Source organism: Lentilactobacillus kosonis (assembly GCF_003864335.1).
GTDB classification, from domain to species: Bacteria; Bacillota; Bacilli; order Lactobacillales; family Lactobacillaceae; genus Lentilactobacillus; species Lentilactobacillus kosonis.
This window is the reverse complement of sequence record NZ_BEXA01000002.1, coordinates 230,686-288,356: the sequence shown is the minus strand read 5'-3', so window position 1 is coordinate 288,356 and position 57,671 is coordinate 230,686. Positions and strand designations below refer to the sequence as shown.

The 57,671-nt window shown below is 37.9% G+C and carries 57 protein-coding genes, 1 tRNA gene, 15 pseudogenes and 2 other annotated features (2 of these 75 only partly in view); of the genes and pseudogenes, 16 read left to right on the top strand and 57 right to left on the bottom strand.

The genetic code is table 11. From position 1 onward, the window contains the following. From smc to NBRC111893_RS04370, 9 genes and pseudogenes are all read right to left on the bottom strand, one after another. Positions 1-591: the start of a chromosome segregation protein SMC gene (gene smc / locus NBRC111893_RS04410; protein ID WP_125008142.1), read on the bottom strand. The gene continues 2,022 nt to the left of window position 1, outside the view; only the first 591 of its 2,613 coding nucleotides appear in the window; its start codon is at positions 589-591; the stop codon falls past the left edge of the window. Beyond that, complete coding sequence (locus tag NBRC111893_RS04405) at positions 548-823, bottom strand: hypothetical protein (protein WP_125008141.1); 276 nt, start codon at positions 821-823, stop codon at positions 548-550. Before NBRC111893_RS04405 ends, smc begins: the two co-directional genes overlap by 44 nt. A 29-nt stretch (positions 824-852) precedes the next feature. After that, positions 853-1,537 (bottom strand): annotated as a pseudogene (locus NBRC111893_RS04400) (AAA family ATPase); the annotation flags it as partial. 20 nt (positions 1,538-1,557) lie between these two features. Next, positions 1,558-2,247 carry a ribonuclease III gene (gene rnc / locus NBRC111893_RS04395; protein ID WP_125008268.1) on the bottom strand — a complete coding sequence of 230 codons (690 nt, stop codon included), beginning with the start codon at positions 2,245-2,247 and terminating at the stop codon, positions 1,558-1,560. A 77-nt stretch (positions 2,248-2,324) separates the two neighbouring features. Continuing rightward, positions 2,325-2,564 (bottom strand): acyl carrier protein, encoded by a 240-nt coding sequence (acpP, locus tag NBRC111893_RS04390; RefSeq protein WP_125008140.1) that lies wholly within the window; start codon positions 2,562-2,564, stop codon positions 2,325-2,327. Between the two features lie 54 nt (positions 2,565-2,618). Continuing rightward, a pseudogene (gene plsX / locus NBRC111893_RS04385) lies at positions 2,619-3,667 on the bottom strand (phosphate acyltransferase PlsX). A gap of 17 nt (positions 3,668-3,684) precedes the next feature. Continuing rightward, positions 3,685-5,711 (bottom strand): annotated as a pseudogene (recG, locus tag NBRC111893_RS04380) (ATP-dependent DNA helicase RecG). Positions 5,712-5,772: 61 nt separating this feature from the next. Further along, positions 5,773-7,454 (bottom strand): annotated as a pseudogene (locus NBRC111893_RS04375) (DAK2 domain-containing protein). Positions 7,455-7,484: 30 nt separating this feature from the next. Continuing rightward, positions 7,485-7,844, bottom strand: a complete 360-nt coding sequence (locus NBRC111893_RS04370; RefSeq protein WP_125008139.1) for an Asp23/Gls24 family envelope stress response protein — start codon at positions 7,842-7,844, stop codon at positions 7,485-7,487. Positions 7,845-8,071: 227 nt separating this feature from the next. Between NBRC111893_RS04370 and rpmB the strand changes: the two genes are divergently transcribed. Further along, positions 8,072-8,257 (top strand): 50S ribosomal protein L28, encoded by a 186-nt coding sequence (gene rpmB, locus NBRC111893_RS04365; protein ID WP_125008138.1) that lies wholly within the window; start codon positions 8,072-8,074, stop codon positions 8,255-8,257. A 165-nt stretch (positions 8,258-8,422) separates the two neighbouring features. Here rpmB and NBRC111893_RS04360 read toward each other — a convergent pair whose 3' ends face one another. The 12 genes and pseudogenes from NBRC111893_RS04360 to gmk all read right to left on the bottom strand — a co-directional run bounded on the left by NBRC111893_RS04360 (position 8,423) and on the right by gmk (position 20,367). Beyond that, the gene (locus tag NBRC111893_RS04360) at positions 8,423-9,076 is read right to left on the bottom strand and encodes a thiamine diphosphokinase (RefSeq protein ID WP_125008137.1); all 654 of its coding nucleotides are present in this window, start codon (positions 9,074-9,076) and stop codon (positions 8,423-8,425) included. Then, positions 9,073-9,725: pseudogene (rpe, locus tag NBRC111893_RS04355) on the bottom strand (ribulose-phosphate 3-epimerase). The gene NBRC111893_RS04360 and the pseudogene rpe overlap by 4 nt, the downstream one beginning before the upstream one ends. Before the next feature lie 12 nt (positions 9,726-9,737). Beyond that, positions 9,738-10,622, bottom strand: coding sequence for a ribosome small subunit-dependent GTPase A (rsgA, locus tag NBRC111893_RS04350; protein WP_125008136.1), 885 nt, complete (start codon positions 10,620-10,622; stop codon positions 9,738-9,740). 61 nt (positions 10,623-10,683) lie between these two features. Further along, on the bottom strand, positions 10,684-11,472 hold the full coding sequence (locus NBRC111893_RS12090) for a PASTA domain-containing protein (RefSeq protein WP_369689701.1): 789 nt from the start codon (positions 11,470-11,472) through the stop codon (positions 10,684-10,686). Positions 11,473-11,552: 80 nt separating this feature from the next. Then, complete coding sequence (pknB, locus tag NBRC111893_RS12085; RefSeq protein WP_369689700.1) at positions 11,553-12,791, bottom strand: Stk1 family PASTA domain-containing Ser/Thr kinase; 1,239 nt, start codon at positions 12,789-12,791, stop codon at positions 11,553-11,555. Beyond that, positions 12,784-13,533: a Stp1/IreP family PP2C-type Ser/Thr phosphatase gene (locus NBRC111893_RS04340; RefSeq protein WP_125008135.1), complete on the bottom strand. Its 750-nt coding sequence runs from the start codon at positions 13,531-13,533 to the stop codon at positions 12,784-12,786. Before NBRC111893_RS04340 ends, pknB begins: the two co-directional genes overlap by 8 nt. Positions 13,534-13,570: 37 nt before the next feature. After that, positions 13,571-14,885 (bottom strand): annotated as a pseudogene (rsmB, locus tag NBRC111893_RS04335) (16S rRNA (cytosine(967)-C(5))-methyltransferase RsmB). Continuing rightward, entirely contained in the window at positions 14,886-15,830 is a 945-nt protein-coding gene (fmt, locus tag NBRC111893_RS04330) for a methionyl-tRNA formyltransferase (RefSeq protein ID WP_125008134.1), read from the bottom strand. It abuts the pseudogene before it with no gap. A 12-nt stretch (positions 15,831-15,842) separates the two neighbouring features. Continuing rightward, a pseudogene (gene priA, locus NBRC111893_RS04325) lies at positions 15,843-18,228 on the bottom strand (primosomal protein N'). 15 nt (positions 18,229-18,243) lie between these two features. Then, positions 18,244-19,440 (bottom strand): annotated as a pseudogene (gene coaBC / locus NBRC111893_RS04320) (bifunctional phosphopantothenoylcysteine decarboxylase/phosphopantothenate--cysteine ligase CoaBC). 98 nt (positions 19,441-19,538) lie between these two features. Continuing rightward, positions 19,539-19,751: a DNA-directed RNA polymerase subunit omega gene (gene rpoZ, locus NBRC111893_RS04315; protein ID WP_125008133.1), complete on the bottom strand. Its 213-nt coding sequence runs from the start codon at positions 19,749-19,751 to the stop codon at positions 19,539-19,541. 1 nt (position 19,752) lies between these two features. Then, positions 19,753-20,367, bottom strand: coding sequence for a guanylate kinase (gmk, locus tag NBRC111893_RS04310; protein ID WP_125008132.1), 615 nt, complete (start codon positions 20,365-20,367; stop codon positions 19,753-19,755). Positions 20,368-20,521: 154 nt separating this feature from the next. Here gmk and NBRC111893_RS04305 point away from each other — a divergent pair, with 154 nt between their 5' ends. Further along, on the top strand, positions 20,522-20,830 hold the full coding sequence (locus NBRC111893_RS04305; RefSeq protein ID WP_125008131.1) for a hypothetical protein: 309 nt from the start codon (positions 20,522-20,524) through the stop codon (positions 20,828-20,830). A 103-nt stretch (positions 20,831-20,933) separates the two neighbouring features. On the opposite strand, the pseudogene recN reads toward NBRC111893_RS04305, so the two are convergent. The 13 genes and pseudogenes from recN to rplU form a co-directional block, all read right to left on the bottom strand. Next, positions 20,934-22,636: pseudogene (gene recN, locus NBRC111893_RS04300) on the bottom strand (DNA repair protein RecN). A 38-nt stretch (positions 22,637-22,674) separates the two neighbouring features. Next, on the bottom strand, positions 22,675-23,109 hold the full coding sequence (locus NBRC111893_RS04295; RefSeq protein ID WP_125008130.1) for an arginine repressor: 435 nt from the start codon (positions 23,107-23,109) through the stop codon (positions 22,675-22,677). 15 nt (positions 23,110-23,124) lie between these two features. Next, positions 23,125-23,938 (bottom strand): annotated as a pseudogene (locus tag NBRC111893_RS04290) (TlyA family RNA methyltransferase). Between the two features lie 3 nt (positions 23,939-23,941). Next, positions 23,942-24,829, bottom strand: a complete 888-nt coding sequence (locus tag NBRC111893_RS04285; protein WP_125008129.1) for a polyprenyl synthetase family protein — start codon at positions 24,827-24,829, stop codon at positions 23,942-23,944. Continuing rightward, positions 24,816-25,064: an exodeoxyribonuclease VII small subunit gene (locus NBRC111893_RS04280; protein ID WP_125008128.1), complete on the bottom strand. Its 249-nt coding sequence runs from the start codon at positions 25,062-25,064 to the stop codon at positions 24,816-24,818. Before NBRC111893_RS04280 ends, NBRC111893_RS04285 begins: the two co-directional genes overlap by 14 nt. Next, complete coding sequence (gene xseA, locus NBRC111893_RS04275; protein ID WP_125008127.1) at positions 25,054-26,415, bottom strand: exodeoxyribonuclease VII large subunit; 1,362 nt, start codon at positions 26,413-26,415, stop codon at positions 25,054-25,056. The genes NBRC111893_RS04280 and xseA overlap by 11 nt, the downstream gene beginning before the upstream one ends. After that, positions 26,408-27,270, bottom strand: a pseudogene (locus tag NBRC111893_RS04270) (bifunctional 5,10-methylenetetrahydrofolate dehydrogenase/5,10-methenyltetrahydrofolate cyclohydrolase). Before NBRC111893_RS04270 ends, xseA begins: the two are co-directional and overlap by 8 nt. A 58-nt stretch (positions 27,271-27,328) precedes the next feature. Continuing rightward, positions 27,329-27,741, bottom strand: a pseudogene (gene nusB, locus NBRC111893_RS04265) (transcription antitermination factor NusB). Then, positions 27,731-28,183 carry an Asp23/Gls24 family envelope stress response protein gene (locus NBRC111893_RS04260; protein WP_125008126.1) on the bottom strand — a complete coding sequence of 151 codons (453 nt, stop codon included), beginning with the start codon at positions 28,181-28,183 and terminating at the stop codon, positions 27,731-27,733. Before NBRC111893_RS04260 ends, nusB begins: the two are co-directional and overlap by 11 nt. Before the next feature lie 27 nt (positions 28,184-28,210). Continuing rightward, positions 28,211-28,771, bottom strand: a complete 561-nt coding sequence (gene efp, locus NBRC111893_RS04255; RefSeq protein ID WP_125008125.1) for an elongation factor P — start codon at positions 28,769-28,771, stop codon at positions 28,211-28,213. Positions 28,772-28,891: 120 nt separating this feature from the next. Further along, entirely contained in the window at positions 28,892-29,185 is a 294-nt protein-coding gene (gene rpmA, locus NBRC111893_RS04250; RefSeq protein WP_191984825.1) for a 50S ribosomal protein L27, read from the bottom strand. Between the two features lie 25 nt (positions 29,186-29,210). Continuing rightward, positions 29,211-29,543 (bottom strand): ribosomal-processing cysteine protease Prp, encoded by a 333-nt coding sequence (locus NBRC111893_RS04245; protein ID WP_125008123.1) that lies wholly within the window; start codon positions 29,541-29,543, stop codon positions 29,211-29,213. Between the two features lie 20 nt (positions 29,544-29,563). Continuing rightward, positions 29,564-29,872, bottom strand: coding sequence for a 50S ribosomal protein L21 (gene rplU / locus NBRC111893_RS04240; protein WP_125008122.1), 309 nt, complete (start codon positions 29,870-29,872; stop codon positions 29,564-29,566). 17 nt (positions 29,873-29,889) lie between these two features. Next, positions 29,890-29,962 (bottom strand) — a sequence feature (ribosomal protein L21 leader region). A gap of 538 nt (positions 29,963-30,500) precedes the next feature. On the opposite strand from rplU, the gene NBRC111893_RS04235 reads away from it, so the two are divergent. The 3 genes from NBRC111893_RS04235 to NBRC111893_RS04225 all read left to right on the top strand — a co-directional run bounded on the left by NBRC111893_RS04235 (position 30,501) and on the right by NBRC111893_RS04225 (position 31,769). Further along, positions 30,501-30,800, top strand: coding sequence for a hypothetical protein (locus NBRC111893_RS04235; RefSeq protein ID WP_125008121.1), 300 nt, complete (start codon positions 30,501-30,503; stop codon positions 30,798-30,800). A 353-nt stretch (positions 30,801-31,153) separates the two neighbouring features. Further along, positions 31,154-31,579: a pyridoxamine 5'-phosphate oxidase family protein gene (locus tag NBRC111893_RS04230; protein WP_125008120.1), complete on the top strand. Its 426-nt coding sequence runs from the start codon at positions 31,154-31,156 to the stop codon at positions 31,577-31,579. Positions 31,580-31,695: 116 nt separating this feature from the next. Then, positions 31,696-31,769: transfer RNA gene (locus NBRC111893_RS04225), tRNA-Arg, on the top strand. Positions 31,770-32,150: 381 nt separating this feature from the next. On the opposite strand, the gene NBRC111893_RS04220 is transcribed toward NBRC111893_RS04225, so the two are convergent. After that, on the bottom strand, positions 32,151-32,333 hold the full coding sequence (locus NBRC111893_RS04220) for a PspC domain-containing protein (protein WP_191984818.1): 183 nt from the start codon (positions 32,331-32,333) through the stop codon (positions 32,151-32,153). Positions 32,334-32,563: 230 nt separating this feature from the next. Between NBRC111893_RS04220 and NBRC111893_RS04215 the strand changes: the two genes are divergently transcribed. The 5 genes from NBRC111893_RS04215 to NBRC111893_RS04195 all read left to right on the top strand — a co-directional run bounded on the left by NBRC111893_RS04215 (position 32,564) and on the right by NBRC111893_RS04195 (position 35,231). Next, positions 32,564-32,740 carry a YegP family protein gene (locus NBRC111893_RS04215; RefSeq protein WP_125008119.1) on the top strand — a complete coding sequence of 59 codons (177 nt, stop codon included), beginning with the start codon at positions 32,564-32,566 and terminating at the stop codon, positions 32,738-32,740. Between the two features lie 318 nt (positions 32,741-33,058). After that, positions 33,059-33,874 (top strand): hypothetical protein, encoded by an 816-nt coding sequence (locus NBRC111893_RS04210; protein ID WP_125008118.1) that lies wholly within the window; start codon positions 33,059-33,061, stop codon positions 33,872-33,874. A gap of 139 nt (positions 33,875-34,013) precedes the next feature. Then, on the top strand, positions 34,014-34,316 hold the full coding sequence (locus tag NBRC111893_RS04205) for a helix-turn-helix transcriptional regulator (RefSeq protein WP_225417570.1): 303 nt from the start codon (positions 34,014-34,016) through the stop codon (positions 34,314-34,316). A gap of 152 nt (positions 34,317-34,468) precedes the next feature. Beyond that, complete coding sequence (locus NBRC111893_RS04200; protein ID WP_125008117.1) at positions 34,469-34,705, top strand: hypothetical protein; 237 nt, start codon at positions 34,469-34,471, stop codon at positions 34,703-34,705. Positions 34,706-34,865: 160 nt separating this feature from the next. Then, positions 34,866-35,231, top strand: a complete 366-nt coding sequence (locus NBRC111893_RS04195) for a DUF805 domain-containing protein (protein WP_125008116.1) — start codon at positions 34,866-34,868, stop codon at positions 35,229-35,231. Between the two features lie 82 nt (positions 35,232-35,313). Here NBRC111893_RS04195 and NBRC111893_RS04190 read toward each other — a convergent pair whose 3' ends face one another. Beyond that, the gene (locus tag NBRC111893_RS04190; protein WP_125008115.1) at positions 35,314-35,790 is read right to left on the bottom strand and encodes a TspO/MBR family protein; all 477 of its coding nucleotides are present in this window, start codon (positions 35,788-35,790) and stop codon (positions 35,314-35,316) included. Positions 35,791-36,053: 263 nt separating this feature from the next. On the opposite strand from NBRC111893_RS04190, the gene NBRC111893_RS04185 reads away from it, so the two are divergent. Then, entirely contained in the window at positions 36,054-36,449 is a 396-nt protein-coding gene (locus tag NBRC111893_RS04185; protein ID WP_125008114.1) for a type II toxin-antitoxin system HicB family antitoxin, read from the top strand. Between the two features lie 122 nt (positions 36,450-36,571). Further along, positions 36,572-37,003, top strand: a complete 432-nt coding sequence (locus NBRC111893_RS04180) for a hypothetical protein (protein WP_125008113.1) — start codon at positions 36,572-36,574, stop codon at positions 37,001-37,003. A gap of 47 nt (positions 37,004-37,050) precedes the next feature. Here NBRC111893_RS04180 and NBRC111893_RS04175 read toward each other — a convergent pair whose 3' ends face one another. The 7 genes from NBRC111893_RS04175 to miaA all read right to left on the bottom strand — a co-directional run bounded on the left by NBRC111893_RS04175 (position 37,051) and on the right by miaA (position 42,346). Beyond that, the gene (locus NBRC111893_RS04175; protein ID WP_125008112.1) at positions 37,051-37,590 is read right to left on the bottom strand and encodes a dUTPase; all 540 of its coding nucleotides are present in this window, start codon (positions 37,588-37,590) and stop codon (positions 37,051-37,053) included. Between the two features lie 15 nt (positions 37,591-37,605). Then, positions 37,606-38,541 (bottom strand): hypothetical protein, encoded by a 936-nt coding sequence (locus NBRC111893_RS04170; RefSeq protein ID WP_125008111.1) that lies wholly within the window; start codon positions 38,539-38,541, stop codon positions 37,606-37,608. Continuing rightward, on the bottom strand, positions 38,534-38,941 hold the full coding sequence (locus NBRC111893_RS11155; RefSeq protein ID WP_225417568.1) for a hypothetical protein: 408 nt from the start codon (positions 38,939-38,941) through the stop codon (positions 38,534-38,536). Before NBRC111893_RS11155 ends, NBRC111893_RS04170 begins: the two co-directional genes overlap by 8 nt. 101 nt (positions 38,942-39,042) lie before the next feature. Further along, a complete protein-coding gene (locus tag NBRC111893_RS11150; protein ID WP_225417561.1) occupies positions 39,043-39,411 on the bottom strand; it encodes a hypothetical protein in 369 nt (122 codons plus the stop codon). Positions 39,412-39,583: 172 nt separating this feature from the next. After that, positions 39,584-40,927 (bottom strand): type I glutamate--ammonia ligase, encoded by a 1,344-nt coding sequence (glnA, locus tag NBRC111893_RS04160; protein ID WP_125008110.1) that lies wholly within the window; start codon positions 40,925-40,927, stop codon positions 39,584-39,586. A 24-nt stretch (positions 40,928-40,951) separates the two neighbouring features. Beyond that, complete coding sequence (locus NBRC111893_RS04155) at positions 40,952-41,335, bottom strand: MerR family transcriptional regulator (RefSeq protein ID WP_125008109.1); 384 nt, start codon at positions 41,333-41,335, stop codon at positions 40,952-40,954. Positions 41,336-41,425: 90 nt separating this feature from the next. Continuing rightward, positions 41,426-42,346 (bottom strand): tRNA (adenosine(37)-N6)-dimethylallyltransferase MiaA, encoded by a 921-nt coding sequence (gene miaA, locus NBRC111893_RS04150; RefSeq protein WP_125008108.1) that lies wholly within the window; start codon positions 42,344-42,346, stop codon positions 41,426-41,428. 126 nt (positions 42,347-42,472) lie between these two features. Here miaA and NBRC111893_RS04145 point away from each other — a divergent pair, with 126 nt between their 5' ends. Further along, a complete protein-coding gene (locus NBRC111893_RS04145; protein WP_125008107.1) occupies positions 42,473-42,649 on the top strand; it encodes a DUF3042 family protein in 177 nt (58 codons plus the stop codon). A gap of 57 nt (positions 42,650-42,706) precedes the next feature. Here the strand turns inward: NBRC111893_RS04145 and NBRC111893_RS04140 are convergent, their stop codons facing one another. From NBRC111893_RS04140 to NBRC111893_RS04110, 7 genes and pseudogenes are all read right to left on the bottom strand, one after another. After that, positions 42,707-43,120, bottom strand: coding sequence for a rhodanese-like domain-containing protein (locus tag NBRC111893_RS04140; RefSeq protein WP_125008106.1), 414 nt, complete (start codon positions 43,118-43,120; stop codon positions 42,707-42,709). A gap of 25 nt (positions 43,121-43,145) precedes the next feature. Then, a complete protein-coding gene (locus NBRC111893_RS04135; protein WP_125008105.1) occupies positions 43,146-44,114 on the bottom strand; it encodes an ROK family glucokinase in 969 nt (322 codons plus the stop codon). A gap of 12 nt (positions 44,115-44,126) precedes the next feature. Continuing rightward, on the bottom strand, positions 44,127-44,339 hold the full coding sequence (locus NBRC111893_RS04130) for a YqgQ family protein (protein ID WP_125008104.1): 213 nt from the start codon (positions 44,337-44,339) through the stop codon (positions 44,127-44,129). Between the two features lie 44 nt (positions 44,340-44,383). Next, the gene (locus NBRC111893_RS04125; RefSeq protein ID WP_125008266.1) at positions 44,384-44,995 is read right to left on the bottom strand and encodes a rhomboid family intramembrane serine protease; all 612 of its coding nucleotides are present in this window, start codon (positions 44,993-44,995) and stop codon (positions 44,384-44,386) included. A 58-nt stretch (positions 44,996-45,053) separates the two neighbouring features. Then, positions 45,054-45,593: a 5-formyltetrahydrofolate cyclo-ligase gene (locus NBRC111893_RS04120; RefSeq protein ID WP_125008103.1), complete on the bottom strand. Its 540-nt coding sequence runs from the start codon at positions 45,591-45,593 to the stop codon at positions 45,054-45,056. A gap of 95 nt (positions 45,594-45,688) precedes the next feature. Next, positions 45,689-45,838 carry a 50S ribosomal protein L33 gene (gene rpmG / locus NBRC111893_RS04115; RefSeq protein ID WP_125008102.1) on the bottom strand — a complete coding sequence of 50 codons (150 nt, stop codon included), beginning with the start codon at positions 45,836-45,838 and terminating at the stop codon, positions 45,689-45,691. A gap of 111 nt (positions 45,839-45,949) precedes the next feature. After that, a pseudogene (locus NBRC111893_RS04110) lies at positions 45,950-47,967 on the bottom strand (peptidoglycan D,D-transpeptidase FtsI family protein). 156 nt (positions 47,968-48,123) lie between these two features. Here NBRC111893_RS04110 and NBRC111893_RS12280 point away from each other — a divergent pair. Genes NBRC111893_RS12280 through NBRC111893_RS11595 form a run of 3 tightly spaced genes read left to right on the top strand, consistent with a single transcriptional unit; the run spans position 48,124 to position 50,740 of the window. Beyond that, positions 48,124-49,050 (top strand): YfhO family protein, encoded by a 927-nt coding sequence (locus NBRC111893_RS12280; protein ID WP_160114446.1) that lies wholly within the window; start codon positions 48,124-48,126, stop codon positions 49,048-49,050. Next, a complete protein-coding gene (locus NBRC111893_RS12275; RefSeq protein ID WP_439957175.1) occupies positions 49,050-49,829 on the top strand; it encodes a YfhO family protein in 780 nt (259 codons plus the stop codon). Before NBRC111893_RS12280 ends, NBRC111893_RS12275 begins: the two co-directional genes overlap by 1 nt. Then, positions 49,826-50,740 carry a YfhO family protein gene (locus NBRC111893_RS11595; protein ID WP_125008099.1) on the top strand — a complete coding sequence of 305 codons (915 nt, stop codon included), beginning with the start codon at positions 49,826-49,828 and terminating at the stop codon, positions 50,738-50,740. Before NBRC111893_RS12275 ends, NBRC111893_RS11595 begins: the two co-directional genes overlap by 4 nt. Positions 50,741-50,800: 60 nt before the next feature. On the opposite strand, the gene NBRC111893_RS04090 is transcribed toward NBRC111893_RS11595, so the two are convergent. The 7 genes and pseudogenes from NBRC111893_RS04090 to NBRC111893_RS04060 all read right to left on the bottom strand — a co-directional run. After that, positions 50,801-51,112: a HesB/YadR/YfhF family protein gene (locus NBRC111893_RS04090; protein WP_125008098.1), complete on the bottom strand. Its 312-nt coding sequence runs from the start codon at positions 51,110-51,112 to the stop codon at positions 50,801-50,803. Between the two features lie 121 nt (positions 51,113-51,233). After that, positions 51,234-51,707 (bottom strand): transcription elongation factor GreA, encoded by a 474-nt coding sequence (gene greA / locus NBRC111893_RS04085; protein ID WP_125008097.1) that lies wholly within the window; start codon positions 51,705-51,707, stop codon positions 51,234-51,236. Between the two features lie 16 nt (positions 51,708-51,723). Next, positions 51,724-52,395, bottom strand: a complete 672-nt coding sequence (gene udk, locus NBRC111893_RS04080; protein WP_125008096.1) for a uridine kinase — start codon at positions 52,393-52,395, stop codon at positions 51,724-51,726. A gap of 17 nt (positions 52,396-52,412) precedes the next feature. After that, the gene (mltG, locus tag NBRC111893_RS04075; RefSeq protein ID WP_125008095.1) at positions 52,413-53,531 is read right to left on the bottom strand and encodes an endolytic transglycosylase MltG; all 1,119 of its coding nucleotides are present in this window, start codon (positions 53,529-53,531) and stop codon (positions 52,413-52,415) included. A gap of 46 nt (positions 53,532-53,577) precedes the next feature. After that, positions 53,578-55,987 (bottom strand): annotated as a pseudogene (pheT, locus tag NBRC111893_RS04070) (phenylalanine--tRNA ligase subunit beta). A 1-nt stretch (position 55,988) separates the two neighbouring features. Next, a pseudogene (gene pheS, locus NBRC111893_RS04065) lies at positions 55,989-57,037 on the bottom strand (phenylalanine--tRNA ligase subunit alpha). 44 nt (positions 57,038-57,081) lie between these two features. After that, positions 57,082-57,309: a binding site (T-box leader), on the bottom strand. Between the two features lie 36 nt (positions 57,310-57,345). After that, a protein-coding gene (locus NBRC111893_RS04060) for a winged helix-turn-helix transcriptional regulator (RefSeq protein WP_125008094.1) crosses the window boundary here: on the bottom strand, positions 57,346-57,671 show its 3' portion. The gene runs 25 nt beyond the window's last position; 326 of the gene's 351 nt are visible here — the last part of the coding sequence; its start codon lies off the right edge, out of view; its stop codon occupies positions 57,346-57,348.

The following is a 57,671-nucleotide window of genomic DNA, read 5'->3' as shown; positions in this document are numbered from 1 at the left end:
CAAATTTGAAACACCAAAATAATATCCACGATAAGAATCATGAATATTTTTTAAGGAGCTCAATTTAGCCTTGGCCTCTTCCGCTACCCGTAATGCCGATAGCCATTCACTATTCGCATTATCTGCTGCAGCTTTAATTTCATCATATTTTTTAACGTCATCCTCAAATTGGGATGCAGATTTATTTAACATGCTTTTTAACTTGCTTAGCTTACCATGTTCAGTCTGTAAATCAATTTTTTGATTATTAACTTGATTGGTTAACTTACTGATTCGATCAGCTTGTGATTGTAGTTGTTGGTTAAATTGTTGATTATCTCTTGCTTGCAGGTTTAATTGATTTTTTATTTCTGTTTGTTGTTGTAACAAATCAATATATTTGTCTCGATTAATCTGAACTTCATCAGAAATTGTTTGAGATGATTTCACTGGCATTTTAGCCTGTAGGTCATCAATTTGTGACTGCACATTAGCTAGCTTACGCTTAACCTCATTTTGCTTAATTACCAAATCTTCAAATGCTTGGCTTAATCTTTGCTTGGTATCTTCAGCCTCGGATAAAGTCGCTGTGATTTGCTTTAAATTTTTCATTAGTAAACGTTTGTTGTTGCGAATTTAACTCTTTGTGACTACGCAACTGTTCAACTTTTTTTGAAGTTTCAATTAGCTTAGTTTCTAAGGACTCAGCTTGCTCATTATTACTTTCTAAGTCCGCTTGAAGTTTAATTTTTCGGCTAGTTTGTTCCCTGATTTGAGCGGATAACTTAGCCTTGGTTTGTTCCAATTGGGTTAATTTAGCAGCCAGTGAATCAACGTTACTCATTAGTCGTTGAGTATCAACAATAAGCTTTTGTTTTTTCTAATTTTGTCAGCTGTTTTTTTTTGATCCAGGTAATCATTTGCCAGATTAGCTTGTTTTTCCAGTGGTGTCATTCGAGATTCAAGCTCGGTAATAATGTCATTAACTCGATCTAGATTATCACTAGTAGTAGTTAACTCCTTTTGAGCAGTGGTCTTTTGCTGTTTATATTTATAAATTCCGGCGACGTTTTCGATAATCGTCCGACGATCCTCAGAGGTACTATTTAAAATTGACTCAATATTTCCTTGCGAAATAATCGACAAAGAACCCTGGCCAATGCCAGAGTCCATAAATAAGTTAACAATGTCTTTTAACCGGCATTCCTTTTCATTAAGAAAATATGCACTGTCACCATTTCTGAATAACTTCCGAGCCACTTTGATTTCAGAAAATGATGATTTAATATATTCATCCTGATTATCAAGCGTTAATGTGACTGACGCCATGTTTTGTGATTTTCGGTCTGCAGAACCAGAAAAAATAACATCGAACATTTTTGTTCCACGCAATGTTTTAGCCGACTGCTCACCTAGAACCCAGCGAATCGATTCAGCAATATTACTCTTACCGCTCCCGTTTGGGCCTACGATACCAGTTAAACCAGTTGGAAATTCTATTTTTAGTTTTTTCCGCGAAGGATTTAAATCCCACGATCTCAATCGATTTTAGTTGCACAGGACCATTCAAACCCCAATCTACAATAAATTCATGTTACTTGTATCGAAGTGCTTAAGGGCTTGTTGAGCCGCTTTTTGTTCTGCCTCTTTTTTAGAATGACCTTCACCAATTCCGAATTCTTTATTAGCAATTAATACCTTTACTCGGAACATCTGATCGTTAGCTGGACCAAATTCTTCAACTAATTCATAGTCAATAGCAACAGGACCATCCTCTTGAGCAACCTCTTGAAGTTCGGTTTTATGATCAAAAAATTCGTCGAACATTCCTGAATCAAGTTTAGGAAAGATTACTTGGTGACAGAATTTTTCAACGGCTGCTTTACCTTGATCAAGATAAAGAGCCCCAACGAATGATTCAAAAATATCACATAGTAACGAATCTCGATCTCTGGCATTAGCTCGTTCTTCACCCTTACCTAAACGAATGTATTCATTAAAATGACATTCTCTTGCGAACGTACTAAAACTCTTTTCGTTAACCATTGCTGCTCGTAAACGAGTCAATCTTCCCTGCGGTAAACGCTCGTAACGTTTGAAAATGTATTCCGACACCACCAATTGCAATACGGCATCACCTAAAAATTCAATTCGTTCGTAAAATTTTAGATTTTGATCTTTATGTTCATTCACATAGGATGCTTGGGTAAATGCTTCATCCAAAAGATCATTATTGCTAATGGTGATATCAAAATCCCGTTTTAGCATTTCATTCAAGCCTTTTTATCATTTATTTCCTCCAAAATAATTAAATCAACCAGCTAAATAACTGATTGATTTGTTAATTACTGATGTTTCAATACGAAATCGACAGCTTCATTAATTGTATTTAATTTCTCTGCATCTTCATCTGAAATTTCTGCGCCAAAAGTATCCTCTAAATCGAGAACAAATTCTACGAAATCAATCGAATCTGCATCTAAATCATTTTTAAAGTTTAGGTCACCAGTAATCTTTGAACGATCAATATCAAATTGATCTGAAACCATATCGGCAATTTTGTTAAAAGCTTCTTCTTTATTCATCAAAAACACCCGTTTTATTTATTTTTATTTACGTACTTTAGCCATTATAGCAAATTATTTACGACTTTTAACACTCTCTTTAATGGCATCCAATTCCGCTTTGTGTTCATTTACATAATTGACCAAATCATCAATCATACCTGATTCATTAATCGTTTTAATCTGGGCTAAAGAATTTTTAACGATTTCTTGACGACTAGCTCCATGAGACTTAATAACTGGGGCCTTTAAGCCGAGAAACATCGCCCCACCATATTTAGAATAATCCATTTGGTCTGCAATTGAACTGAATACATTCTTTAGCATCAATGCGCCAAGTTTGTCTTTTAAACCACCATCTTGGATACCATGCTTAATCAATCTTAGCATGCTTAAGGCAGTTCCTTCGATACTCTTCAAAGCAGCATTGCCAGTAAAACCATCAGTAACGACAACATCAGCGGCCCCGTTCAATAATTCTCGAGCCTCGACGTTACCAATGAAGTTTAAGTCCTTATTGTCAGCCAATAATTCGTGAACTTCTTTATGCAGGATGTCACCCTTGTCAGATTCGGTTCCATTATTCAATAATCCAATTCTAGGATTATTAATTTTAAGAACCTTTTCTGCATAATATTTACCCATGAAAGCAAATTGGTATAAGTTAAGCGGCTTTGAGTCAGCATTAGCTCCAACATCTAGCATCACAAACTTATCTGCCATATCTGCCTTTGCATTGACCACTGGTAACGTAGTAGTCAAACCAGGACGATCAATCCCCTTAATTCGACCAACGACAAATAGACCAGCCGCTAAAATTGCTCCAGTATTACCAGCAGAATAGAAGGCGTCATTTTGCCATCGCTAACTGATTGAGCAGCTAACACTAAACTAGATTGTTTCTTTTTACGGATAGCCTTAACGGGCTCCTCACCCATCTCAATTATTTCATCAGCTTGAGTAATCTCAATATTTTGATCATTTTTTAGATATTTTTTTATTTCATCAGCAATCCCAAACAATTCATATTGAATGTCAGGATTCGCATCACGGCTCAACTCAACTCCGGCAATAATTTCTTTAGGAGCATAATCTCCGCCCATTGCATCAATAGCAATTCTCAATGTTATCATCCTCTCAATTAATCGGTAAAGATGGGTTGGTTCATTTTTAAGTACTTAGCTAATTGTACATTTTCCGGTTTTCTTTGCCAATTACTTTCCGAAGTAATTCGTTGAGCTTCTTGGTTAGCTACCGTTAAAATGTTTAAATCTTCGACGGGGTCTGCCACTTTAAAATCAGGAGTTCCTGATTGTTGTTTACCCGTAATGTCACCTTGACCACGTAATTCTAAATCTTTTTGGGACAAATAGAAACCGTCCGAACTTTCCGAGACAATCTGCATTCGCTTTTTCCCGTTTTCGTTTTTAGGATCCGCAATTAAAATACAATACGCCTGGTCACTCGAGCGTCCTACTCGACCACGAAGTTGATGAAGTTGAGATAAACCAAAGTGATCCGCATCGAAGATAACCATTGTGTTGGCATTCTTTACATCTACACCAACTTCAATCACCGTGGTTGCAACTAACACGGCAAATTGCTTATTAGAAAAGTCACCCATTGCTTGATTCTTCTCATCATTAGTCATTCGTCCATGGAGCAGCCCCACTTTAAATTCAGGCTCAAAAATTGATTGAAAACGTTCAAAAATGGCGACGGCATTTTTCATATCTACAGCTTCAGATTCTTCAATCAATGGAGTGACCACATACGCTTGCTTACCTGCAAGTAACTGTTTCTTTAAAAACGCAAGGGCACTATTAGTCTTAGCAGAAGAAATCCAGGTGGTTTTAACCGGTTTACGACCATTAGGCATTTGATCAATGATTGATACATCCATATCACCATACATTGTAATTGCCAATGTCCGAGGAATGGGAGTCGCCGTCATTGCCAAGATATTTGTGCCCGTCCCTTTCTGGCGCATTAATTGACGTTGATTAACCCCGAAACGATGTTGCTCGTCAATCACTGCTAATGTCAAGTTATGATAATGGACTGCATCTTGAAACAGCGCGTGCGTACCCACAACCAAATCGATTTCACCATTCTCAATATTAGGTAACATATTACGCCTAGCGGCTGCGGAGGTAGCTCCTGTTAATAAAGCAATGTTGATATTAAATCCCGCAAACAGGTTAGCCAAATTTTCAGCATGTTGCTCGGCTAAGATTTCGGTAGGGGCCATGATTACGGCTTGCTTACCAGCAGAAACCGTTGCCAGAATTGCAAGTGCTGCAACCACCGTTTTACCGCTGCCAACGTCGCCTTGAAGCAATCGGTTCATAGCATAAGGACTATCTAAATCCTTTAGAATTTCCTTTGCCACTTTTGATTGCGACCCAGTCAAATTGAATGGTAACTTACTTATAAATTCATTTACCATTTCTTCATTATATTTAATAACACTGGCATCATTAGGCTTGCGATGTGTTTGCTTTAGTTCTTGAATTCGCATCGAAAACAAGAAAAATTCCATAAACTTCGCAGTACGGTATGCCACATCGGCATCATGCGGAGATTTGGGAAAGTGCACATTTTGAATCATATCGTGAAACGATTCAAGGCGATATTTAGTTAGCAAATCTTGAGGTAAAACCTCAGGAATTACACCTTCATACTCATCGAATGCAGCTCTTACCAATTTTTTGATTGTTGCTTGTTTGACTTCTTTGGTAGCTGGATAGACCGAATCAAAACTAGCCCCTAAATCTTGCTGAATCACTTTCATACCGTTAATCTGCTGACGAGCAGCATCCAATGTTCCGTAGACCGATATTTCTGAGCCAACATTCAATTGTTTTTTTAACCAGGGCTGGTTAAAAAAAGTTACCGGGTAAGTTAAATCGTTGATTTTTAGCGCAAACTTAAGTCGACTTTTTTACGACCAAAGAACGAGACTGTGGGTTCCATGACTACAGTACCTCTAACAGTGACTTTTTGCCCACTATCGGTCGTTTGTGGATCTTTTATCGACAAATCATCATATCGCCTTGGATAATAAGTTAATAGATCATTAACTGTATTTATTCCAAGCTTATTCAAAGCGACACTTTTTTTCTCACCAACTCCGGTTAATGAACCAACTGGATCATTCAGTTCCAAAGAAATCACCTACTTTCAATCCAAATAAAAAGTTGGCAAGTGCCAAACTTAAAGTTAACTATTATTCAACCGAAATTAAGAAAGGATAAACCGGTTGGTCTCCTTCATGAACTTCGACTTCTAATTCATCATCAAATTCTTCAATTGCATCAGCACTTTTTGAGCTAAACCAGCATTTGCGCCTTCACCCCAAATGATCGTAATTGCTTCACTATCTTCATCTAACATTGATTTAGTCATATTAATTGTCGTTTGAAGTAAATCATCTTCAACCAATTTAATTTTTCCATCAATAATTCCCATAAATTGGCCTTTTTTGATTTGAACGTCATCAAGTTCAGTATCTCGAATGGCATTAGTTACTTGACCAGAAACAACCATATCTAAATTGGCTTCCATTTCTGATTTATTATCAGCTAATGAAGCTTCTGGATTAAAGCCAAGCATCGATGTAATTCCTTGAGATATAGTTTGACTATGCACAATTTCGACCGGAATGTTAGCAACTTCAGCAGCTTGTTCCGCAGCTAAAAAGATATTTTTGTTATTTGGTAACACAATTGCTTTATTGGCCTTAGAAGCTTCAATCGCTTTAACAATGTCTTCCGTGCTTGGATTCATTGTTTGACCACCACTTAAAATATTAGTGACTCCTAGGCTCTTGAATAATTCAGCAATTCCCTTACCACTAGCAATTGAAATGACAGCAGTATCAGGAATTTCTTCAGTACTTACAGCAGGTGTAGCAGGTTGATCATCATTTTCAATAATGGTCTCCTGCTGCATCCGCATATTATCAACCTTAACTTTGGCTAAATCACCAAACTCTTGGCCCCAAGCAATTACTTTACCTGGATGCTCTGTATGCACATGAACCTTAACGATTTCATCATCATTAACGACTAATAATGAGTCACCAAGGTTAGCTAGGTAATCATAGAATTCCTGGTAGTCAAAGTCATGATCAACTTCTTTCCCACGACCAATTCTAACCATGATTTCTGTACAGTAACCATAAACGATGTCATCGGGATCCAATTGACTTTGGACGCTTTGGTGATGAGTAGCATCAATCATTTCATCCATTTCGGATGTATCTGGTTGATAATCATTATCATCAATTGTTCGGCCATTTAACACGTCGTCAAATGCTTCAAGGACAAAAGTTAATCCTTGACCGCCAGAATCAACAACACCAACTTGCTTTAATACAGGCAACAGGTCTGGCGTTTTAGCAAGAGCCTCTTTAGCATTTTCATAAATTGCATCCATAACTGCGGTTGCGTCATCTGTAGTTGATGCAACCTTTTTACCAGCTTGAGCAGCAAGTCTAACAACGGTTAGAACCGTACCTTCAGTTGGCTTCATCACAGCCTTATAGGCTGTTTCAGTAGCAGCAATAAACCCATTAGCCAAATCTTGAGCACTTAGCTCAGTCTTACCTTCAGTTGATTTTGAGAAGCCTCTAAAAATTTGTGACAGAATTACCCCAGAGTTTCCCCTAGCACCCATTAGCAAACCTTTGGCTAATGCGTTGGCTAGATCAGATACACTTGTACTGACCTCTTCATTTACATACTTATAACCACTACGTAGTGATAAGTTCATGTTTGTACCAGTATCGCCATCTGGAACTGGAAAAACGTTTAAAGAGTTAATAAATTCCGCATTTTTATCTAATTTTTGTGATGCGGCTAGAACCATTGCCGTAAATTCGGTATTGGTTATCTTGGTGACTTTCAATTAATTTTCCTCCCTATGCAAATTCGATTATTAATTCAAAACTTGAACGCCTTGAACGATAACGTTAACCGAGTTTGCAGAAACGCCAAGCATATGTTGTAAATTATACTTGACCTTAGATTGAACGCTCTTTGAAACTTCAGAAATTTTAGTACCATAGCTTACCACAATATACACATCAATGGTAATTTGATTATCATTCTGTTTAACTTCAACGCCCTTAAAGAAGTTCTCTCGCTTTAAAATGTCGTTGACGTTATCCCGAAATTGATTTCGACTAGCCATGCCAACAACTCCATAGTTATCGGTTGCTGTCCCACCAACAACGTTAGCAATAACGTCATTATCAATATCTACTGTACCGAATTTTGTCTTAATTTTAACGGCCATGAATATACAGCCTCCTTGAAAAAATAATGTGTAGCACCATTAACGATAGTTAATGTTACCACAATCGCTCCAAAAACCAAAGTAAACTAGCAATCTAAAAAAATAAGTGTCAAGTAAAATCACTTGAAAGAAAAGTATTGCAATGCGGGGGTAACTATGATAAATTACTAGGGTGGAACAAATCAGAATGTTAATATTAAACCGATGAGAAAGGGGATTTGTTAACCATGGCAAAAGATTTTATTAACGGCAAACGTACTCGTTTTGGTAACAAGCGTTCACACGCTTTGAATTCTAGTCGTCGTAGCTGGAAGCCAAACTTGCAAAAAGTTCGTATCCTTGTTGATGGCAAGCCTAAAAAGGTTTGGATTTCTGCAAGAACTCTTAAATCAGGTAAAGTTACTCGCGTTTAGTCGCCTGTTAGCCTACTGAAAATCAAGTGCTAATGACATAATGTTATTAGCACTTTTTTAATGAATTAATTTTTTATTTAAATATCGTACTTCTAATTAACACAGCTGATTGTACACTAAAAAGATCGTGAATGGGCAATATTTGTCCGATTCACGATCTTTTTATTAGTTTAAATCAGCGCTTTGAATGACACACATTACCCCGCTATCAAATTCAAACGAAGCCTGTGGTCCTACAAATTCATTACTAGCCCAAGAAGTTGGCTGTTTGACATGATAATCAGTTAAACGATACTTTTCATCATATAAGCTCAATGAATTCATTGGCGTTAAACAAACAAATGCTAAATACTTCTTATCAATTTCTTTATCAATGGTATATTTTCCAGGTAAAAAGAATGAAATACTATTTTGCTGATCAATCATCTTAATCCGCGGAGCATACTTTTCAAACCGTGGTTCTAAAACCATCCATAAATTAGCAAGAAAATGATCTATTCTACCACCAGTGGCACCGTAAATAACCAGTTCATCGGCATCATATTCATCAAAAGCCACTTTCAACCCTAATTGAGTATCAGTGTCATCCTTTTCAGGAATTGATTGTCGAATGTCGGACACGTGTTCTTTTACTAACTGAAGTTCTTCAGCAGCTAATGAATCAAAATCACCAATAGCAACAACCGGATCAATACCCATCTTAATCAAATGAAGATTGCCCCGATCAATGCCAATGAAATCGCCCACTACTTGGCCGTTTGATAAAGACTCAGGCCATAAATCCGTTGGTCCGCCAACTAGCAGATTTAGGCGTTTCATTTTGTAGCTTCCTTAATTGCATTAATCTTAGCTACTGGATCATCTGAACCAAAGACGTATGAACCGGCAACGGCAACAGTTGCACCAGCTTCAGCAGCGGCAACAACGGTTTCATTATTAACTCCACCATCAATTTCAATATCGAAATCAAGTCCACGAGCTTTTTTGATTTCATTTAATTCAGAAATCTTAGCCACTGTTTCTGGAAGGAACTTTTGACCACCAAAGCCAGGGTTAACAGTCATAACTAATACTTGCTTAACCATGTGTAACACTGGTTCGATGGCTGAAACCGGAGTCCCAGGGTTAATAACTACTTCAGCCCCTACGTTTTTATTATTAATCATTTGAAGAGCACGGTGAATATGTTGAGTCGCTTCAACTTGAACCCCAATAATGTCAGCACCAGCATCAGCGAATTCATCAACGTATCTTTCTGGGTCTTCAACCATTAAATGAACGTCAAGAACCATTTTTGACATTGGACGAATTGCTTTTACCCAACCCGGACCGTAAGAGATTGCAGGAACGAATGCTCCATCCATTACATCGATGTGCAAGTATTCTGCGCCGCCCTTTTCAACGGTTTCAATATCCTTTGAAGGTTCAAATAATCTGCAGATAGAATTGAAGGTGCAACTTTAATCATAATAATGCTTCCTCACTTTGTTTTATAATTTGGTTTGCGATTTTTGATTTCAGTGTAAATTTGAAGATAATTATCATACCGGAATTGCATAATTTCGCCTGTTTCAACTTCACGCTTAACTTCACAGTCTGGTTCATTTACGTGTACACAGCCTCTAAAGCGACAGTGAATAGATGCTCGCTTAAATTCAGGGAAATATTGGCCGAGTTCACGGGCATCTAACTCAATTGGATCATAGGAAGAAAATCCAGGAGTATCAGCGACTAACCCGTCACCAACTTTTAGTAATGCTACTTTACGTGTCGTATGTTTACCACGATGCAAAGCTGCTGAAATCTCGCCCGTCTCGAGCTCTAATTGCGGCGTAATATGATTTAGCAACGTTGATTTTCCTGCCCCTGTCTGACCCATAATCACGTTTTCTTTACCAGCTAGTAGTGCTTTGATTGCTGTCAGAGAATCAGTTGAAAAAGCTGATGCCGGCAACACGACTTCATAACCAACTTGCCGATAACCAGCTGCAATTGTTTTAAATTGAGCTAGCTCATCTTCAGATAGTAAATCCGTTTTCGTAAAATAAATCACTGGTTCAATTCCGGCAACCTCTAATGCCAATAATTGGCGGTCTAATAGGTTACTAGAAAAATCAGGTTCTTTTACTGCAGTTGCCACAATTGCTTGATCAATATTCGCAATTGGGGGCCTAACTAATGAGTTGGTTCTTGGAAGCATTTGTAATATATAGCCGTCTTCGAATTCAACCTCATCCCCAACTATCGGCGTTAACCCCCGTTTTCTAAAATTACCTCGGGCCCTAGTTCGGTAAATCTGATCATCATCATCTGATAACACATCATAAAATCCACTTAAGGATTGATAAATCTTACCTTTTGCCAATTAATCACCTCGATAAAAAATCACTTCTCCTTTATTATAAGAGAAGTGATTCGATTTTGCATTAACTTCTGTTAGTGCATTTCATAAGTAATGCTGTTATCTCGTAAATCGTCTTGCCATCCCTAACGATCTTATACTTACCAATTTCATTCTTCGTCAACTTAAATGGCAATGATACGGTCGTATCTTGTGAAATCACCATTTGCCGATATACCCGAGAAAAGTCATGATCATGATCCTTAAGATAAATCAGAATAACATTCTCTTCCGGCTGTTGCTGTGAAGTACTCTCATCAAGTGATGAAGAACTGTCAGTTACCGGATCAGTTCCCAATTCAGAACTATTTTCTGAAGTTGTACTATCATCGGTTTGATCATAAATTGGTTTAGCATCGTTATGATATGGGATTGTTACTCGAGTACTAAAGCTCTTTAATTCGTTAGAAGTTTTTTTACCTCTAGAAATATATACCATAAGACTACCACCCTGCTGAATCTGTTCTCCAGCTGCGGGAGTTTGCCGAATCACGTTTCCACTTGGAACGGTACTTGAATATGCGTAATCAAAGGTTGGATTTAATTCCACTTCATTAGCATAGGCCACTACTTGGCCTTTAGTCATCCCCGTTAGATCCTTTAACGTAATTTCTTTGATACCTGTGGAAACCACAAATGACAGTGTCTTCTTTTTAGGATCAAATTGATGATTAGGATTAAAGTTCTGTTGAAGAATCTTACCCGTACCAAATGTATTAGAAGGGGCACTTCGACGTTTGACCTTAAAGCCTTCATTACGAAGTTTCGTAGCCACTTTATTATATGACTGACCAACATAGTTATCTAACCGCACTAACCGCACGCCGGAGCTAACCACTAGGTTAACTTGAGCCTTCTTATCAACTTGAGTTCCTTCATCTGGATCCGAGCTAATTACACGATTTTGTCAACTGCGTAACTGTTCTTATATCTAATCTTACCAACCTTTAAGTGTGCATCAATTAGACTTTGCTTAGCATCACTTTGAGTTAATCCCGTGATTTGAGGAACCTTGGTATGACCATTAGCCGTTACCAACAACGCCCCCGCTATTAAGAGGACTAGCAATGCTACCGCTAATGCAATCCACCGCCGTCGATGATGCCGCCGCTTTTTAGTTGGCTGCTTTGGTGATTTTTCATTTTGAGCAGTAGTTTCCTGTTTCGTCTGGCTGTCATCAGCAATTCGCTGAGCAGCAAGTTTACTTTCATTTAGCTGAGAAGCTTTTAGAGGGGTAAATGGCATAACCCTAGTTTGATCATTGATGTCATCCCGATCGAACGATGGTTGGAACCGTGGTTCAGTTAAGCGGTTTAAGGACAATGACGTCTTTAAATCATCTGCCAGTTCATCAACGGTAAAATACCGATCGTCTGGATTCTTAGCCGTTGCTTTTAATACCACGTTTTCTAATGGTTGAGGAATCTGATCATCTAAATCTCTAACGAAGGGAATGGCTTCTTGAGAATGCTTAATAGCAATGGAAACTGCCGTCTCCCCATCAAATGGCACCTTACCGGTTAATAGTTCATATAAAATTATTCCTAAGGAATAAATATCTGAACGCTTGGTTGCCATTAAACCTTTGATTTGTTCAGGAGAAAGATAATGAATCGACCCAATGATTGATCTAGTTTGCGTCATGGTATCTTCACTAGCAGCCCGAGAGATACCAAAATCAGTGATTTTAACATATCCCTCAGCGTTGATAAGAATATTTTGTGGTTTGAGGTCCCGATGAATAATTCCGTTTCGATGAGCCTCACCTACGGCACTACAAATCTGTTCCATAATGTCAACAACCGTGGCATATGGAATCGGCGAATGGTGCTTAATGTAATCCTTAAGGTCGGCGCCATTTACCCATTCCATAACGATATATTGCATTCCATCAACTTCGTCAACATCATATACTCCCACAATATGAGGATTATTGAGTTGCGTAACGGCGAGGGCTTCATTTTGAAACCGTCGTTTCGCCTTGGGGTTATCCCGAAAGTCTAAGCGTAATAACTTAACCGCCACTTTACGATCTAAAATTAAATCTTGGGCCAGGTAAACATCTGCCATGCCACCTTCACCTAGTCGTGAAAGGATTTTGTACCGCCCGTTTAATACATATCCACTATTCATCAACATCACCTGCCGATTCATAGTTCATAATTAAAACGGTGATGTTATCCAACCCACCTTTATCGTTAGCTAAAGTGATGAGTTTTTCACATTTTTCCTTAACTGACAATGGTTCTCCCAAAACTTCAGCGATTGTTTGGTCATCGACCATATTTGTTAGCCCATCGCTGCATAATAAAATTTGGTCTTGATCTTGAAGCTGAAAACCCATGTAATCAGCAGTTGACGCATCATTGATGCCCAGGCTCTTAGTAATGATGTTTTTGTATGGGTTGTTCTTCGCCTCATCGGGGGTTAAATTTCCGGTTTTAATCAATTCATTAACGTATGAATGGTCTTCTGACACCTGTTGGAGGTGGTTATTAGAAAACAAGTATCCCCGACTATCACCAATATTGGCAATAAAGCCGTCTTCACCAGCAACTAGGGCCGCTACAAACGTGGTCCCCATCCCTTTAAGGTTCATATCTGTGTGCGATTCCGTCAAAATTACATCGTTGACTTTATTTAGCTCGCGATCTAGCCACGCCTGTGCAGCCTTAATTGAAGCTAAATCGGTATTCGCAAAGTTATTCCCTAGGTTAGTAACTACTAGTTGAGAAGCTACCTCACCAGCTTTATTGCCCCCAATACCATCTGAGAGCAACGCTAACACGACCCCTTGTTGATTCTTAAAGGTGCCAACTGCGTCTTCGTTTTTGTCACGAACCTTACCAATTACTGAATTATAGGCGATTTTCACTTACATCAACTCCATTATTTGTCTCTTCGTAATGTACTTACGAAAATCCATCGGATTTATAATCATCAGGATAGATTTTTAGTAATTTATTATCAACATTAGCCGACAAGTCCCGGTTAGTTTTAACTGTTTCTAACGAAAAGTTAGGGTGATCCGCTAAAAAGCTATCAACAACTCCTTGGTTTTCTCGGTCTAAGATGGTACAAGTGCTATAAGTAATCGTACCACCAACTTTAACCTTTGGGGCTACAGCAGCTAAAATGTCTTGTTGAATAGTGCTTAATTTTTCTGAATCAGCTAACGTCTTAGAATAACGAATTTCTGGCTTTCTTCTAATTAAACCCAAACCCGAACAGGGAGCATCTACTAAAATTGAGGCGAACGTTTCATCAGCGAACTCATCATCAACTTTACGGGCATCTAAGGCTAAGGTAGTCACTTTATCAGCCAATCCCATTCTTGAGCATTTCGTTTGACCACCCGGAGTTTCTTATCATGAATATCTAGCGCCGTTACCATACCTGAGGTTAAATGTTCCGCAATTTGAGTCGTCTTACCGCCTGGGGCACTACATGCATCCAATACTTGATCATCCCCATTGATAGTCATTGACTCAACTGGAAGCATGGCGCTTTCGTCTTGGATAGTAATAACCCCATCCTTAAATAATTGACTATTAATAGCTAGCTTCCCTTGAAGAATTAAGCCACTTGTAGCGACAAGACTATCAGAAACTTTAAAGCCTTCTTCTTCTAACTGTGCAATAATTTCATCCTTAGTCAGCTCAGCCGTTTGATTAATTCGAATGGATTGTTTAGCGGGATGATTAATCGACCGTAAAATTGATTCGGTCTTATCTTTACCTAACTGGTCATCAAGGGTTTTAACTAACCAAACGGGCACGCTAGTTTCGATTGAAATTCGTTCTGAACGATTTTTAATTTTACTAGGATCTACCAAACCTTTTCGATCAATGGCATGTAAGACCCCAGTGACCATTCGGCGAATCCCATCATGGCCATTCCGCTTAGCGATTTTGATTGTTTCATCAAAAATTGCTCGCTTAGGGACCCGATCAAGATACTCAAGTTGGTAGATAGCGCTGTATAATAACTCCTTAACCCAATCTTCAGTGTCGTCAGCATTCTTTAAGAATGGTGCTAGTTGGTATTCAAATGTTAGCATGTGCTGTAAAACACCGTAGACGATATTAGTATATAATGCGCGGTCTTCTACACTCATAGTTGATTTATCTAGCACAGAATTGATTTGGAGGTTTGAATAGGCCCCTTAGCGGTTAATACCAATGTCTGCATTGCTAGTTCTCTTGGATTATTTGAGTCAATTTTCATTTATTTAATCACCTTTTGGCCTTCTTGAAGCGCTTGTCCAGCGCCATTTAAATAGTCAGTTATTTTTTGCTTTGGTTTACCAGCCGGTTGCACAACGATTAAAGCTAATACGGTGCCATCGCCAGCGGCAATTAGTAATTCATGCTTAGTTTTTGAAACCACGGTACCTGGAGCTAGCTCAGTTACCTGCTCAGTAACCGCAGCCTCCCAGACTTTGACCCGCTTGTTATTAATTGTGGTGTAAGCTCCAGGATTAGGGCGTAATGCTCTAACCTTCGCATCCACTAAGAAGGCTGGTTGATTAAAATCAAGCTCCTCTTCCTCAGGCTTAATATTGGGGCTGAAGACCACTTCATCCTCCACTTGAGGAATTGGCTTAATTTCCCCTGAAATGACCTTAGGCAGCGTCTCAATGAGCAAATCTCGGCCTACAAGACTTAACTTGTCAAACATTGAAGACGTATCGTCATTGTTCGCGATATCGATGGCGGCTTGAGCCAAAATATCACCAGCATCCATTTTCTTTACCATGTACATAATGGTGATTCCAGTCTGTTCATCACCATTCATTATGGCATATTGGACCGGGGCTCCCCCACGGTACTTAGGCAATAATGAACCATGAACATTAATGGCGGCAATATTAACGGCGTTTAACAATTTCGTGGGTAAAAATTGGCCATAAGCCGCAGTAATGATTAAATCTGGGTTTGCGTCAATGATGGTGGTCATCTCTTCACTACTAGACAACTTAGCTGGAGCCAAAACCGGAATATCGAATTCCTCAGCAATTTGCTTAACTGGGGTTTTCTTTAATTCATGTTTTCGGCCAACTGGGCGATCAGGTTGGGTTACGGCATATAAAATGTCATAACCTTGTTCAACTAAGCCTCTTAAAATTGGAACGGCAAAACTAGGGGTTCCCATAAATACAACTGATGTCAATTTAGTTTCCTCCTAAATAAAGTCGAGAGGTTCATTATCGATTGATAACTGAACATCCCTTAATTTTTGTGATTCAGTTAAAATGTTATCTAACGCTGGTTTAAGTTGATCCTCAAACCGGTATTTAATAATTGTTTGGTAGTAATAGTGATTATTAATTCGGGTAATCATCTTGGGGGTTGGTCCTAGGATGATGGCCTTATTGCTTAACTGTCCCTTTAGATAATTCGTCAGTGACAGCATTTGACTTAATACTGTACGTTCATTCTTCGAATTGCCTGTAATCTTAATCGTGTAATAAAATGGCGGGTATTTGCCTAGACGGCGAATGCCCATTTCTTTTTGATAGAACGCTTCGTAATCTTGCCGCTGGGATAGCTGGATGGCATAGTGCTTCGGATTATAAGTCTGAATCACCACTTCGCCAGTTTTATCTGCTCGACCAGCCCGGCCGGCAACTTGAGTTAGCAACTCAAATGTTCGTTCACTCGACCGAAAATCTGGGAACTGCAAGGCTGAATCTGCATTTAACACTCCAACTAAGGTGACATCCGGAAAATCTAGTCCCTTAGCAATCATCTGCGTACCCAACAAAATATCAGCTTCTCGATTTGCAAATGCATTAATAATTCGTTCGTGAGCACCTTTTTTCCGAGTTGTGTCCACATCCATCCGTAAAGTTTTAGCTTCAGGGAATAATTCATGAACTTGTTCTTCTAGTTGCTCACTACCATAACCAAAGTTCCGGATTTTTTACTTTGGCATTGCGGACATGATTCAGGGATGGCCTGTTGGTAACCACAGTAATGACATTTTAACGAATGATTTTGCTTATGCACAGTCAGTGAAATATCACAATTGGGACACTGTGGTACATAGCCACAACTTCGACACATTAAAAACGAAGCATAACCACGCCGGTTCAGCATCAAAATCACTTGTTCTTTGCGAGCAAGCTTCTCAGTAATCTTTTCTTGTAATGGCTGCGACAACAGTGAACTTGAATACTTCATTTCCTCTCGCATATCAACTACATCAACTTTAGGTAACACTTGATCATTAATGCGGTGTGGTAAGCGTAGCAATTGATACACGCCCTTTGAGCCCGAGCTCGTGATTCTAGCGAAGGTGTGGCGCTACCGAGCACAACTGGACAGTGATTATAATCTGCCCGAAATTTGGCTACATCTCTGGTCTGATAACGAGGATTATCGGTTTGCTTATAACTTGCATCATGTTCTTCATCCACAATAATGATCCCTAAATTTGAATGGGGCAAAAATTGCTGAACGTACGCCAACTACAACTTTAGCTTCGCCTCGATTGATACGCTGCCATTCATCATATCGCTCACCATTTGACATTGCACTATGCAACATAGCGACTTGATCACCGAACCGTGAGCGAACCCGGTTAACAATTTGGGGAGTTAACGTAATTTCTGGAACTAACATTAACGCAGTCTTACCACGCTTCAATGCTAAATCTATAATTTGCAAATAAACTTCCGTCTTACCAGAACCAGTGACGCCTTCTAGTAAAAAGCACTCATTCAGCTCAGCTTGGATTGCTTCAGTCACCTTAGTTACTGCTGCTTGTTGATCTGAATTTAGTTGCAACGGTTGACTGGGTTCAACTGGTTGCATAAACGGATCACGATTTTGATGGATCTTAGTAGCAGTAACCCAGCCTTTGGTAATAGCAGTCTTTACCGTACTAGCAGATATTCCTTCCTTAACTAAGTCAGCTTGCAAAAATTAGTCTCGGGGTGCCGGATTAACTGCATTAGTAGCTGTTGTTGCCCAGTTGCATTGGCGCGCACGGAAGCCAATTCAGCAGTTAACTGTTCGACCGACATCGCTGCCTGCACACCTAAAACTTCCACGGCCGAAGCGCTACGTTTTAAGTCATAATCAACCCTGACTAATTCCTGTTTGATTAACGACAAGACTTGACTAGTGGTTTGGGTGTCCGTATTCGAAGCAAATTCAATTTCAGGTTGACCATGAAACAGCCATTCATTATCAACCACTACTTGAGGTGACGTTGCGACTAATTTTTTAGTCATTGACGCCTTCATTCCGCCAGGTAGCATCGTCTGTAGGCAGCTAATCAAAAAAGCATATGTTGTTTCACTCATCTTAAGAGCTAAACTCATCAGTTCGGGACTAATTACAGGTGTTAAGTCAATCACTGCATCAATTGGTTTTAACTTACCATCGAAATCGACATGATCACTTACTTCGACTACAAAGCCGGTAATTTTTCGATGACCAAATGGAACCTGGACGCGCATCCCCACAACAATAGCACTGCTCAGGTTATCTGGAATTAAATATGAAAATGGTTTATTCGTTTGGCGACTAGGTACATCAACGATAACCTTAGCAACTTGCAAGGTCGTCCCTCCAATCTAAAATTTAGCGATAATTTGAATAAGTTGTTCCGCCACCTTGGCTTTGGATTCAACTGACGTCTTTTTAGTTTGGCCATCTGGCCACATAAAAGTTACTTGATTTTGATCAGCATTAAAGCCAATTTGGTGATTGCCAACATCGTTAGCAACAATCAGATCTAAATTTTTCGAAGCGATTTTCTTAGTGGCGTTAGCTAATAAGTCATTTGTCTCTGCCGCAAAGCCCACGACAAATTGCTTAGGTTGCTTAAGCGAACCGATTTGTTTAACAATATCTGGATTTTTTAACCATTGATAGGGTCAGATTATCATTATCCGCGGTCTTTTTAATTTTATGATCCGCGACAGTTGCTGGCCGAAATCGGCGACCGCTGCCGCCATTACTAACCCATCTGCCATAGCAAAACGTTCAGTGACGGCCTGTTCTAGGTCTCTAGCAGTTTCAACAGGGATGAAATCAACACCTGCGGGTACGGGAATGCTTGTATTCGCGGCAATTAACGCAACTTTAGCGCCGGCTTGCACCGCTGCTTGTGCAATTGCAAAGCCCATTTTACCAGAGGAATGATTTGTGATGTATCTAACTGGGTCGATTGGCTCACGAGTACCACCAGCAGTTACAATAATACTTTTACCACTAAGTACTTGGTTAGGGACCAAAGATTGGTCAATCCAAGCCAAAATCTCGGCTGGTTCTGGCATCCGGCCTTTACCTTCATATCCCTCGGCTAAAAATCCCGTCGCGGCATCCATAACATGGACCCCATCTTGTTCCAGTTGGTTAATGTTACGTTGGTTAGCGGGATTAGCTAACATATTTGAATTCATTGTCGGCACAATAAATAATGGCGCGTGATTAGCTAATAACACCGTGCTGGCAGCATCGTCTGCAATTCCGTTAGCTATTTTACCAATTATATTAGCTGTTGCCGGAGCCACAATTGTCACATCAGTATGATCGGCAATATCAATATGTAATACCTTATCAACCTCGTAATCTTGAAATTCGTCCACAATTACTTGCTGCTTACTTAACGTCTGAAAAGTCAGTGGCGTGACGAATTCGGCGGCCGCCTTAGTTAAAATCACCTTAACTTCATTGCCCTGCTTAATTAAGTCTCTAACCAAAATAGCTGACTTATATACTGCAATGCTTCCGGTAACGATTAATGTTACCCGTTTGTTTGAAAACATTTCATTCACCACCTAATTTTTTATCACTTCAATTGTAACAAAGGTGTCCAAAATAAAATAAAACCGAGAACGTTTAAATTCCCGGTTTACCATTAAGATTAGTCGTAATCTTTTTCGTTTTCGTCAATCTTCAATAGACCAGCTTCAACTTCTTCTAAAGCTTTTCCCACTGATTTTTGTGATTTATATTCATTAAGTAATGGCTTAGCTCCTGCATCAAGCTCATGAGCTCGCTTACTAGCTAAAGCAATCAATGAATAACGTGAATCAATTTTTTCCAATAATTTATCAACTGATGGGTATAGTAACATATTAATTATCTCCTAACATAGATTCATAATCGGGCATTACACGAGTAACCTTAAGCCGTTCACTACGAATAATCAACTTAATACGCTCAACGGCTTTGGCAACTTCATCATTTAAAACTGCGTAATCATAATTACGCATCATTCGAATTTCAGAAACCGCAGTTTCAATTCGCTTGTTAATGACATCCATATCATCAGTTCCACGGCCGATCAAACGGTGCTTTAATTCCATCAAATCGGGTGGAGTCAAAAATACGAAGACAGCGTCAGGACAATTGGCCCTAACTTGCATAGCACCATTAACTTCAATTTCCAAAAAGACATCTTTACCGGATTCCAATGTTTCGTTTACATATTTTAATGGCGTACCATAATAATTGTCAACGTATTTGGCATACTCAAGCATCTCACCATTTTGAATATTATCTTCGAATTGTTCCTTAGAAACAAAGAAATAATCGACACCATCTTTTTCGCCATCCCGTGGCTTTCTGGTAGTCATTGATGTTGAATACTCAAAATCAATATCTGGTTCATCAAATAGTGCCTTACGAACAGTTCCTTTACCCACTCCGGATGGTCCAGATAGGACGATTAACATTCCTCTTTTTGTCATTGAAAAATCCCTTCACCTTTTTAATAATACTCATAATTATCTCTCTAAATCTAGCTTTTGACAAGGGGGCAAATTTTGGTCAAAATTACCGGTTGCATTTCAGAACGTTAGTTCGTATAATGAAAACACAAACAAATGTTCGGAGTGATTACTAATGCAAAACACACAATCTTATTTAACCGAGATCACGAATAACGTTAAACATAATTACCAAAAATTATTAAACGTGTTACCCACTCATTCAAGCCTTGCTCAAATGCCATATCGACAATTACACTACTTTGCCGACCAAGCAATTGATAAAACCTTTCCAGTAACGCTAACCTTTAATAACGATGATACTCCCGTGACTGGTTTATTACATCATCTAAAAGATGAGCGCTATTTAATCAAAGAACAAGCTACTAATCTTACCAAACTATTTTTCTTAAATGAATTAACGGCTATTCAAAAATGTAACTAGTATCCAACCGCCAATCCCGCATTCGTTGCTTAAGTTACTAATAGTTTTAAAGACGCTAACCATCTGTAATCAATCTAGATGGTTAGCGTCTTTTTGTTTTGGTCTACTTCAAAGCAGCACGAATCACCGCTTTTTCGTGACTTGCCAATTTTAATAATTCCTCAGCATGTTCACGAGTAATCTTAGTAACCTCTGTTCCGGCTAACATCCGCGATAATTCATTGATGCTGTCATCCTCGTCCAGCTCTTGCAAATGAGTCATCGTTCGATTACCAGTGACTTGTTTAGAAATAAAGTAATGTTGGTCACTCATGGCAGCGACTTGAGGCAAATGCGTAATGCATAATACCTGTGATTTAGCCGAAATCGTATAAATCTTGTTAGCAATTGCTTGAGCAACGCGACCAGAAACTCCCGTATCAACTTCATCAAAAATAATTGATGTAACGCCAACCGCTTTAGCAAAGATTGTCTTCAACGCTAGCATAATTCTTGACAGTTCCCCACCGGATGCAGATTTGACTAGGGGTAATAGTTTCTCGCCAGGATTAGTTTGAATAAAGAATTCAACACTATCCATACCGTTTCGGTTCAGTTCTGTCGTTGGTTCAATATGAACCTCAAACACAGCCTTTTCCATAAATAAATCGGCTAATTGCTGTTGCACGCCGTCTTTTAACTGAGTGGCCACCGCTTGACGTTTAGTTGAAATTGACTTGGCCATCTTCACTAAACTTTGTTTGGAAGCTTCAAGACGATCCGCCAAATCACTATCTTCAGCGGCTGAACCTTGCATCTGGTTAAGCTCATCGCCAATAGTTTGCCGATAGTCTAAGACTTGTGCAAGCGTATCACCGTATTTTTCTCCAATTGATTAATTAGATTTAATCGTTGTTCTACTTCGTCTAGAGTATTTTGATTAAATTCTAAATTACTGATTTGATCAGATAATGAACTGACCGCATCTTGGAGCGCGTAAAACGCCCCGGAAATGTCTTCAGAAATTTGATGGAATTCTGGATCTAAGTCATCAATAGTCTGCATTGAACTCATTGCAGTCCCGACTCCATCAAGAGAACTAGTCTCATCATTATTTAAACTCTCATAACTAGTCACCAAGGCGTCATGAATTCGCTGAAAATTGTTTAATCGGTCCCGTTGGGCGATCAATTCTTCTTCTTCACCAACGCTTAAAGCCGCGCTATCAATTTCATTAATTTGAAATTTCAGCATGTCTAATCGTTGAGCCCAGGCTTTCTCGTTTTGACTTTTTTGCTCACTAACTGCCTTTAACTTTAAGTATTCGCCATATTCTGACCGATACTTCGCTAATAAATCCGTTAATTCAGTTTCACCAAATTCGTCGAGCAGAAAAATGTGGCGATCTGGATTCATCAGTTCTTGATGGTCATTTTGGCCTTGAATGTCCACGATGGTCTCGCCGATTCGTCTAAGCGTGGTGATATTAACTAGTCGCCCGTTAACGCGACAACTATTGCGACCACTTTCAAACAATTCTCGTTCAATCACGACACTACCGTCATCATGATCGATCCCCAAATCGTCTAATAAGCCGTACGTGGGATTACTATCGTCTAACACAAAATTACCGGCAATGATAGCTTTTTTAGCTCCAGTCCGAATAAAATCTTTCGAGCCCCGGGAACCAGCTAACAAAGACACGGCATCGATAATGATCGACTTTCCAGCGCCGGTTTCACCAGTTAGCACGGTCATTCCTGCTTGAAAATCAACATCCAAGTGCTCAATTATAGCAAAGTCAGTTATTGATAATTCTAATAACATTAATCATCCTTCTCGCTAGATGCCTGTTAGCATCTCGTTTACTCGATTTTAAAGTCGATTGCCGCTTGGTCAGACACACAGATCACTAACACTGTATTGTCATCGCCAAGTGTTCCAAAGACGTCATCAAATTTAAGTTGGTATAACAAACTAGAGATAATCGGACCGCTCCCAGGCAAAACTTTCATGAATACTAATTTATCCTGGGTGTCAATTGACACAAACGAGTCTTGAATTGACTGAACTAATTTCTTCTCGGTATCAACATTCTTTTGGGTAGGTAAACTATACCGGTAGCCACCATTAGGCGATGGCACCTTAACTAGTTGCATTTCTTTAATATCACGAGAAATTGTGGCTTGCGTCACCCAGACATTTTGATCCGCCAATACCTTAACAAAATCTTCTTGCGTCTCTAAATCATTGGTTGACAACAAACTGCGAATAATTCTTTGGCGATCCTTTTTTCTCATAGTAACCTCCTGGGCCTAGTCCTTTTTTAACTCAGAATAAGCATTCTTAATAACTGTTTCAATTGATACGCTTGGTTTAATCGTTGGTTCAGCAACCGATTTAAGAAGTACTAAAAATTCAATGTTACCTGAACCACCCTTGATTGGCGAGAAATCTAATTTTTCAACTTCAAAACCAGTTTCAACCGCGAAATCAAGAATCGTCGTTAATACTTCCTTATGCACTGATCGATCACGAACAATTCCATGTTTGCCAACCTTGGCTTTGCCCGCCTCAAATTGAGTTGATCAATGCAACTACCTGTCCATCTGGAACGATAATATCCTTTAAGGTAGGTAGAATTAATTTCAACGAAATAAACGAAACATCGATCGATGAGAACTCAGGTTGACCCTCAGTAAAATCAGCAACCTTGCTATAACGAAAATTAGTGTGTTCCATTACCACTACCCGAGGATCTTGGCGAAGCTTCCACACTAATTGATTACTACCAACATCTAGAGCATAACTTAGTTTAGCCCCATTTTGAAGCATAACGTCAGTAAAACCACCAGTTGAACTACCAATGTCTAACACCACTTTGTCTTGGACACTGATATTAAAGACTTTAAGTGCTTTTTCTAGCTTCAATCCCCCACGACTAACGTAAGGCATTGGGGTCCCTTTAATGTGTAACTCGGTATCAACTGGAATTTTCACCCCAGGTTTGTCAAGGCGCTCTTCATTTTTTCCCAGCACCTCTCCAGCCATCACAGCTCGTTTAGCTTGTTCCCGAGTATCAAACAAGCCTTGTTCAACTAATAAAACATCTACACGTTGTTTTTCCATTAATTATATTTCCTCAATCTTAAAGTATCCACATAGAGCTCTCAATATTTCTGGATCATATCCTTGGCTTTTCTGAATTTGGTCTAAAGCTGCTAGTCCATCAGCAATAGTAGCTTTTAGAAGCCGTTTTGATTCAGCCAGTCCAAACAGATTAGGATAAGTGTTCTTATCTGCATCTTGATGGACAGGTTTACCAAGCGTTTGTTCGTTACTAACGACATCCAATACATCATCATAAATTTGAAACGCTAAGCCATAGTCATCTGCAAACCGCAAATATTGTTGTCGGTCGCTTGGCTTGATGTCTCCCACGATCAATCCTGATTCCACCGCATAATGAATGAGGGCCCCTGTTTTGTTTTCGTGGAGCACACGCAGTTGGTCAGCCGTTAATGGATTATTCTCATTTAACACATCATCCGCTTGGCCAGCTACCATTCCGGCCGGTCCAGCAGCTATTGCTAATTTCAAAGCCAATTCACTTTGAATGGTAGACGTTAGCTGATTATCAGTCACCCATTGAAATGCCAAAGCTTGCAAACCATCACCTGCTAAGGTTGCTAGCGCATCACCATAGATCACATGATTTGATGGTTTTCCTCGTCGAAGGTCATCATCATCCATCGCGGGTAAATCATCATGAATTAGTGAATAAGTATGCAATAGTTCAACTGCTGTTAACGCCTTAAGAACGTCGACATTGACTGACTTCCCCAATGAAATAACCGTAGCTAATGCCAATAATGGGCGCAATCGTTTTCCACCAGCATCCACAGAGTATTGCATAGCGGCGACTAATTGCTCTTGAGAGCCATCAATCGCTACTTGATGAACTAATAACTCATTAATTTTGGGTAACCATTCGGATTCAAATTGTTTAATTTTGGTCATCGTTGTTTGTACCGTCTTCTACAGTTTCAAACGCTGATTCTTTACCATTATCATCAATGATTTTGGCCATGGTCTTCTCAGCATTGTTTAACGTCTTAGCTAAATCTTCGCTTAGTTGCATGCCATCTTTAAACTTAGTAATCGATTCTTCTAGAGGTACATTACCTTGTTCTAATTCGTTTACGATAACTTCTAATTCTTGCATTTTCTCTTCGAAAGTCTTGCTATCTGCCATCTTTTTCCTCTCGCTTATCATCAGTAATTTTAGTTACAGTTGCCATTAAAGTTCCATCAGCAATGTGAATGTTCACATCGGTACCCGGCTTAACCTGGTCGACCGATGAAATTAATTTTTCATCCTGATCAGTAGTAAATGAATAGCCCCGAGCAAGTATTTTTAGTGGACTCAAGTGATCCAATGAAGATACTGCGATTTGGTACCGCTTTTTAATTTCGGATAACCGTAACGTTTGGGCTTGAGTCATTCTCAATTCAAGTGACGCATTAAGTTGTTTTAACTGGTCAATTCGATTAGTAGGTGCCGTGATCTTTAAACGATTATTTAAATCACGGTAGATGCTTTGAACTCGGTTAAAGTTTTGACTATTATTGGCAATCAGTCGCTGCATCAACATGTCAACTCGCTGCGCATAAGTTTCATATATCCGCTGAGGTGACTTAAATACGGCTGCTTCCTGTAACTTAACCAATCTTAATCGATTTTGCTTGATCAATTGGTAGGCCGCATTCATCAACCGGTTTTGATTATTATTAATATCTAAGAGTACTTGGTCTAATTTAGGAACCGCTAATTCCGCCGCTGCCGTAGGCGTAGCCGCTCGAACATCTGCAACTAGGTCTGCAATGGTGGTATCAGTCTCATGGCCAACTGAAGATATCACCGGAATCTCACTGGTAGAAATTGCTCGAGCAACATTTTCTTCGTTAAAAGGCCACAAATCCTCAATCGATCCACCACCCCGCCCAATAATCAGTGTATCAAAATCGCCCAACTGATTAACGCGGTTAATCTGTCGAACAATATCATTACTTGCTTCGGTTCCTTGCACTAATGCAGGAAAGAGTACAATTTGGGCAATCGGATAGCGGCGGCGGGTTGTCGTAATGATATCTCGAATCACCGCCCCGCTTGGAGAGGTAACAACTGCGATTCGCTTTGGATACTTAACCAATGGCCGTTTAGTCTGAGTAAATAATCCTTCAGCGGATAATCGCTTTTTTAATTGCTCATAGGCTTGATAGAATTGGCCGACCCCATCTGGCTCCATGCGATCAACGTAAATTTGGTAACTTCCCGTTGGTTCATACAGTGAAATATGGCCCACAACAAGAACCTTCATACCTTCTTCGGGGGTGAATTTAAGTTTATTAAACGCCGATTTAAACATAATGGCACTAATTTTGGCGTTATTATCTTTCAAACTAAAGTACTGATGGGCATTCGCCCGGAGTCGAAAGTTAGAGATTTCACCAGTTAAGTATACTTTGGTCAAATATGGATCGTAATCAAACTTTTTCTTAATGTACTGAGTTAGTGCAGTTACTGTTAAATACTCGTTATTCACTCAAAAGACTCCATTCAGTCAAGTCGACAGTTTGTTGCATCAGGGTCGCAATAGTCATTGGACCTACACCACCAGGAACGGGTGTAATAAACGAAGCCTTAGCGGAGACCTCATCAAAATCAACATCACCAACTAAATGGCCTGCTTCGTTGATGTTTTGGCCAACATCAATGACGACGGCTCCAGCTTTAACGTTATCAGCAGTTACAGTGTGTAACTGGCCAGTAGCTGAAACAACTACGTCAGCGTTTCTGGTATAAGCTGTCACGTCTTTAGAGTGACGGTGGACGATGGTCACACTGGCACCCGCATTTAGCATCAATGCGGCCATCGGTTTACCAACAATCGAACTACGACCAATCATCACGACGTCTTTGCCCATTAGATCAATATGATATTCATCAAACATTGTCATGATTCCCTTAGGAGTACAAGCAACCGGATAATGCGAATTATCATTTAAGTATAACTTGCCGACATTTTCTGGATGAAACCGTCAACATCCTTTTCGGGAGCAATAGTTTTAGTGACTAACTTTTCATCGATTTGATCAGGAAGTGGATCTTGGACTAGGATTCCATGTACGGAATCATCAGTATTGTATTGTTGAATGAGTGATAGTAGTTCTGCTTGGGAAACGTCAATTGGCAACTCCTTGATAGTCGAGTTAATCCCTAATCTTTGGGCGGTTCTATGTTTGTTGCGGACATATCGTTGGCTAGCTTGATCATCACCAACGATAATTACAACTAATCCCGGGACAATACTGTACTTAGAAGTTAATTTTGCTACCCGTTGCGCAGTTGCTTCATTTATTTTTTTAGCTAAGTTTTTTCCATCAATTAATGTTGCCAAGTAAACCACTCCTTCAAATAATTTTATGTATAAAAAATAGATTTACAAGTTCGTAAATCTATTTTACCAGTTCTTCATGGGCGTGTGACAAAATCCCGTTAACAAATTTTCTTGAACGATCATCACTGAATTTCTTAGCTAATTCAATGGCTTCATTAATTGCCACTTTTGCAGGTACATCATCGACATACTTCATTTCAAATAAAGCAACTTCGATAATAATTAAATCCGTCTTAGCGATTCGAGAGATTGACCATCCACTTGTTAGATTGTCTTCGATTAAAGCGTCTAACTCAGCTTTATGTTCGACTACCCCAGAAACAACCGTAGTTAAATATTCAGGAACATCCTGACCAAATTTTCCATCAGTAAGCACAGCGTAAAAATCGGTAACATCTGTCTTAGCGTTGGTATTCATCGCAAAAGCGTTTGAAACGCGATTTCACGAATTTGATGACGATTAATTTCCACTAGTTTCACCATTTTCTGTGTCGTCGTTAGCAAACGGATTATTGGGGTCAACAGTACTTTCGGTTTTTTCAGGAACAACGCCTTGAACATGCACGTTAACTTCTGAAACCTTAAGTTCAGTCATAAAGTATAATTGTTGTTCAACTTGAGCTTGGATTTCCAAGGCCACTTTGGGGACAGAAACCCCATAGTTTAGATAAACATCAATATCAACAACCAATTCATGAGCATCATTATAAGACAGTTTAACTCCCTTACCATGCTCCTTTTTTCTACCAATTAATTCGTTTAAACTGGTGGCAAGTGAACTGCGCATCCGATTCACACCGTCTACTTCAGTCGTTGCAACACCAGCAATAATTTCAAGAACATTAGGTGCAATTTGGATATTACCCAATTCGGGATCATCACTTTGCAACATAATGTTAGTTTCATCAGCCATTATATAGCCTCCGTTTCAGTTCAGAAATTAGCCTCTGGAAATGTAAGTGCCATCTTGAGTATTGATAACAAGCTTGTCGCCTTGGTTAACAAAGAATGGTACTTGTAGCGTTAAACCAGTTGTCATTGTAGCAGGTTTTGAACCACCTGATGCAGTATCACCCTTAATACCTGGTTCAGTTTCAGCAACTTCAAGTGTTACAGTATTTGGAAGTTCAACTCCAAGAGTTTCAGTACCATATTGAATAACACTAACTTCCATGTTTTCTTGAAGGTATTTTAATTCTTCTTTAATTTGAGCAGCTGGAATGCTGATTTGGTCATAAGTATCAAGATCCATGAATACATGATCATCACCATCAGCATATAAGTATTGCATTTTACGAGTGTCAATTTGAGCTTGTTCCATCTTGGCACCGGCTCTAAATGTCTTTTCTTGAACGGCACCAGTTCTTAAGTTCTTTAGTTTTGAACGAACAAAAGCGCCACCCTTACCTGGTTTAACGTGTTGAAAACTAATAATTCTCCAGATTGCGTTATCGACTTCGATAGTCAATCCGTTTTTAAAATCAGCAGTTGATATAGCCATTTTAAAATCCTCCTCGGTTTTAATAACATAGTTGATTATATAATACTTTTGCCCTAAATAGCTAATTTTTAAAAATTGACATAAAAAAAGGACCCTGTAAGGGCCCAATTTAATTGAACATTATTTAGCAGCAGCTTCCTCAAGAGGATATACTGATACTTGGCGCTTATCGCGGCCTTTACGTTCAAAGCGAACAACACCGTCTACCAATGCGAACAATGTGTCATCGTTACCACGTTTAACATTGTTACCTGGGTAAATGTGAGTACCACGTTGACGGTAGATAATTGAACCACTTGTAACAGTTGAGCCATCAGCTGCCTTAGCACCTAAACGACGACCAGCAGAGTTACGACCGTTGGCAGTTGATCCACCACCTTTATGGTGAGAGAAGAATTGTAAATTCATTTTCAACATAGGATTCACCTCCATGTTTAATTTAGTTAGTTTTTAAAGTAATATATTTAGAGTAACTTTCCGCAATGTCTTTCATACCATTCTCGAAAGTATCTAAAATTGCATCAGCTTTAACTGATTTCTTAGCATCATTTAAAACTGGAACCGAGACTGACAAATAACCACCATTTTCATCATCACTATCTACAGTTAAGTCGATACCGGCAACTTCTTGTAAACCATTAACAGTAGTAATACTTAACACCGAAACAGCAGAACAGACAATGTCTTGCCCATACTCTCCAGCGTCTGCATGGCCTGTAAGTTGAAATCCGCTGACATGTCCTGAATAGTGATCAATTGATGCTTGAATCATTTAGCCACCCCCGATTTAAGTTAGGCCTTGATAGAATTGATAACAACCTTGGTGTATGGTTGACGATGACCCTTCTTTGAACGTGAGCCCTTTTTAGCCTTGTAACGGAAGATAACAACCTTCTTTTCACGACCCTGTTTTTCAACAGTACCTTCAACTGATGCTCCGTCAACTAATGGGGAACCAATCTTAGTAGAATCGCCACCGACCATAACAACTTGATCAAAGGTAACCTTGTCGCCTTCATTTGCGTCTAATTTTTCAACGTAAATTGCTTCGCCTTCGGTTACTTTGTATTGCTTACCACCTGTAGTAATAACTGCGTACATATATGTGCACCTCCTTATATTTTGCTTAGACTCGCCGAAAATAAGCGCCTTTCGGACTTAGAAGCTCATCTCGTGCGGTTGTAGCTGTGGAAGCCACAATTACAACGTGACTAGTATACAAAATATCCATCCTTGAGTCAACACAATTATTTAAAATGGACTGGTTCTTGATTTAAAGCCAAAATAAAAATCAATCGTTACTCACGATTGATTTTCCCCAAATGATTATTTTTTTGCAAGGTGCTTGCCATTTTCTCGAATGGTAGTTGAAGTATTCAGATATAATTGAATTAAACCACAAACTATAAATATAAGAACAATAAATAAAACGAATTCCACAACTTCCACCTCCTAAAATATGTGTCAACTTGGCACACTTTTATTATCTAGTTTATGGGATTTAAAGCCAAATAATTAACCTCTTCTTACCACTCGTTTAACTAAATCTAAACTATCTTAAGGAAATCGCAATATATAGGGAGCTTTTGTGAGTGATTTTCGACATAATGAGAATTGACTACTTGCAACTGAACTTGTAAGCCACTAAAATCTTTAAATTTTCTTGATTTAACCACAAGATTTATAATGAACATGCTAAGATTCACTTAATTTACTTAGGAGGTGCACAATGAACTCAACGGATAAGAAACGTCAATTCATCTTAGAATTTCTATTGCCTTACAATCACGACGTCTCTTTAGACGTTATTGAACACCTTATAAAAGCTGGTAAAATCATGGGATATAGTGCCGATGAACTATTTAAAGAACTAGTAACGATGGATAATCAACATGATCAATTATTAAAGATCACCTATCTAGCGATGCCTGATGATCACTATTTAGCCGATACTGGCCAGTCAACCTGGATATCTGGTAAAGGCGAACGCTTCTTATACATTATGCGTGGCCAATTGCCACGAAATTAATATTTAGAATTTTACAAGCCTACTAAGCATAATCTTAGTAGCTTGTTTACTGTGTCTTTAGCCGAATTTTGCTTCGTAAGATAGACGAACCGGTTAATACATGATAGAAGTTCTGGGCTCTGGGTATGTTTATGGTTGTATGACTACATAGTTGGTATTTGCTTAGTCTTCCTTTAATTCTACGTGGCCTATATAGTTGTAGTTGGCAGATTTCCCGAAGTAAAACCTTTTATGTACACTAGATAAAAATATTGGTTACAATTGGTATATTTATCTTTTATAGTCAATGTTTGTTACAATTAACTGTAATTAACGTGTTCCTTAAAATAATTATTTATGTTGGAGGCCTCATCATGACAAATCCTATCAAATTAGCTGGTGAATTAGTAAACTCAGTCTCCGTTTTTTCGGTAACCACCATTGATAAGAGTAATTTTCCTAATACCGTTGCTCTAACACCCCTTCCTATTAATAAATCGCTTAGATCGATTTTATTCTATACAAATCGTGATACTGCTACTGTTAAAAACATTCGTAAGGAAAGCCAAGTCTCGGTGTTTTCTTTCTCTGATGTTGATTATTCTTCTATATGTCTTAAGGGCAACCTTCATGTCTTTCCGATCGATGAGATAACTGATGATATTCAGCAGTACCTAAATAAGTTTCAAAGTCATTTGAATTACGATGACCCGGTGATTTTAAAATTTGATACCATCTCTTTTAAAGTGAGATCAAATGACAAGATAACCTCTTCAACTTTGGATCAATTACAAAATTAATTACCCCATTTTTAAGTTCTGAATAAAAAAGTCAAAAAAATGTGATTTTTTGATCAATTTTAGATTGACGAAACTTGAAAAATCACATATACTAATAAACGTTGATTTGTGATTTTGTCACAGTAGCTCAGCTGGATAGAGCAACGGTCTTCTAAACCGTAGGTCGAGGGTTCGAATCTCTCCTGTGACATAATGATACATAGATGGTATTTGTTTAAAAAAGTCCATAGAATTAAAAAACGTTGATATCGATGAATTGCTAGTCGATACCAACGTTTTTTATTTATCTATAATTGTACATAAATTAAGATAATTAGTAATTCCGGTCACGGTTAATATTTAATGTATATTTATAATTTACTCAACCGATTTTTCAATATTTCTTTTTAATAGCTATATGTAATAGAACATAAATTTTATCTTGGCTAATCCTCTATAGACATGATCTATCAAAAGAATTATTTATACAGTTCATTTAAATTACCGAGTTACTTAAAATATTAAATTAAAAAAATAAAGCCGTCTCCAAAAAGAAAGACCGCTTTTATTATAAACCATTTTTATAAGTTAATTAATCCTCTTCAGGAACTACTAACCATAATACTAAATAAATTATTAATCCCGGAAAAGGTGTCAATGTAAGAACACTCCAAAGAGCGCGTAATACATTTGCATTCCAGCCGAACTTTTCAGCTATTCCTCCAAGAACACCTGCAAAAACACGATTAGTTCTTGAGCGATGTAATCCCATCATTAATCATCATCTCCTCAAATAAAGTCTAACACAAAAAGCCATTCATCTAGTAATAAGATGTGCGGCTCTTTTATTACTTCTAACTAATAAAATCTTTGGTGTTAATTTATAAAATTCAAAACCGAATATTCTATTCTCCCCACTATTACCGAAATTTCACTATCCCTTCAACTTTTAAATTTAATAATCAACACAGCTTATGAGATAATTATTCTAAAGGATGTGATAACTTGTACTTTTCTATTCGTAAATCGCCAAGTGGCCAATTTTACTTTTTAATCAAATCAGAAAATGATGAAGTTGTTGCTACTAGCGAAACTTATTTTTATAAAGAAACTGCCATCAATACAATCAATTCCATCAAATCTAATATCAATAAGGATTCTGTCGTTGTTGATATGACTTAGGTAATTTCTTGCATAAAATCACAGACAAAACACGCGGAACCTAAATGGATAAAATTAGCAAGGAATCAATTAACGATGCACTTGATAAATCATCATTCCAACCCCCAACTAAAGGGGCTGAACATACCAATATACCAACACCATTCAGGATAAATGATAATAATCATCATTTATCCTTTTTATGTGGACTTAACCGTAATAATCAATCGTAATAATTAAAGTTTAAAAAGTTATCAATTAAAGCGTTAGTAAACCCATAACTTTAGGAATATGATTAACTAAAATGCATAAGCTTATTAATTAAGGAGTTAATTTAATATGGATCAACAAACCATTTTCGCTAAAGTCGAACAAGCTGAAGCGCACCTCTTATCTTTGCCCTTTACTTTTATGATTGGTAAGCAATCATTTTCAAAAGATGATTTGGTAAAGTGGCAACGACGTGAATACCTAAAAACGGCTAAATTATTAAACAAAAGATTCTCACAGAAACTAAACTTCACATCTACAACTTCATTTATAACTATTAAAGAAGAAGTTGTTTTGGCCAAAATGGCAATCGGACAAAATCAACTGAAGTCACAGTTAGCTTATCAATCTGACATTGCGAATTTAATTACAAAACTTGGTGTCAAAACTTCGTTTAATCACCGAAAGATTTCAGTTGCGGATATGTATTTAAAAAACAGCAAGCTAACTGCGCAACAAATTGCCAATACTTTAAATCAGATGTTTATGCATAACACTGAGGATAATCAATTCTATAACTTCAAAGCAAACCCCAATCATTTCTATAGCTACGGCGAGCACAATCAGCAAACCGTCGTGGAAATGACCGGTGGAACTCGACTCACCAATGATTTCACGCTATCATACGGTGACAATTCAGGGTTATCCACCACTTCTAATAAAAATTTTCGCTTTGAACTAAGTGGCACTGGTAGATTAACTAACGGCTTTATCATTGGCGGGGTCCGTCATTTAATAACTGATGAACCCAACAATACGATTCATGCAAGACTTCAGGTTGAATTTCCTGACATACTGCCAAATTCATTGATTAATCAACATGCTATCCATTTACTAGTTGAGTTTAGTAACTGGTTAACTGATATCGATTTGATGGCTAATTAGACGATTACCGAATCAAATACTAAAAATTGATGAGTTCACTCTACACCATTTAATCGTCAATTCGATTAATCGCATGCATTGTGCTTTACATTCGTAACACATCTAATTGATAATTAAATTAGGTTAGGAGGTGGCTAACATGAGTATTTTATTCGCAACGCAACTAACTAAATTAAGCGCTAATAAAGGATTATCTCAAGCTGATATTGCAGATAAGTTATTAGTTCCCCAACAAATGGTTTCAGCATGGGAAGCCGGTGTATCAACCCCTGACTTAACTTATCTGGTGAAATTAGCTGAAATTTTAGACTGTTCGCTTGATGAACTAGTTTTGGGATTGCCTAAAAGAAACGCGTCACAACTGGGCCAGATGAACTTTGGGATTTCGCAGCCCGGTATTGGTGGTTATTATTCGCAATTGCTGGTTTTGCTGTTTGGATGATTCAGTATCTAAGATGATAACTAAAACTCAACATATAAAAACGCCAGCCTTGAGGACGGCGTTTTTTATATGTGCTAACCTCCTTGCCGCAAATCATAATATCTGACTTACCAATCTTGTGAGATAATTAACTCACAAGGTGGTGACAATATATGAGCGATGACAAAGCAGCAGCATTCACTGAAGAAGCAATCAAACGAGCCACAAAGCGCCATAATGAGCGGGTTGCCTCAGGGAGATACCAGCAAACAGCTAGTGATAACCCTCAGGATCAACTCTTAGAACTAATCAAAAATGGTGATGATTCCTCCAAAGAGTATGCTAATTCATTAATATACGAAGCAATCAAAATAATTCTTGAGAAAAATCCCCATCTGTTGGATGACTAATCAATCACAAATAGATTCTATCGTTTTATTACACCCACAGTCAAAGATGGCCACGGGTGTATTTTATTTTTGTTGCGCTTATTTTACGAATTTATGATGCCAAATTTTTAACGTTTTCAGTAACTTATGGGATAATTAAATGTCGAAGGAGGTGATATTCATGATCGATTCATATAAGAAGTTTTGGGGTAACATTACTAATTTTTCTGGTACAGCTGATCGCCCTGATTATTGGTGGCCAATCATTATTAACTACATTTTAGGTGGAATCATTATCGCTATCATTCAATCAGCTACTGGCCATCCAATCGATGTTACCTATAACGTTTCTGACTTAAACATTGGTATCGCATCAAGAATCGTTGCTGCAATTGTATGGCTTGGTGTATGGTCACTTAAGGTCCGTCGCCTACATGATACTGATCGTTCTGGTTGGTGGATTTTAATTAGTATAATTCCAATTATTGGTACTATCTGGTTCTTCGTTTTAATGGTCTTGCCATCTAAACGAAATCGTTGGAGCTAATAAAGCTTTCCCATGTCTGGTGACTAAACAGCGGTTCGATTCCACTGGTGGGTATTAAAAAACAGCCATTTTGGCTGTTTTTTTAATTTAATATCGCTACGCCAAATGCCAAGTATGTGGCAAATAAAATCCATATTAGATACGGAACTAACATCCATTTTGCTAATGCCAATTGACCTCTATTTAATTGAATCACAATCTTAATTGTAATCACGTCCATGGTCAAGATAATTATTACTCCAACCCATAGCCACGCGAAATTAAAGAATACAATGGTCCAAGATAGATTCAATACTAATTGAATCCAAAATAATCGATTATCGGTCGGACTTGAATCACGATTAATCCAAATTAGGTAACCGGCAACTCCAACTAGTAAATACAGAATTGGCCAGACAATCCCAAACAAGGGACCCGGTGGAGAAAACGGTGGCAACGTAAAATCGTTATATGCGGCCCTGACATCGCCAGATAACAATGAGGAAATCATCCCTAATGCTTCAATGACAATAACGAAGATAATTAGTTTTAAGTAATTCACTCGAGAATTATAAGCCATAGTTTCACCTCATTTCTTATATCTCTATAATCACATGAGATACCCCTTGGTTACAAAAATCATGATTGGAAATTGTAATCATCTACATTTAGATTTTAAAAGGTAATATTTATGACTTTATTTTTTATTTGATTTAAAATATAAGTAACTATTCTAATGTACAAACAATGGCCAATGATATTGATCTGATATCATGTCAACATACATCTCAATCAAGTGTCTAAGGAATAATTAAAATTATCATCTAACTTGGAGGTAATCAAATGAAGTATCTATATCTAGCAATTTTTCATCAAAATAGCAAAAAGCAGTATGAAGTTAAATTCCCGGATTTAGCGCCCAATGCTGCGACGTTTGGCGAAAATCTTCAAGATGCATTACATATGGCCAAAGATGCCCTTGAAGGATATCTATTAACCACTGAAGATTATAAAGAACCGATACCAAAACCTTCTGTGCCAGAAGAAATATCTGTTTCAAAAGACGATTTACTTATTCCAATTGAAGCCAACACTACGCTAGCTAGAGACAAAGAAGAAAATTTAAACATTCGAAAGTCAGTCACAATTCCTAAATATTTAAATGATTTAGGTAATGAACAGGGAATCGATTTTTCTGAATTGCTAAAAACGGCTTTGCAGAAGAAACTTGATGAATAATCAGCGCTAATTCATGAATTAACATTTAGCTGGAACTTTATATGCATGATGATCACCAATCAACTTTTTCTCACTACTAATTTTATATTTAAACTAACCACACCAATCAAGGAGGCCTTCACATGGCTGTAGATATTGATTCAATCCTAACAATCATTAACAATCTCGCACCTCAAGCAAAACCAATTGAGTATGGTTACGAAATCGTGGTAATCAAGGACCAAATTACCGCACCCATTACGCAAACTGACTTTGAAAACCTTAAGGAGTTCGCCGATGACGGCGATCAATACACTGCTCCAAGCTTTATTGAAACTTTAGATGACGAAATGCAAGGCATCCCTCTAAAATCAGACTCTAAACTAAAACGAGAATTCCTATCATCTGAAGCAACCACTCGCTCTGCTAACATTACCATTGATCAGTGGTCTGCCTTTAAGCCGCACATTAGTAGTATCGATTCACCACAACGATTTGCCGATTCAGACACCATTCAAATTGGCGTCTGGGATTGCTGGGACAAACATGCAATTTACATTTCCATCGAAAACTAATTTTACTGCACAAAAAAGCAGGCCCGTAATGGACCTGCTTTTTTAATTTAATAGTTATCTGCTTGTCGTTGCTTATTCAATTCATTCTTCTTCATAAAGGCCGTTTCAATTTGATCTTCTGAAAAGCCGAATTCAACAAGTCCCATTTTGATAAATAATCTGAAGCAATGGCTAAAGGCCGCCTCACTACGTTCAAAATAGGCATTAAACAGCATCTTTTTAATAATTAGATACTGTTTATCCATATTTTGCTCACGCTTGTAGCCAGCAATTTTTGCCAAGTCTGGTTGCGTATTTAGAATTACGTGATTCCAATTCTTCAAATTAGAAATTAATAAAAAGAAATCCATCGCATCAACGTATTCATATAATAGCGTCTCTTCTGCATTTTTGCCTTCATCGTGCTTGCCACGATGCGTCTTCCAAACTTTAAACCATTCAGAAGTATTAGCTACTTCTGCTAGTTCAACGTCTAAAGCCACAAAAGCATTTTGCACCCGGGCTTCTGGTGCCCAGTGTAACTGCTTCTTATTATCGATCAATCGATTCAAGTATACTGAAGCCCTCAACATCTTTTGTAAATCCATTAGTAAACTCCGTTCTTAACCAAATACTACTCGATTTGCTAAGATTTCCAATTGCTTTTCGTTATCCAAGTACCATTTTTGAATAAAATCGTAATCTAGCAATAAATAAATCCAGTTTTCAGCTTGGTCTTTATCTTGAATATATGCTCCATAACGGGGATGATCATTTGTACCCTTATCTGAAATTACTAACGTGGTGTTTGCATTAAGGTCCAAAATTGCGTTACCTTGTTCATCAGCCATTAATATGTATTCATTTGCAGCTGATTTAACAAATAATTCATCCATGATTTCTTCGCACGTGCCGCCAGCAAATTCGAAGAATTGGCTGTTGAAGCTATCCAACACGTTGAATTCAACTGTAAATCCAGAAGTCTCTTTGAGAATCTTACCGAATTTCTTCAAGGTTGCTAACACATTCTTAATGATGGCAACGTCCTTACCTTCAAGAACCACTACAAAGAAATTAATCAAGGCCCGCCCATTGAACATGAGCTCTTTGGTTTTAAGGTTAAGGTACATTAATGATTGGCTATCGTTAGTAGCGACAAAGTAGTAACCAGCTCCAGCTTTAGGTGATTTTTTAAACGTAAACGGTTCCTCATCTAATCCATTGAAGACCCCTAATAACTTTTGAATTCGATTAGTATCTTTAAGGTTAAATTGGTTATTTACGCCACCTAACTCTAATACCCGTGACAAGAAGATAGTTTGAACATCCTCACCAGTAAATTGATGGGGAAATTCTAAATATTCTGAATCTAATGCAAAGTCAGCAAGTTTTTCAGCTGCGTTTAATAATTCATCAAAATCAGTTGTGTGAACTAATGTATTGAATAAAGACACATAGTTTAAACCATTATCAAGTCCTGCTTGTAATGATTCAGTATATGAAGCAAACGTGTCTTGGACGGTAATTTCTGCTTCTTGCATATCGTTATCGTTATTCATCGACGTTCACCTTCAATCCATCTTCTAAAAATGCAAGGTATTTGGTATATAGCTGTTGGTTATTTTGGTTAAATTCTTCAAATGAGCCAAACGTTGCCCGAATGTTTTGCTTTTCAAGATTTAAAATAGTTTCATCTTTTGATAGTGAAAGTATTTTAGCTTCATTTTCTTTGATGGTTTGCCGAGCGCCATTAGCTTCTTCATCGATTTGGGTAAGTTCCAGCATTGATTGGTTTAGCTTTTCCCGTTCTTCACGAACCTTAGCAGCCTCCCAAGGCATTGGTGACTTATCTTCGTTCTCCTTAATCTGAGCTCGAATCTCGTCTTTTTGTTGGTCACGTTGCGTTTGATTATCCATTAATTGGCCTAACCGTTCGTTTTCATCAGCTAAACGCTTCATCTCATCATCATTAACACGTTTGTTTTGTAATTCAAGTTCGAATGATTGAGCTAACTTGTTGTATTCACCCTCGGCAAAGTGAAATTCAACATTTAAAGCATCTAACTCACCAAATAAGCGGTGATCCCACCAGTACCAAAGTAAATATTGAATTTACCTAATTCATATTCATGGTAATAGAAAAATGGATAGGTATCCCCTAAATAGTTAATCAATTGATTACTCAAATGATGGCTTAATTCAGCGTCTAAATCAGACACCAAGGTAAAATCTTGTGGTTGAGGGTCTGCAGTTTCCCCTTTAAATTCTTGATTGTACCGATTGGCATCAATCAATTGGTATAATTTTAAATCATCCCCGCTTTTAATAGATTCATTTAATTGGTTTAAATAATCCAATTTATGGTCAATTGCTGAAGACAAAATTGAATCATTTTGACTAAATTGATCATTTTGCTCGTTCATATCCATAACGTATCCTCATCACTTTTTTATTTGTACTCTTAATTAATGTTATCTAACTAATCGCTATAAATAAAGACATTTCTTAGTTTTTTAACATAAATTTACTAAACCAACTCAAAAAACACAAAAAAGGACCTGAATTCTAAATTCAAGTCCTTTTCGTAACCGACGAACGCTTTTAATACAATTCGAGATATTGATCTCTTTCCCAACCTGAAACTTGAGTCCGGTATGAATCGTATTCCAAATTCTTTGCCTCAAAGAAACTTTGGTAAAGCTTAGTTCCCAATGCATTTTTCATAACATCATCAGCTTCTAAGTCTTTAAGCGCATTGTGTAATGTGTCAGGTAAGTTCTTAATATGACTTTCTTGACGTTCTTCTGCATCCATTCGATAAATGTTACGATCAACACTATCTTCAGGTTCAATCTCATTTTTAAGGCCATCCAACCCGGCTTCCAACATACATGCAATTGCAAGGTATGGGTTAGCTGCTGGATCAACACTTCGAACTTCTAATCGAGTAGAGTTACCACGAGCATTAGGAATTCGAATTAATGGTGAACGGTTAGAACCAGACCAAGCAACATATACTGGGGCTTCATAGCCTGGAACTAATCGCTTGTATGAGTTAACGATTGGGTTACAAATTGCCGTAAAAGCTCTGGCGTGTTTCAAAAGGCCACCTAAGAAGTTATAAGCCTGCTTAGATAATTTTAATTCACCAGATTCATCATAGAAGGCATTTCCCTTATCAGTGAATAATGACATGTTTAAATGCATTCCTGATCCGTTAATGCCACTAAGTGGTTTTGGCATAAAGGTTGCATACAAACCGTATTTTCTAGCGATTGTTTTAACAACTAATTTAAATGTTTGAATATTATCAGCAGCTGTCAACGCGTCAGCATACTTAAAGTCAATTTCGTGTTGACCAGGTGCCACTTCATGATGGGCAGCTTCAACATCAAAGCCCATTTCTTCAAGTGTTAACACGATTTCACGACGACAGTTTTCACCTAAGTCCATTGGTGCCATATCAAAGTAGCTTCCCTTATCGTTTAGGTTAAGAGTTGGTTCACCATTTTCATTCATTTTAAATAAGAAGAATTCTGGTTCTGGTCCAATATTAAAGCTTGTGAAACCGGCTTTCTTCATATCGTCAAGCACTCGGATTAAGTTATTTCTTGGATCACCTTCGAATGGTTTCCCAGCTGGAGTATAAACCTCACAGATAACTCGAGCAATCTTACCACGTTCTGAACTCCATGGGAAAATCATCCAAGTAGATAAATCAGGATATAGATACATATCACTTTCTTCAATTCGCACGAATCCTTCGATTGAAGAACCGTCAAACATTAATTTGTTATCTAAAAGTTTTTCTAGTTGAGTAATTGGTACCTCAACATTTTTAATCGTGCCAAACAAATCTGTAAACATTAGGCGAAGGAACTTAACATCTTCGTCCTTAACCATTTGTCGAATATCGTCTTTTGTGTAATCGTGTCTCGTTGCCATCCTGATCAATCCCCTATCTATAAATTAAAGTTTTTGGTTATTAAATGTGGAAGAAGGTGGCATTAGTCCACTAATATGTAGAAATTCATCTTCCAAAATTCTCCGGACATCACTATCAGTAAGTTGCTTATCTTGATGATTTTTCTTCTCTTCTTCAAGCAACCGCTGTTTTTTGTATACTTCCTTAATTCCAGAAATATTTAAACCTTCATCAAGGTAGTCCTTAATTTCAAGGATTCGATCAATATCGTTCAATGAGTACATTCGGCGATTACCATCATTTCGGTCTGGTAATACAAGCTCTTGTTCCTCATAGTAACGAATCTGTCTAGCTGATAAATCAGTTAGCTTCATAACTGTTCCAATAGGCAGTACAGATAAAGACCGCCGTAATTCCTTCTCAGACATTTTTCACCTCCAACAAAACTTAGTTTAATAATATCATTTACAAGCTAATAGTCAACCTCATATGTCACAAAACATCACATATCCAAAAAGCTACTCCTGCAGCCACTTTGAAGCATCCTCAACTATTTCGGATACCGAATTTTTTTGTTGAACTAAATCATACCAATTTGAATCTACCTTATTTCGAAACCAAGTTAGTTGCCGTTTGGCATAGTGCCGTGAATCCTGTTTGACTTTGTCAATTGCTTCATCCTTCGTGATTTGATTTTCAAAGTAATCAAATAGCTCATGATAGCCAATACCTTGGCTTGCGGGTAATTTTCTACCGCCTTGATCAAATAGCCACCTAGCTTCCTTAAATAGCCCCTTAGTGACCATTACGTCCACTCGTTGATTAATTCTGTCATACAACAAGTTACGATCCGTAGTTAGGGTGATATATTTAAAATCCAAATCAGAGTCGTTATTAACTTGTTCTGAGAATCGGTTACCTGTTTGGAGGTAAACCTCTAAAGCTCGAATAACCCGCCGTTGATTGGTAGCCGGAATTTTAGCAGCCGCGTGGGGGTCAACTTCAGTTAGCCAGTCATGCATGGCCTCATTACCAATTTCTGTCGCCTTTGTGAGTAATTCTTGTCTAATTGGTGACTCATCCATTTCTTGATTACCACCAAGATTTAGTCCTTGTTCCAATGCCTGAAGGTAAAACCCTGTACCCCCAGCGATAATCGGAACTTTCCCAGCTGCTTCGATCTGATTAATTGCCGCAATCGCGTCCTTAACAAATCTGGCGACGGTGTAGCGTTCGGTTACATCACAAATATTAATCAAATGATGTGGAATGCCGTGCATTTCCTCTGTGGTAACCTTAGCAGTCCCAATATCTAAACCGCGATAGACCTGCATTGAATCGCCGGAAATAATTTCGCCGTTCATTTGTTTTGCTAATTCAATCGATAATTTGGTTTTACCAACAGCCGTTGGCCCCACGATTGCCAAAACTTTGTGCATCTTTATATTCTCCATTTCTATGATTAATTTCTCTATTCTATCCATAGGAATTAAAACAATTAACTAGATAATTAGGTGTAAATCAAGCATAATATAATTATAAACTAAGAAAAGGGGGCAATCATAATGAAAAAATTTACAGGTGGCCTATTCGTAGGTATTCTTGCAACATTAGCCGCACTATTCAGTGGTCTTTTCACTTTTAAAAAGACCGTAGTCGATCCCATTGAAGAAGAAGAAGAACGGTTCGATGATAACCGTAGAAAAGCAATGCGTAAAAGTCGGTCTTCTCACCAAGGCTAATTGTTAAGCTAAAATTAAAAAAAATGGGTTAAAACAGTAAATGTTTTAACCCATTTTTTAGATTTCATCCTTTTTCTCTTTTCCATCCCAGTTTTGGTAACCGGTCTTCAAGATATAAAGATTTTTATAACCTTTTTTGCTTAAAAGCATAGCGGCCCGCTTACTAACAGTTCTTCCTTGATCATACATATAAACTGGTAAATCAGGTCTAAGTTGAGAGTAAAAGCTACGAATTGTCGAATAAGGTAGGCTTCTAGCACCAAGAATATGGCCATTTTTAAAGTTATTTCTTTCTCGTAGATCAATTACTTGAGCCCGACGCATACCCTTTCTAAACTCTTCGTTCGATAAATATGTAGCCACTTGCCGAACTCGATAATTTTGAAAAGTATAATATCCAAACCAAGCTAGTAATAATACCACCAACACAATCCACGATACTAAACTTCCACTTATTGCAGCAATATCCACTTGTTACTTCACTCCTTCTAAATTTTTACATTGATTTCATTTGTAAAGCTAATGAAGCGGCACCAATAACTCCGGCATCATTACCCAATTGAGCTAATTTTAGTCTAGTTGAATCTCGAACAGATGGAAAGGCATTTTCTTGAAACGATCTCGTAGTAGGTTGCAACAAAGTATTGCCGGCATTAGAAACTCCTCCACCAATAATAATATTTTCTGGATTCAAAATATTACCAATGTGGGAAAGAGCTAGTCCTAAGTAAGCACATACCCGGTTAACGATTTGGTTAGCTAAGATATCACCATTATCTGCTAAGAAGAAAATTAGCTTTGAAGTAATATCTTCATCATTATCGATCAATTCTTTAATTCTTGAATGACCAGTAAAACCAGCTGCTGTCTCCTTAGCAACGTTAACAACCCCAGTTGCTGACGCGTATTGTTCCAAACAGCCCCGTTTTCCACAAGTACATTGGAATCCGTTCTTTTCAACACAGATATGACCAATTTCACCAGCACTACCATTAATTCCGTGGGCTAAGTGGCCATCAACAACGACACCACCACCAACACCAGTACCTAAGGTCACAAAGACCACATCATCGGCCGTGTCACCAGCACCCTTCCAAAATTCACCAAGCGCAGCACAGTTGGCATCATTATCGATAAAGATTGGCAAATTTAACGCACTACTAATTTGCTGACGAACCGGTTGCACTTCTTTCCAGTTCAGATTATATGCACCAACCACGGTTCCTTCATCACGGTTAACTGTTCCTGGAGTCCCCATTCCAATTCCAATAAAGTCATCCGAATTATAATCTTCTCTTCTCATTTGACTTTCAATGGATTTAATCATGTTAGGAACAATGTGTGCACCTTCATCACTAATGTCAGTTGGAATTCTCCATTTGGAAAGAACGGTTCCTTGTTCATCAAGAAAAGCAAATTTTGTGGTGGTTCCCCCTAAATCGATTCCAATCAATTTCTTTGCCATGCTTACTTCCTCCTAGATATCTTTATCTTGTTTTTGCTCCTCCACACGATGTTCGCGAGTCAAAACCATTTTGGCGTGCAAAAAATCATTTTGAGAAATAAGTTTGGCTTCATGCAGATGGTCGAGTTCTAACGCCATAACTTCAATATCCCAAATTCTTTTTCCAACGTAAACGTAAATATCGAACTTTTTTAGAAGCTGTTGAACATCATATAGCGTTTTCATTATCTCACATCCTAATCAAAATTTCTTTGAAATTCGTAAATTTTTTACATATTTTTGCTAAAACCTAGGTATAAAATTGCTCCTGCCACAAATAATAACATTATTCCTGAAATAATCCGTTTAATTGAGGCAACTTTTCCAAAATTGACGCCAACAATGTATGCGCTTAAGAAGCCGGCAACTAGGCCTCCAATGTGTCCAGCAATATCGATACCTGAGACAAATAAATCCATCGCAATATTCAATACAATAAACAGTAAAAACGTCCTTGCCAACGAAACAATCATAGGGTTATCCTGGAAACTTTCCCCTAACATTAAAAACGCTCCAAACAGTCCAAATATAGCGGTGCTTGCCCCTGCAGAGATGCCATCACTAAACGCAAAACTTGCGAAATTTCCAACCACTCCAGAAAGTAAAAAAATTATCAAAAATCTCGTGTGCCCGAAAATTTTTTCCACATATTGACCAATAAAATACAACGTAATTCCATTCATCAGAATATGAGTAAATCCTATATGAATAAAAATCGGCGTAATAAAGCGCCAGTACTGTCCTTCAACAATCAACGGATTATATTTGGCTCCAAATTGAACTAGCACTAGTGGATTTTGAGTTCCCCCACTAAGTGTCATGACGCCAAATACCAAGACCATGATTGCTAATAGAACATAGGTAACAAACGGTTTTTGTCTTATCAAGATTAATCTCCCTTTAATGATAAATATTTCCAATCAAAACATCATAATCGGTAACATCCCACTTTGCAACTGGAAAATATTGGGGCTTTAGCGCAAGAGTGATTGTTGCCCCTTGAAATGATTTTAGGTATCGATCATAAAAACCAGCACCAAACCCTACCCGCTCGCCCTTAGGCGTGAAGGCTACCCCTGGGACGATAATCAAGTCAATCTTGTCTGATGTAATTACTTGCCCATTAGTCGGCTCACGAACTCCAAACTTGGTAGTTTCTAATTCAGTTTGGTCATTAAGCTCGACAAACTCCATTTTGAATTCTGGCAATGTTCTTGGCACAATAACTTGTTTACCTAACTGTTGAATTTGATCAATAATTGGTTGCGTATCAAGTTCACCATCCATGCTTAAAGTAACTCCAATTGTCTGACTATCTTTGAATAGTGACGACTGAAACAGCTGTTGATAGAGTGCCTGTGCATTGCTTTTACCATCACTTGTCTTAACATACTTTGATAGTAACGGAAAAACCGCTTTGCGAATATCAGATTTTTTCATTTAACCACCCCAACTTTTATTACTTAGTAATTCCATATAGATCTTATTAAACATAATTAGAGCAAAATAAAAAGGTTTGGGTAACCACCCAAACCTTACTTAGTTTCGCGATGTAATGTAACTTTACGGTCACGAGGGCAATACTTGTTAAGCTCCAAACGGTCTGGGTTGTTACGACGGTTCTTGCTTGATAAGTATGTGCGTTCGCGGCATTCAGTACATTCCATAGTAATGTGTACTCGCATGGAATATAACCTCCAAACTTTTTTATATGGCTAATAATAACCTTAACTCTTGATATTCTATCATCAAATTGAAGAAATTACTAGCATTATATAGATAAATGTTAAGTAATTTTACTTAACAGTTGATTTAGACTGCACTGTTGACCAGTATGCAGCGTAAATTTGTTTAGCTAATTGCATGTTATTACTCTCAGCATCAACACCCAAGTTAGGCATTGCCAAAGCAACTACTACTTGAGGATCTTTAGATGGAGCAAACGACGCCAAACTCAAAGTAACGGTTTCACTACCATTGTAGAATGTTTGAGCAGTACCAGTCTTTGCAGAAATTTCTGGTTTAATTGATGACAACTGGCCACCAGTCTTGTATTGGTTGCTTCCGTGAACAACTTGATACAAGCCACGCTTTACAAGCGCGCGTTGAGCAGGAGTCATACTTACGTAATTCAATACATTAGGGGTGACCGTATCTTTGATAGCCCCCATCTTCCCATTGCTCTTGGTTCCTCTAACTGCTGAGACAATGTGTGGTTGAATTCTGTAACCACCATTGGCAATCGTTGACATGTACTGAGCAACTTGCATTGTTGTATAGGCATCGTAGTTACCAAATGACAAATCTAATGCTGACCCGATATGTGCAAAGTCACTCTTACCTTTCAAACCAGTAGTCTCACCTGGAATATCAATTCCAGTCTTAATTCCTAGCCCAAACTGAGAGAAATTATATCTCATCTTAGTAAAGATTGATGGGCTCATAGTTAAGGCACCACCATCAACGTAGTTAAAGTGAGCTTCTTTCATCGCTAATTGCATCATGTACGAGTTAGAAGAAACTTCTAGGGCGCCAGCAGCATCAACCGCAATATCGGCAGCTCCCTTCTTATTAAACCACGAAGACTTTGTGACTCCCCCAATGTTAATTGGTTTATCAACTAACACACTATTATTAGGGGTAATTACACCATCTTGTAATGCACCAGAAACCATGGCTCCCTTAACTACAGAACCCATAACAATTGAACTGTTAATATTACCTAAATCGTTACTTGTGATTTTTGAGTTTCAGGGTTTCGATCAACCCCAGCCATCCCATAAATCGCTCCATTCTTAGGGTTCATGACAACAGCGTATGTTCCAGTTGAATAACCACCAGCGCCTTCTTCAGCAGATTTAACTAGTGCAGACAATTTCTTTTGGAAATTAGCATTGATCGTTAGTTGTAAATTATCACCTTTTTGACCACCGTACTTTTTAACTTCTTTAGTGATCTTATTTTGACTATTTAAATAAACTTGAGTTTGAGATTTTGAACCACTTAGTACGGGTTCATACTTTTGTTCAAGATAGCTTTGGCCAACCTGATCATTTCTTGAGTAACCCTTTGCAAGTAATTGGTTAACTTCATCAGCAGGTAAACCAGCTTTTTCCGTTGAAACCGTCCCCGTTAAGCCTTGAATTGATTGCCCGTCTGGATAATTTCGGCTCCAACTAGTTCCAATGTTGATTCCTTGAAGCTCTGACAAGTGTTCTCCGACTCGGGCAATTTCACCACTAGTAACCCCACTATTTTTAATATTAATCGTTGATAACTGGTATGCGCCACTCATCTTAGCATAAATTTCGGCAGCATTTTTTTCAGCAGTAGTAAAGTGAAGATTGTGACTTTGTACATATTCAAGTGCTTTATCATATCTTGCATCAGAACTATACTGAGCACTATTTGGAATCTTAGCTAACACATCTTTTAAATTATCATTATTAGCTAAATAATAATCTGCTAATTGACGATCAGTAAGTGAATCAGTCGGTACTTTAACGTACTTTCCTAAAGAAGTTGCTGTTTGATAAATATCACTTGAAAGCTCGTTAACGCTTTTAGTATAAGTAATGGCTTGATGAGCAGAATTTCCAACCAACACTTTACCAGTCGAATCGTAAATCATCCCCCGCTGGACATTTCCAGACACCACGGTGGTATCATTTCGATTAACCTCAGCCTTAAACTTGGTTCCTTGTAATACTTGTAAATAAGCTAACTGCGTCAATAAAGCAATAAATAAGACCCCAACTACCGCAAAAATTACATTAATTCGAAACGGTAGTGAAGCCGTTTTGGAACTTTTTATTTTTTGATGACTTACCTTTAAATAATTTCAATATTCTTAACTCCTTGCATAGGCTTAATTCTATCAGAATTACACCTTAAAAACTAGAATGCTTACACAATCTTTAACTAATTTATGCTATTCTAGCAAATGTTAATAAGTATAAAGGACGGCATTATGAAATCAAAAAAACTAGTTTATCTATTCAGTTTTCTCATTCCATTGTTAATTGTTTCCGGATATTTTATCTTTAGATCATTTGCACCCTTTGGTAACTCATCCGTTTTGACAGTTGATCTTGGACAACAATACGTTGATTTTTACGCGTTTTTCAAAAACGCCATGACTAACGATCCGTCATCAATCCTTTATAGTTTTCAAAAGGCATTGGGCGGTAATATGTTTGGGACTTGGAGCTACTATTTAATGAGTCCCCTTAATTTGTTACTTTTATTATTCCCAATCAAATTGCTCCCTGCAGCCGTTGGGATTATGACCATTTTAAAGTACTCCCTAGCTGGTCTAACTTTTAGTATCTTGTTAGTTCATCGGTTTAAGGAATCATCATTATCAGTTATTACTTTTTCAGTGTCCTATGCTTTGATGGGCTGGATGGTTGCTAACCAACTTAACTTATTATGGTTGGATGCCGTGATCTTGCTCCCCCTAATTTTTCTTGGCATTGAAACCTTGATGATAAGAAAATGGTCGCCACTATTCATTATCACTATGGCAGCCATTCTCATGATAAATTACTATATGGCTTACATGATTGCCATCTTCACCACCTTATACGTATTGTTATTTTCAATACCATTGGCTAAATCATTATCGAACTATTTACGTCAGATCCTCCGTTACATTATAAATTTCGCCATTGCTGGTTTATTGTCGGCATGGATCACAATCCCCACGTTCATTTCGCTGCTTAACACCAAAGTTGCATATTCAACCAATGAACTTAAATTCAAGTTAGAGTATAATCCGTTACTCATGATTGGCAAGTTTATTAATGGATCATTTGATTTTAAACAAATGCCTAACGGAACTCCTAACCTTTTTGTAGCCAGTTTAGTTATTTTTACTTTTTATTTTACTTTTTAATTTCACCACGAACTGCCAAAATTGACAGAATACTAAGTATCGGAGTAACAGCTTTCTTCCTAATATCCATGTGTTTTAATCCGTTAGACATCTTTTGGCACGCGTTTCAGTTACCCGTTTGGTATTCTTACCGATTTGCGTACATCTTCTCGTTTTGGATGATTCTACTAGGGTACAAGGCTTATTTATCAATTATTCATCAAGGACTTGATAGAATATCCCTTATAATTACTAGTGGCATTATTACGCTTGGCTTATTATATATTTCACTTAACTTATCAAAATTTGAATACTTGAACTCCGCTAGCTTTATCCTAGGAGTAATTTATGTGATTGCAACGATTGGGTTATTAGTGGTTCAAGATACCATTCCAATGGTTAGGCTTCTACAACTAGGGATGCTAATCTTAGTCAGTGGCGAAATGAGTTTAAACTTGATTAATTCACTTAACAGCATCTCTTACTTAAGCGCTAGTGACTATTCAACATTCGCGCAAATCACTCGTAAATCAGCTAATATGCTTCATAAACGCGACGCCTCATTTTACCGGATCGCTGAAACTTTTCAACGTTCTAAAAACGACGCTTTAACTGCAAACTACAATGGTGGTTCTAATTTCTCATCGACTCTTGAAAATAATGTTTCGAAGTTTTATGGCAATATGGGCAATCCTAATGGCGACGCTTTTGTCGTTTATACCAATCCAACCATGTTTACAGATTCATTGCTTAGTTTTAAATACGTCATGAACGAAAATCCATTGCAACTAAAAATATGACAACTATTTTCAACACCGTAACTAACCTAAACACTACGCGACCAGAACTATCAGCATATAACTTAATTGATAGAAATCAATCTCTGGATACTTATCAAAACCCTAATGCACTTCCATTAGTATTTAAAACATCAATTACTGATCCAAATCCTAAATACACTAACGAGGACCCGATAAACTATCAGAATCAACTTGCAAATAGTATGGGATTAGCTGGTAATCTTCTAACTGAAGTAACACCGTATAACTTTACTGTTAATAATGCATCATCCGTTAATAGCTTTAATAATGCCGTCATCAATAAGCGGCTACTATTAAAGCCAGCATCCGTTAACGCCGAAATTAAAATTAAACCTCACCACTCACTATATATGACGGTAAGCGAGCAGACTCCAGTCAGAAATATCTCTATCACAGCAAATGGTGTGAAAGTAAAGCAGTTCACTCCCTTTAAACATCCGGTAATTGTTAATATTGGTAACTCGGACAATCATACGAAAACTATTAATATTAAAATGAGTACCACTAAACAAAATATCTGGCTTTCAAACATTAAATTTTATCAGCTTAACCAGAAAAAGCTAACTAATTGGGCGCGAGCAATTAAAAAAGATTCTGTTAAAATACATCAAATTAACAGCACTCATATTACGGCTCAATTTGATCAGAATAATTCTAAGCAAATTGTTACGTCTATCCCTTACGAACCCGGATGGCATGCCACAATTAACGGTCAATCCGTTAAGCTTCACAAATGGGCTAATACCTTTATGTATGTTAATAATCCCAATAGGGCTAAAAAAGTTGAGTTCACTTATCGACCTCAAGGATTAATTTTTGGAATAGCCTTATCCGTAATTACTTTAATCGCGGTTGTTAGCATTACAGTAATTATTAATCGACGCTATTAAGTATAAATAAAAAACGATCACCATACCTATTGTGTGGGATCGTTTTTAGTTGCAGACAAACTAGTTTAGTTCGCCATTTTCCTCATATCGATATGTGACGTCATCACTTAATTCAGGATCAAAATCAACCGTCAAATCATACCCTTTAAAGAACCATTCATCGCCCTGGTCAACAAAGTACGTAACGCCATCCTTTTCCGTTTCAGCGTAAACTTCTTTTGGATGATCATCCCGTGTTAGGGCTAATGAAAATCCATCATGAACAGGAGTATTTCCATAAACTTTACCGTAAAAACGGACGCCATTACCACTACTAAGGCCCATTTCTTCTTCAAACCACTTGCCTGCTGCATCAGTAATTGTAAGTTTCACATTCTCCACCACCAAATCATTGTATTCGCTTACATCATTATAACATCATTAAATTTTTTCACAAAGAAAACAAAAAATACCCCATCATTATTGATAGGGTATTTTTAGCTTACTATGACAGTTATTCAATTTTTGTGATTTTAACTTGCATATCACCGGCAGGAATTTCAATAGTCACAACTTCATCAAGCTTATGACCAATCAATCCCTTAGCAATAGGTGATTCATTAGAGATTTTACCTGACATTGGGTCAGCTTCAGCAGCTCCCACAATTTGATAAGTTTCTGGTTCTTCATCTGGTAATTCTTGGAAAGTAACGGTCTTACCAACTGTAACTTCATCTGAATCAGTACCATTAGAGTCAATGATTTCAGCATATTGAAGCATGTGTTCAACAGTTTGAATACGACCTTCTAGCATACTTTGTTCATCCTTAGCTGATTCATATTCAGAGTTTTCTGATAAATCACCGTATGAACGTGCAACCTTAATTCTATCAATCACTTTTGGACGTTGAACTAGCTTTAAGTCCTCAAGCTCTTCTTGTAATTTTTGGCGGCCTTCAGCCGTCATTGGATAAGTTTCTTCAGCCATTAAAAAGTCTCCTTAACTATATTGTTGAATCTTGATTATTATTAACTCGTTCATTTCCACGTTTGAGTAAAATTGAACGAATTTTAGTTGTTAATAAATCAATTGCAACCTGATTTTCGCCACCCTCAGGGACAATTATGTCCGCGTAACGCTTAGTGGGTTCAACAAATTGATGATACATTGGCTTAACCGTGCTTAAATATTGATTAATAATGCCTTCCAAATCACGACCACGTTCACCATTATCCCGCTCGATTCTCCGAATAATGCGAATATCATCATCAGTATCAACATAAACTTTAATGTCCATCAAATCGCGAAGTCGTTTATCATCCAAAATCAAAATTCCTTCAAGAATAATCACTTCTCGAGGTTCTTGATGAATGGTATCTGTACTTCTAGTGAACTGAGAGTAATCATAAACCGGCTTCTCAATTGCCTTGTATTCTAACAGATCCTTAAGCTGATCAATCAATAAATCAGTGTCAAATGCTAGGGGATGATCGTAATTAACTGCCTTACGTTCTTCCATTGACATATCACTTTGATCATTATAGTAAGAGTCTTGCTGCAAGATCATGATTGAATTGTCCGCAAGCTCATTAAATATTTTTCGACTAACAGTAGTTTTTCCACTACCTGAACCACCGGTAACACCGATTACTACCGGTCTCTTCTTTGTGCTCATTTCATACTCCTTGGATTCTAGTTAGTGTGTAGATATTTGTCGCTCTTTGCCTGGTGCTCAGCATACGTCTTTGAATAATACACCTTTCCAGTTTTGGTGTCAGCAACAAAATACAAATAATCCTTTGAACGATCAAGTGGTTTTAAAACAGCTTGAATCGAACTCAAACTTGGACTATCAAACGGTCCAGGACCGTAACCATAATACTTGTATAGGTTATATGGCGAATCATTCTGCAAATCTTTAGTCGTTAGATCTTTATTTCTAACTCCAAGTGAGTACAATACCGAAATGTCTGATTGAATTGGCATATTGATTTTAATTCGATTTCTAAATACACCGGCAATCTTACGACGATCAGTTTGGCTGACCCCTTCTTTTTCGGTTAACGAAGCCAAAGTTAGGAATTCTTGAACGGTCAGCTTCTCCCTTTTAATCGTTGCGTAATATGGTGTCAGTACTTGGTTAGTCTTAGCAACCATTTGGGTAACGACATCTTCTAGAGACATATTTTTCTTAACTTCATAAGTCGCTGGAAATAAATATCCTTCTAATCGATATCTAACATTCTTGGCCTGCATTGCAGACTTTAATAATTCGGGATATTTTTTATAGAGTGAATTGATGAATTTCTTATTCTTCATCAAGGACAAGAAATCTTTCCCAGTAAAATCAGTCGTTGAGCTAATCCGATAAGAAATATCTTTAATATTAGCTCCTTCCATGACTAAAATCTTACTTTGTGAACTTTGAATTGGTTCAGCACTGCCACCTTTTTGAAGTTCCTTAGCGATTTGCTTGAGACTCATTGATGGTTTTAGTTGATAGTATCCGGCACGGAAGTTAGTTAAGTTATTTGACTTAACGTAATAATCAAACACCATTCCACTTCTAACAATCTTTTTATTTTGAAGAATCGAACCGATTTGCTTGTTCGAGACCCCAAGCGGAATATGAATTTGACTTACTTTTTCATTTTTAGGATCTAGCGGTTTTAAAGATTTTTGGAAATAGTTATACCCTAACAAACCAAGAGTTGCTAGCAAAATTACTAACAACGTTACTACAGTGATAATTATTTTTTTACCTAACCCCTTATTTTGTTTAGGTTCTGGGGTGGCTGGGCCATTATTCATCAGCAGTTCCTCCTAGTATTTCTTAAAGTCAATTATAGAGATGAAACTACCTAATTTCTGCTTTTAATTCATCTGTTAAGTGTTTTTTAATTTTTTCCATTGCCGCATTGATTTCATCATCTTTCAATGTGTCGCGCTGGTTAGCAAATGTAAGTGAATAAGCAAGTGACTTTTACCATCAGCAACATTATCACCCGTATATAAATCAAACAGATCAGTATTAATTAGGTAAGCGCCACCTCGCTTAGCAATAATGTTGACCACATCATCGTTAGTTACACTTTCATCAACAAGCAACGCAATATCCCGTTGAACACTTGGGAACTTCGAAATTGGAGTAAATTGATCCGCATTTTTGGGCAATGAATCAAGTAAGGCAAAATCTAACTCAAAAGCATAAGTGTCCTTAATTTTGAACTGCTTTTCAACTACTGGATGAATTTGACCAACAAAACCAACTTCTTTGCCATGAACTAAGACCTTAGCAGTTCTTCCAGGATGCATTTCTTTAATAGTATCGTCAGCGATGAATTCAACTTCCCCATTGGGAGCAAAGTTCCGAATAACTTGTTCCACCATTCCTTTAACAAGGAAGAAATCAGCTTTAACCACACCATGACTCCAACTCTTATTAACAAAGTTTCCAGTCACCACTCCGGCAACGTGACTAACTTCCGTTGGACGAACTTGTTCTTCACCATCTTTAAAGAAAACTCGGCCGTATTCATATAAGGCAATGTCTGAAACCTTCCGTGCTTGATTATAAGCGACATCATCTAGCAAACCTGATAGCAAATTCATTCTCAAAACTGAATGATCTTTGGTCATCGGGAAGCTTAACTTAGTTTCGATTGATGATCTTGTTAAGAACATCTTCGCCTTATCAGCAGTAGTTAATGAGTAAGAAATTGCTTGGGTTAATCCAAGTCCTTCAAGTACTTGGCGAATAGCCCGTTCATTTTTTTGAGTAGCCGTTAATGCCCCCACACCCATCCTACCAGTTGGTAAAGAAACTGGTAGATTGTCGTAGCCGTAAATTCTGGCTACTTCTTCATTTAAATCAGCGGGAATTTCAATGTCCCAACGTCTAGCAGGAATGGTAACATCTAATCCATCATTGACATTTACAGAGGTGAATCCTAACCGATCGAAAATATTTTTAATGTTGTCAGTTGTTAAGTCAGTTCCTAACACTTTATTAATACTCTGGTCAGAAACGTGAATCGTTGGAAGCACTCGAGGAGTATCAGTTGCGGTGACAATTCCTTCAGTCACTTGACCATTTGCCAAATCAGCAATCATTTGAGCAGCTTCATTTAAAGCAGTTTCAACAGTATCGTAGTTAATTCCACGTTCAAAGCGTTGTGAGGCTTCTGAGTGTAAAACTAATCTCCGAGCAGTTTTTCTAATTCGGCTTGGATTAAAGATTGCTGATTCAAGCAAAACATCTGTAGTTTGATCAGTAATTTCTGAGTTCAAACCGCCCATTACTCCAGCAAGTGCAACTGGTTTAGTATCATCGGCAATTAAAACGTCCGCTGATGCTAACTCTCTGTCTTCACCATCAAGCGTAGTAAATGTTTCGCCATCCTTGGCTGACCTTACATGAATGCCACCATCGATTTTATTTTTATCAAATGCATGTAATGGTTGACCATACTTAACCAAAATATAGTTAGTAACATCAACAACATTATTGATTGGTCGAATTCCGGCAGTCCATAGTTTAATTTGTAACCAAGTTGGACTAGGTGCAATCTTCACACCCTTAACTAACCTTAGCTTATAAGTTGGTGCCAATTCAGGATCAGCTTCCGCAGTTACTTCATCATTGCCTTAACATCAACGTCTTCAGTGATTTCAGGTGCTTTGATTTCAGGACTTTGGTCATAGATAGCTGCTAATTCATGAACGGTACCCAGGACACTTAACATGTCCCCACGGTTAGGGGTAACGTCAAGATCGATGACATCATCATCCATACCTAAGTAGCTATAAACATCTTCACCAACGGGAACTGTATCATCAAAAACATAAATGCCGTCTTCCCATTCCTTAGGTACGACATCCTTAGAAAAACCGATTTCGTCTAAGGCACAGATCATCCCGTTTGACTGAACGCCCCGCATCTTTGATTTTTTAATTTTAACATTGCCACCGATTCTTGAACCAGGCAATGCAACAATTACTGTTTGGCCAGCCGCAACATTGGGGGCCCCACAAACAATCTGTAAAGGTTCTTCTTCACCCACATCAACTTGGCAAATATGCAAATGATCAGAATCTGGATGATTTTCCATACTTAATACTTTTCCAGTTACGATTTTTTTCAAACCATCATCTAACCGGCTAACTGAATCTACTTCTACAGCAGTTCTTTCAATTTTTTCGGCAAGCTCTTTAGCTGGAATGTTTAAATCTAAATATTCTTTTACCCATTTATATGAAAGTTTCAATTTAATTACTCCTCTTGTCGAATTGATTTAGGAATCTAACATCGTTTAAATAGAAATCACGAATATCAGTTACCCCATATTGAAGCATTGCAAATCTATCAGGTCCGAGGCCAAAGGCGAAACCACCATAGACATCTGGATCAACTCCAGCCATCTTCAAAACATTTGGATGAACCATGCCGGCACCAAGAACTTCGATCCAACCAGTGTGCTTGCAGACGTCACAGCCCTTACCCATACAGTTAAAACAAGTAACATCCACTTCAACAGATGGTTCAGTAAATGGGAAGTAACTAGGTCTAAGGCGAATATCAAATTTATCACCGAAGATTTCATGAGTCATGGTAATCAAAGTTCCCTTTAAATCTGCCATAGTAATATGTTCATCAATCACTAACCCCTCAACTTGATGAAATTGGTGAGAGTGAGTCGGATCATCCGTATCTCGCCGATAAACAATTCCTGGAGAGATCATCTTCAATGGTCCTTGACTAAAGTCATGTTTTTCCAAGGTTCTAGCTTGCATTGGTGAAGTTTGGGTTCTCATTAGAATATCGTTAGTCAAATAGAACGTGTCTTGCATGTCACGAGCAGGGTGATCTTTAGGCAAGTTCATCATTTCAAAATTATACTTTTCTTCTTCAACTTCTGGGCCAGTTAAAACTTCGTACCCCATTCCTAAAACAGATCAACAATTTGATCAATAATCTGTTGAATAACATGAGGCTGGCCTTGTGATAACTTAGTTCCTGGTAAAGTAACATCAATCGACTCACTAGCTAAGCGAGCATTCATTTGGGCATTTTCCAAATTAGTTTTTTGTTCAGCAATTGCATTAGCTAAGTCATCTCTAATTTCGTTAGCATAACTACCAACTTCGGGTCGTTCTTCAACTGGTAAATCTTTGATAGATCTTAATGCTGTGGTAATCGGTCCCTTTTTACCAAGCAGATTTACTCGAATGTCATTTAAAACTTTAAGGTTATCCGTCGTTTGAATAATCTCTAAGTTCTTGGTTCTAATGTTAGTTAAGTCTTCTCTTAAAGACATATAATCCCTCCAATATTTTAGGCACAAAAAAAGCCCCATCCCAGAAAAGGGACGAGGTTTCTCGCGGTACCACCCTAGTTTACGTCTAGTAACAGCTTACTAGATGAACTCTCAAATCGATAACGGCGATAACCGGAAAATTTTTCGTTTTTTAAGACTCCCAATTTCAGCTAAAAAGATGAATTCAACTAACCTAACGCCCTTGGTCTCACCATTCCAAAAGTCTCTGCTCAATTAGGCTAACCTACTACTTCTCTCTGTAACGCATTTACTCTAAAATAATAAGCTAAAATAAAAAAATGGTCAAGTTAACCTTCGTCAACTGGATACCATTTTTCAGACCAATCATGTAATTGCTTCATAATAGGAGCTAGTTCACGACCTTGATCAGTTAAACAATATTCAATCAATGATGAATCGGCGTAATCATTTCGATCAATGACACCATCATGTTCTAACTCACGTAAACGTTCTACTAACACCCTATCTGAGCACTTAGGAATTTGTCGCGCAATTTCTCTAAAGCGAAGTGTACCTTCTTGCAGCAACACATCGATAATTAAGCCATTCCATTTTTTACCCAAAAATGAAAACGTCTTTTCGAACTTAGGACAGAGGTAATAATTAATTGGTT

Bases quoted from the DNA above. Each gene is read 5' to 3' on its own strand.
- NBRC111893_RS04285 (WP_125008129.1), bottom strand. From the start codon at position 24,829: ATGACCAAAATTAAACAATTTGAATCCGAATGGTTACCCAAAATTAAT.
- NBRC111893_RS04220 (WP_191984818.1), bottom strand. From the start codon at position 32,333: ATGATGGGATTACATCGCTCAAGAACTAATCGTGTTTTTGCAGGTGTT.
- greA (WP_125008097.1), bottom strand. From the start codon at position 51,707: ATGGCTGAAGAAACTTATCCAATGACGGCTGAAGGCCGCCAAAAATTA.
- miaA (WP_125008108.1), bottom strand. From the start codon at position 42,346: ATGCACAAAGTTTTGGCAATCGTGGGGCCAACGGCTGTTGGTAAAACC.
- rpmB (WP_125008138.1), top strand. From the start codon at position 8,072: ATGGCAAAAGATTTTATTAACGGCAAACGTACTCGTTTTGGTAACAAG.
- NBRC111893_RS04175 (WP_125008112.1), bottom strand. From the start codon at position 37,590: ATGGATTTACAAAAGATGTTGAGGGCTTCAGTATACTTGAATCGATTG.
- NBRC111893_RS04195 (WP_125008116.1), top strand. From the start codon at position 34,866: ATGATCGATTCATATAAGAAGTTTTGGGGTAACATTACTAATTTTTCT.
- NBRC111893_RS04280 (WP_125008128.1), bottom strand. From the start codon at position 25,064: ATGGCAGATAGCAAGACTTTCGAAGAGAAAATGCAAGAATTAGAAGTT.
- NBRC111893_RS04370 (WP_125008139.1), bottom strand. From the start codon at position 7,844: ATGGCCGTTAAAATTAAGACAAAATTCGGTACAGTAGATATTGATAAT.
- NBRC111893_RS04405 (WP_125008141.1), bottom strand. From the start codon at position 823: ATGAGTAACGTTGATTCACTGGCTGCTAAATTAACCCAATTGGAACAA.
- NBRC111893_RS04235 (WP_125008121.1), top strand. From the start codon at position 30,501: ATGAACTCAACGGATAAGAAACGTCAATTCATCTTAGAATTTCTATTG.
- NBRC111893_RS04295 (WP_125008130.1), bottom strand. From the start codon at position 23,109: ATGAGAAAAAAGGATCGCCAAAGAATTATTCGCAGTTTGTTGTCAACC.
- gmk (WP_125008132.1), bottom strand. From the start codon at position 20,367: ATGACAAAAAGAGGAATGTTAATCGTCCTATCTGGACCATCCGGAGTG.
- NBRC111893_RS04360 (WP_125008137.1), bottom strand. From the start codon at position 9,076: ATGAAACGCCTAAATCTGCTAGTTGGCGGACCAACGGATTTATGGCCT.
- efp (WP_125008125.1), bottom strand. From the start codon at position 28,771: ATGGCTATATCAACTGCTGATTTTAAAAACGGATTGACTATCGAAGTC.
- NBRC111893_RS04120 (WP_125008103.1), bottom strand. From the start codon at position 45,593: ATGAAAAAATCTGATATTCGCAAAGCGGTTTTTCCGTTACTATCAAAG.
- NBRC111893_RS04145 (WP_125008107.1), top strand. From the start codon at position 42,473: ATGAAAAAATTTACAGGTGGCCTATTCGTAGGTATTCTTGCAACATTA.
- NBRC111893_RS04260 (WP_125008126.1), bottom strand. From the start codon at position 28,183: ATGGCTGATGAAACTAACATTATGTTGCAAAGTGATGATCCCGAATTG.
- NBRC111893_RS04185 (WP_125008114.1), top strand. From the start codon at position 36,054: ATGAAGTATCTATATCTAGCAATTTTTCATCAAAATAGCAAAAAGCAG.
- NBRC111893_RS11150 (WP_225417561.1), bottom strand. From the start codon at position 39,411: ATGGATATGAACGAGCAAAATGATCAATTTAGTCAAAATGATTCAATT.
- NBRC111893_RS04130 (WP_125008104.1), bottom strand. From the start codon at position 44,339: ATGAAAACGCTATATGATGTTCAACAGCTTCTAAAAAAGTTCGATATT.
- NBRC111893_RS04210 (WP_125008118.1), top strand. From the start codon at position 33,059: ATGGATCAACAAACCATTTTCGCTAAAGTCGAACAAGCTGAAGCGCAC.
- acpP (WP_125008140.1), bottom strand. From the start codon at position 2,564: ATGAATAAAGAAGAAGCTTTTAACAAAATTGCCGATATGGTTTCAGAT.
- NBRC111893_RS04205 (WP_225417570.1), top strand. From the start codon at position 34,014: ATGAGTATTTTATTCGCAACGCAACTAACTAAATTAAGCGCTAATAAA.
- rpoZ (WP_125008133.1), bottom strand. From the start codon at position 19,751: ATGTTACTATACCCATCAGTTGATAAATTATTGGAAAAAATTGATTCA.
- glnA (WP_125008110.1), bottom strand. From the start codon at position 40,927: ATGGCAACGAGACACGATTACACAAAAGACGATATTCGACAAATGGTT.
- NBRC111893_RS12280 (WP_160114446.1), top strand. From the start codon at position 48,124: ATGAAATCAAAAAAACTAGTTTATCTATTCAGTTTTCTCATTCCATTG.
- rnc (WP_125008268.1), bottom strand. From the start codon at position 2,247: ATGCTAAAACGGGATTTTGATATCACCATTAGCAATAATGATCTTTTG.
- mltG (WP_125008095.1), bottom strand. From the start codon at position 53,531: ATGAATAATGGCCCAGCCACCCCAGAACCTAAACAAAATAAGGGGTTA.
- NBRC111893_RS04170 (WP_125008111.1), bottom strand. From the start codon at position 38,541: ATGAATAACGATAACGATATGCAAGAAGCAGAAATTACCGTCCAAGAC.
- NBRC111893_RS04135 (WP_125008105.1), bottom strand. From the start codon at position 44,114: ATGGCAAAGAAATTGATTGGAATCGATTTAGGGGGAACCACCACAAAA.
- udk (WP_125008096.1), bottom strand. From the start codon at position 52,395: ATGAGCACAAAGAAGAGACCGGTAGTAATCGGTGTTACCGGTGGTTCA.
- NBRC111893_RS11595 (WP_125008099.1), top strand. From the start codon at position 49,826: ATGACAACTATTTTCAACACCGTAACTAACCTAAACACTACGCGACCA.
- NBRC111893_RS04190 (WP_125008115.1), bottom strand. From the start codon at position 35,790: ATGGCTTATAATTCTCGAGTGAATTACTTAAAACTAATTATCTTCGTT.
- rpmG (WP_125008102.1), bottom strand. From the start codon at position 45,838: ATGCGAGTACACATTACTATGGAATGTACTGAATGCCGCGAACGCACA.
- NBRC111893_RS04155 (WP_125008109.1), bottom strand. From the start codon at position 41,335: ATGTCTGAGAAGGAATTACGGCGGTCTTTATCTGTACTGCCTATTGGA.
- NBRC111893_RS04245 (WP_125008123.1), bottom strand. From the start codon at position 29,543: ATGATTCAAGCATCAATTGATCACTATTCAGGACATGTCAGCGGATTT.
- NBRC111893_RS04230 (WP_125008120.1), top strand. From the start codon at position 31,154: ATGACAAATCCTATCAAATTAGCTGGTGAATTAGTAAACTCAGTCTCC.
- pknB (WP_369689700.1), bottom strand. From the start codon at position 12,791: ATGAATAGTGGATATGTATTAAACGGGCGGTACAAAATCCTTTCACGA.
- NBRC111893_RS04180 (WP_125008113.1), top strand. From the start codon at position 36,572: ATGGCTGTAGATATTGATTCAATCCTAACAATCATTAACAATCTCGCA.
- NBRC111893_RS04125 (WP_125008266.1), bottom strand. From the start codon at position 44,995: ATGGTCTTGGTATTTGGCGTCATGACACTTAGTGGGGGAACTCAAAAT.
- NBRC111893_RS11155 (WP_225417568.1), bottom strand. From the start codon at position 38,941: ATGAAGCGTTTAGCTGATGAAAACGAACGGTTAGGCCAATTAATGGAT.
- NBRC111893_RS04305 (WP_125008131.1), top strand. From the start codon at position 20,522: ATGCAAAACACACAATCTTATTTAACCGAGATCACGAATAACGTTAAA.
- rplU (WP_125008122.1), bottom strand. From the start codon at position 29,872: ATGTACGCAGTTATTACTACAGGTGGTAAGCAATACAAAGTAACCGAA.
- NBRC111893_RS04200 (WP_125008117.1), top strand. From the start codon at position 34,469: ATGAGCGATGACAAAGCAGCAGCATTCACTGAAGAAGCAATCAAACGA.